The organism is Leptospira ilyithenensis, from assembly GCF_004771005.1.
Classification (GTDB): domain Bacteria; phylum Spirochaetota; class Leptospiria; order Leptospirales; family Leptospiraceae; genus Leptospira_A; species Leptospira_A ilyithenensis.
This window is the reverse complement of the sequence record NZ_RQHV01000066.1, coordinates 1-57,376: the sequence shown is the minus strand read 5'-3', so window position 1 is coordinate 57,376 and position 57,376 is coordinate 1. Positions and strand designations below refer to the sequence as shown.

At 40.8% G+C, this 57,376-nt stretch carries 62 protein-coding genes and 1 tRNA gene (1 of these 63 cut by a window edge); 37 read left to right on the top strand and 26 right to left on the bottom strand.

Going from position 1 to position 57,376, the window contains the following annotated elements; genetic code table 11:
* Positions 1-468 carry the 5' end (the start) of a valine--tRNA ligase gene (locus EHS11_RS19265; protein WP_135766019.1) on the bottom strand. The gene continues 2,223 nt to the left of window position 1, outside the view, so the window shows 468 of its 2,691 coding nt (coding positions 1-468); the start codon lies at positions 466-468; its stop codon lies off the left edge, out of view.
* 64 nt (positions 469-532) lie between these two features.
* Here EHS11_RS19265 and EHS11_RS19260 point away from each other — a divergent pair, with 64 nt between their 5' ends.
* From EHS11_RS19260 to EHS11_RS19230, 7 genes are all read left to right on the top strand, one after another.
* A complete protein-coding gene (locus tag EHS11_RS19260) occupies positions 533-724 on the top strand; it encodes a hypothetical protein (protein WP_109021879.1) in 192 nt (63 codons plus the stop codon).
* A 7-nt stretch (positions 725-731) separates the two neighbouring features.
* Positions 732-1,166, top strand: coding sequence for a hypothetical protein (locus EHS11_RS19255; RefSeq protein ID WP_135766018.1), 435 nt, complete (start codon positions 732-734; stop codon positions 1,164-1,166).
* Positions 1,163-2,449, top strand: a complete 1,287-nt coding sequence (locus EHS11_RS19250; RefSeq protein WP_135766017.1) for a hypothetical protein — start codon at positions 1,163-1,165, stop codon at positions 2,447-2,449. The genes EHS11_RS19255 and EHS11_RS19250 overlap by 4 nt, the downstream gene beginning before the upstream one ends.
* 59 nt (positions 2,450-2,508) lie before the next feature.
* Complete coding sequence (locus EHS11_RS19245) at positions 2,509-2,907, top strand: thioredoxin family protein (protein WP_246048084.1); 399 nt, start codon at positions 2,509-2,511, stop codon at positions 2,905-2,907.
* Between the two features lie 26 nt (positions 2,908-2,933).
* Entirely contained in the window at positions 2,934-3,515 is a 582-nt protein-coding gene (locus EHS11_RS19240; protein ID WP_135766015.1) for a DUF1564 family protein, read from the top strand.
* 123 nt (positions 3,516-3,638) lie between these two features.
* Complete coding sequence (locus EHS11_RS19235; protein WP_135766014.1) at positions 3,639-5,069, top strand: NAD(P)-binding domain-containing protein; 1,431 nt, start codon at positions 3,639-3,641, stop codon at positions 5,067-5,069.
* Positions 4,999-5,829, top strand: coding sequence for a M23 family metallopeptidase (locus EHS11_RS19230; RefSeq protein ID WP_246048083.1), 831 nt, complete (start codon positions 4,999-5,001; stop codon positions 5,827-5,829). Before EHS11_RS19235 ends, EHS11_RS19230 begins: the two co-directional genes overlap by 71 nt.
* Here EHS11_RS19230 and EHS11_RS19225 read toward each other — a convergent pair.
* Positions 5,826-6,137: a PilZ domain-containing protein gene (locus EHS11_RS19225; RefSeq protein ID WP_135766095.1), complete on the bottom strand. Its 312-nt coding sequence runs from the start codon at positions 6,135-6,137 to the stop codon at positions 5,826-5,828. The two genes, EHS11_RS19230 and EHS11_RS19225, sit on opposite strands and share 4 nt — an antisense overlap.
* A 550-nt stretch (positions 6,138-6,687) precedes the next feature.
* Here EHS11_RS19225 and EHS11_RS19220 point away from each other — a divergent pair.
* The 12 genes from EHS11_RS19220 (at position 6,688) to EHS11_RS19165 (ending at position 17,064) form a co-directional block, all read left to right on the top strand.
* Complete coding sequence (locus EHS11_RS19220; RefSeq protein WP_167884506.1) at positions 6,688-7,131, top strand: hypothetical protein; 444 nt, start codon at positions 6,688-6,690, stop codon at positions 7,129-7,131.
* Positions 7,034-8,434, top strand: a complete 1,401-nt coding sequence (locus EHS11_RS19215) for a S8 family serine peptidase (protein WP_135766011.1) — start codon at positions 7,034-7,036, stop codon at positions 8,432-8,434. Before EHS11_RS19220 ends, EHS11_RS19215 begins: the two co-directional genes overlap by 98 nt.
* 84 nt (positions 8,435-8,518) lie before the next feature.
* On the top strand, positions 8,519-9,691 hold the full coding sequence (locus EHS11_RS19210; RefSeq protein WP_135766010.1) for an ACP S-malonyltransferase: 1,173 nt from the start codon (positions 8,519-8,521) through the stop codon (positions 9,689-9,691).
* Position 9,692: 1 nt separating this feature from the next.
* Entirely contained in the window at positions 9,693-10,655 is a 963-nt protein-coding gene (locus EHS11_RS19205) for a WYL domain-containing protein (protein ID WP_135766009.1), read from the top strand.
* 15 nt (positions 10,656-10,670) lie between these two features.
* Positions 10,671-11,579 (top strand): 4-(cytidine 5'-diphospho)-2-C-methyl-D-erythritol kinase, encoded by a 909-nt coding sequence (locus tag EHS11_RS19200; protein ID WP_210413725.1) that lies wholly within the window; start codon positions 10,671-10,673, stop codon positions 11,577-11,579.
* Positions 11,580-11,583: 4 nt separating this feature from the next.
* Positions 11,584-11,659, top strand: a tRNA-Gln gene (locus EHS11_RS19195).
* 26 nt (positions 11,660-11,685) lie between these two features.
* Positions 11,686-12,447, top strand: a complete 762-nt coding sequence (locus EHS11_RS19190; RefSeq protein WP_135766007.1) for a sugar phosphate nucleotidyltransferase — start codon at positions 11,686-11,688, stop codon at positions 12,445-12,447.
* Positions 12,444-13,385: a ribose-phosphate diphosphokinase gene (locus EHS11_RS19185; RefSeq protein WP_135766006.1), complete on the top strand. Its 942-nt coding sequence runs from the start codon at positions 12,444-12,446 to the stop codon at positions 13,383-13,385. Before EHS11_RS19190 ends, EHS11_RS19185 begins: the two co-directional genes overlap by 4 nt.
* 17 nt (positions 13,386-13,402) lie before the next feature.
* Entirely contained in the window at positions 13,403-14,038 is a 636-nt protein-coding gene (locus tag EHS11_RS19180; RefSeq protein ID WP_135766005.1) for a 50S ribosomal protein L25/general stress protein Ctc, read from the top strand.
* Between the two features lie 15 nt (positions 14,039-14,053).
* Positions 14,054-14,617 (top strand): aminoacyl-tRNA hydrolase, encoded by a 564-nt coding sequence (gene pth, locus EHS11_RS19175; protein ID WP_109021864.1) that lies wholly within the window; start codon positions 14,054-14,056, stop codon positions 14,615-14,617.
* 29 nt (positions 14,618-14,646) lie between these two features.
* The gene (ftsH, locus tag EHS11_RS19170) at positions 14,647-16,605 is read left to right on the top strand and encodes an ATP-dependent zinc metalloprotease FtsH (protein ID WP_135766004.1); all 1,959 of its coding nucleotides are present in this window, start codon (positions 14,647-14,649) and stop codon (positions 16,603-16,605) included.
* A gap of 3 nt (positions 16,606-16,608) precedes the next feature.
* A complete protein-coding gene (locus EHS11_RS19165) occupies positions 16,609-17,064 on the top strand; it encodes an EVE domain-containing protein (protein WP_135766003.1) in 456 nt (151 codons plus the stop codon).
* Positions 17,065-17,124: 60 nt separating this feature from the next.
* Here the strand turns inward: EHS11_RS19165 and EHS11_RS19160 are convergent, their stop codons facing one another.
* The 4 genes from EHS11_RS19160 to EHS11_RS19145 all read right to left on the bottom strand — a co-directional run bounded on the left by EHS11_RS19160 (position 17,125) and on the right by EHS11_RS19145 (position 21,614).
* A complete protein-coding gene (locus EHS11_RS19160; protein WP_135766002.1) occupies positions 17,125-17,931 on the bottom strand; it encodes a CAP domain-containing protein in 807 nt (268 codons plus the stop codon).
* Positions 17,932-17,944: 13 nt separating this feature from the next.
* On the bottom strand, positions 17,945-18,511 hold the full coding sequence (locus tag EHS11_RS19155; protein WP_135766001.1) for a hypothetical protein: 567 nt from the start codon (positions 18,509-18,511) through the stop codon (positions 17,945-17,947).
* Positions 18,512-18,566: 55 nt separating this feature from the next.
* Positions 18,567-19,946, bottom strand: a complete 1,380-nt coding sequence (locus EHS11_RS19150) for an SLC13 family permease (protein ID WP_135766000.1) — start codon at positions 19,944-19,946, stop codon at positions 18,567-18,569.
* A gap of 288 nt (positions 19,947-20,234) precedes the next feature.
* Positions 20,235-21,614 (bottom strand): SLC13 family permease, encoded by a 1,380-nt coding sequence (locus EHS11_RS19145; RefSeq protein ID WP_135765999.1) that lies wholly within the window; start codon positions 21,612-21,614, stop codon positions 20,235-20,237.
* Between the two features lie 91 nt (positions 21,615-21,705).
* Between EHS11_RS19145 and EHS11_RS19140 the strand changes: the two genes are divergently transcribed.
* Complete coding sequence (locus tag EHS11_RS19140) at positions 21,706-21,912, top strand: hypothetical protein (protein WP_135765998.1); 207 nt, start codon at positions 21,706-21,708, stop codon at positions 21,910-21,912.
* A 17-nt stretch (positions 21,913-21,929) separates the two neighbouring features.
* On the top strand, positions 21,930-24,350 hold the full coding sequence (locus tag EHS11_RS19135; protein ID WP_135765997.1) for a 1-acyl-sn-glycerol-3-phosphate acyltransferase: 2,421 nt from the start codon (positions 21,930-21,932) through the stop codon (positions 24,348-24,350).
* Positions 24,351-24,364: 14 nt separating this feature from the next.
* On the opposite strand, the gene EHS11_RS19130 is transcribed toward EHS11_RS19135, so the two are convergent.
* From EHS11_RS19130 to EHS11_RS19115, 4 genes are read right to left on the bottom strand one after another with little or no spacing between them, the layout of a single operon-like run.
* On the bottom strand, positions 24,365-24,838 hold the full coding sequence (locus EHS11_RS19130; RefSeq protein ID WP_246048082.1) for a DUF4442 domain-containing protein: 474 nt from the start codon (positions 24,836-24,838) through the stop codon (positions 24,365-24,367).
* The gene (locus EHS11_RS19125) at positions 24,816-25,721 is read right to left on the bottom strand and encodes a DMT family transporter (protein WP_135765995.1); all 906 of its coding nucleotides are present in this window, start codon (positions 25,719-25,721) and stop codon (positions 24,816-24,818) included. Before EHS11_RS19125 ends, EHS11_RS19130 begins: the two co-directional genes overlap by 23 nt.
* Positions 25,721-26,626, bottom strand: coding sequence for an AEC family transporter (locus EHS11_RS19120; RefSeq protein ID WP_135765994.1), 906 nt, complete (start codon positions 26,624-26,626; stop codon positions 25,721-25,723). Before EHS11_RS19120 ends, EHS11_RS19125 begins: the two co-directional genes overlap by 1 nt.
* Positions 26,626-28,341 carry an acyl-CoA dehydrogenase family protein gene (locus tag EHS11_RS19115; RefSeq protein WP_135765993.1) on the bottom strand — a complete coding sequence of 572 codons (1,716 nt, stop codon included), beginning with the start codon at positions 28,339-28,341 and terminating at the stop codon, positions 26,626-26,628. The genes EHS11_RS19120 and EHS11_RS19115 overlap by 1 nt, the downstream gene beginning before the upstream one ends.
* Before the next feature lie 83 nt (positions 28,342-28,424).
* On the opposite strand from EHS11_RS19115, the gene EHS11_RS19110 reads away from it, so the two are divergent.
* On the top strand, positions 28,425-29,303 hold the full coding sequence (locus EHS11_RS19110; RefSeq protein WP_135765992.1) for a molecular chaperone DnaJ: 879 nt from the start codon (positions 28,425-28,427) through the stop codon (positions 29,301-29,303).
* Between the two features lie 68 nt (positions 29,304-29,371).
* Here EHS11_RS19110 and ygiD read toward each other — a convergent pair whose 3' ends face one another.
* From ygiD to EHS11_RS19090, 4 genes are all read right to left on the bottom strand, one after another.
* On the bottom strand, positions 29,372-30,148 hold the full coding sequence (gene ygiD, locus EHS11_RS19105; RefSeq protein ID WP_135765991.1) for a 4,5-DOPA-extradiol-dioxygenase: 777 nt from the start codon (positions 30,146-30,148) through the stop codon (positions 29,372-29,374).
* Positions 30,149-30,243: 95 nt separating this feature from the next.
* On the bottom strand, positions 30,244-30,720 hold the full coding sequence (locus EHS11_RS19100; RefSeq protein ID WP_135765990.1) for a nuclear transport factor 2 family protein: 477 nt from the start codon (positions 30,718-30,720) through the stop codon (positions 30,244-30,246).
* Between the two features lie 18 nt (positions 30,721-30,738).
* On the bottom strand, positions 30,739-31,386 hold the full coding sequence (locus EHS11_RS19095) for an NAD(P)-dependent oxidoreductase (RefSeq protein ID WP_135765989.1): 648 nt from the start codon (positions 31,384-31,386) through the stop codon (positions 30,739-30,741).
* A 58-nt stretch (positions 31,387-31,444) separates the two neighbouring features.
* Positions 31,445-31,894, bottom strand: coding sequence for an Rrf2 family transcriptional regulator (locus EHS11_RS19090; RefSeq protein ID WP_135765988.1), 450 nt, complete (start codon positions 31,892-31,894; stop codon positions 31,445-31,447).
* 198 nt (positions 31,895-32,092) lie between these two features.
* On the opposite strand from EHS11_RS19090, the gene EHS11_RS19085 reads away from it, so the two are divergent.
* From EHS11_RS19085 to EHS11_RS19075, 3 genes are read left to right on the top strand one after another with little or no spacing between them, the layout of a single operon-like run.
* Entirely contained in the window at positions 32,093-32,374 is a 282-nt protein-coding gene (locus EHS11_RS19085; protein ID WP_135765987.1) for an NAD(P) transhydrogenase subunit alpha part 2, read from the top strand.
* Positions 32,375-32,388: 14 nt separating this feature from the next.
* Positions 32,389-33,786 (top strand): NAD(P)(+) transhydrogenase (Re/Si-specific) subunit beta, encoded by a 1,398-nt coding sequence (locus tag EHS11_RS19080; protein ID WP_135765986.1) that lies wholly within the window; start codon positions 32,389-32,391, stop codon positions 33,784-33,786.
* Positions 33,787-33,798: 12 nt separating this feature from the next.
* Positions 33,799-34,470 (top strand): response regulator transcription factor, encoded by a 672-nt coding sequence (locus tag EHS11_RS19075; RefSeq protein ID WP_135765985.1) that lies wholly within the window; start codon positions 33,799-33,801, stop codon positions 34,468-34,470.
* Here EHS11_RS19075 and EHS11_RS19070 read toward each other — a convergent pair.
* From EHS11_RS19070 to EHS11_RS19050, 5 genes are read right to left on the bottom strand one after another with little or no spacing between them, the layout of a single operon-like run.
* Positions 34,467-35,501 carry a tetratricopeptide repeat protein gene (locus EHS11_RS19070; protein WP_246048081.1) on the bottom strand — a complete coding sequence of 345 codons (1,035 nt, stop codon included), beginning with the start codon at positions 35,499-35,501 and terminating at the stop codon, positions 34,467-34,469. The two genes, EHS11_RS19075 and EHS11_RS19070, sit on opposite strands and share 4 nt — an antisense overlap.
* Entirely contained in the window at positions 35,498-37,126 is a 1,629-nt protein-coding gene (locus EHS11_RS19065; protein ID WP_135765984.1) for a cytidylyltransferase domain-containing protein, read from the bottom strand. Before EHS11_RS19065 ends, EHS11_RS19070 begins: the two co-directional genes overlap by 4 nt.
* Positions 37,044-38,594, bottom strand: a complete 1,551-nt coding sequence (locus EHS11_RS19060; RefSeq protein WP_135765983.1) for a spiro-SPASM protein — start codon at positions 38,592-38,594, stop codon at positions 37,044-37,046. The genes EHS11_RS19065 and EHS11_RS19060 overlap by 83 nt, the downstream gene beginning before the upstream one ends.
* 2 nt (positions 38,595-38,596) lie before the next feature.
* Positions 38,597-39,622, bottom strand: a complete 1,026-nt coding sequence (locus EHS11_RS19055) for a putative peptidyl-prolyl cis-trans isomerase (protein WP_135765982.1) — start codon at positions 39,620-39,622, stop codon at positions 38,597-38,599.
* 42 nt (positions 39,623-39,664) lie between these two features.
* Positions 39,665-40,882, bottom strand: a complete 1,218-nt coding sequence (locus EHS11_RS19050; protein WP_135765981.1) for an aspartate kinase — start codon at positions 40,880-40,882, stop codon at positions 39,665-39,667.
* A gap of 109 nt (positions 40,883-40,991) precedes the next feature.
* On the opposite strand from EHS11_RS19050, the gene EHS11_RS19045 reads away from it, so the two are divergent.
* Positions 40,992-41,936, top strand: coding sequence for an acyl-CoA desaturase (locus EHS11_RS19045; RefSeq protein WP_135765980.1), 945 nt, complete (start codon positions 40,992-40,994; stop codon positions 41,934-41,936).
* A 15-nt stretch (positions 41,937-41,951) separates the two neighbouring features.
* Here EHS11_RS19045 and EHS11_RS19040 read toward each other — a convergent pair whose 3' ends face one another.
* The 4 genes from EHS11_RS19040 to EHS11_RS19025 are packed head-to-tail and all read right to left on the bottom strand — an operon-like array spanning position 41,952 to position 44,270.
* Positions 41,952-42,434: a hypothetical protein gene (locus EHS11_RS19040; protein ID WP_135765979.1), complete on the bottom strand. Its 483-nt coding sequence runs from the start codon at positions 42,432-42,434 to the stop codon at positions 41,952-41,954.
* Positions 42,435-42,436: 2 nt separating this feature from the next.
* A complete protein-coding gene (locus EHS11_RS19035; protein ID WP_135765978.1) occupies positions 42,437-42,733 on the bottom strand; it encodes an LIC13255 family lipoprotein in 297 nt (98 codons plus the stop codon).
* Between the two features lie 2 nt (positions 42,734-42,735).
* Positions 42,736-43,293, bottom strand: coding sequence for a hypothetical protein (locus EHS11_RS19030; protein WP_135765977.1), 558 nt, complete (start codon positions 43,291-43,293; stop codon positions 42,736-42,738).
* The gene (locus EHS11_RS19025) at positions 43,290-44,270 is read right to left on the bottom strand and encodes a zinc-binding dehydrogenase (protein WP_246048080.1); all 981 of its coding nucleotides are present in this window, start codon (positions 44,268-44,270) and stop codon (positions 43,290-43,292) included. The genes EHS11_RS19030 and EHS11_RS19025 overlap by 4 nt, the downstream gene beginning before the upstream one ends.
* 63 nt (positions 44,271-44,333) lie before the next feature.
* On the opposite strand from EHS11_RS19025, the gene EHS11_RS19020 reads away from it, so the two are divergent.
* The 7 genes from EHS11_RS19020 to kdsB are packed head-to-tail and all read left to right on the top strand — an operon-like array spanning position 44,334 to position 49,360.
* Entirely contained in the window at positions 44,334-45,137 is an 804-nt protein-coding gene (locus tag EHS11_RS19020; protein WP_246048079.1) for an MlaD family protein, read from the top strand.
* Positions 45,137-46,216, top strand: coding sequence for a glycosyltransferase (locus EHS11_RS19015; protein ID WP_135765975.1), 1,080 nt, complete (start codon positions 45,137-45,139; stop codon positions 46,214-46,216). Before EHS11_RS19020 ends, EHS11_RS19015 begins: the two co-directional genes overlap by 1 nt.
* Before the next feature lie 20 nt (positions 46,217-46,236).
* Positions 46,237-46,452, top strand: coding sequence for a flagellar FlbD family protein (locus EHS11_RS19010; RefSeq protein ID WP_135765974.1), 216 nt, complete (start codon positions 46,237-46,239; stop codon positions 46,450-46,452).
* Between the two features lie 9 nt (positions 46,453-46,461).
* On the top strand, positions 46,462-47,244 hold the full coding sequence (locus EHS11_RS19005; RefSeq protein ID WP_135765973.1) for a motility protein A: 783 nt from the start codon (positions 46,462-46,464) through the stop codon (positions 47,242-47,244).
* 9 nt (positions 47,245-47,253) lie between these two features.
* The gene (gene motB, locus EHS11_RS19000; RefSeq protein ID WP_135765972.1) at positions 47,254-48,084 is read left to right on the top strand and encodes a flagellar motor protein MotB; all 831 of its coding nucleotides are present in this window, start codon (positions 47,254-47,256) and stop codon (positions 48,082-48,084) included.
* The gene (locus EHS11_RS18995; RefSeq protein WP_109021844.1) at positions 48,084-48,611 is read left to right on the top strand and encodes a flagellar basal body-associated FliL family protein; all 528 of its coding nucleotides are present in this window, start codon (positions 48,084-48,086) and stop codon (positions 48,609-48,611) included. The genes motB and EHS11_RS18995 overlap by 1 nt, the downstream gene beginning before the upstream one ends.
* A gap of 8 nt (positions 48,612-48,619) precedes the next feature.
* Complete coding sequence (gene kdsB, locus EHS11_RS18990) at positions 48,620-49,360, top strand: 3-deoxy-manno-octulosonate cytidylyltransferase (protein ID WP_135765971.1); 741 nt, start codon at positions 48,620-48,622, stop codon at positions 49,358-49,360.
* Positions 49,361-49,365: 5 nt separating this feature from the next.
* Here kdsB and EHS11_RS18985 read toward each other — a convergent pair whose 3' ends face one another.
* Positions 49,366-51,048: a cation:proton antiporter gene (locus EHS11_RS18985; protein WP_135765970.1), complete on the bottom strand. Its 1,683-nt coding sequence runs from the start codon at positions 51,046-51,048 to the stop codon at positions 49,366-49,368.
* Positions 51,049-51,269: 221 nt separating this feature from the next.
* On the opposite strand from EHS11_RS18985, the gene EHS11_RS18980 reads away from it, so the two are divergent.
* On the top strand, positions 51,270-51,875 hold the full coding sequence (locus EHS11_RS18980; RefSeq protein ID WP_135765969.1) for a YceI family protein: 606 nt from the start codon (positions 51,270-51,272) through the stop codon (positions 51,873-51,875).
* A gap of 30 nt (positions 51,876-51,905) precedes the next feature.
* Here EHS11_RS18980 and ligA read toward each other — a convergent pair whose 3' ends face one another.
* Together ligA and EHS11_RS18970 are read right to left on the bottom strand one after the other, a co-directional pair.
* Positions 51,906-53,915: an NAD-dependent DNA ligase LigA gene (gene ligA, locus EHS11_RS18975; protein ID WP_135765968.1), complete on the bottom strand. Its 2,010-nt coding sequence runs from the start codon at positions 53,913-53,915 to the stop codon at positions 51,906-51,908.
* Positions 53,916-54,929 (bottom strand): M23 family metallopeptidase, encoded by a 1,014-nt coding sequence (locus EHS11_RS18970; protein ID WP_135765967.1) that lies wholly within the window; start codon positions 54,927-54,929, stop codon positions 53,916-53,918.
* Here EHS11_RS18970 and EHS11_RS18965 point away from each other — a divergent pair.
* The 3 genes from EHS11_RS18965 (at position 54,928) to EHS11_RS18955 (ending at position 57,176) form a co-directional block, all read left to right on the top strand.
* Positions 54,928-55,656, top strand: a complete 729-nt coding sequence (locus EHS11_RS18965; protein ID WP_135765966.1) for a SanA/YdcF family protein — start codon at positions 54,928-54,930, stop codon at positions 55,654-55,656. The genes EHS11_RS18970 and EHS11_RS18965 overlap by 2 nt on opposite strands.
* Before the next feature lie 77 nt (positions 55,657-55,733).
* Complete coding sequence (locus EHS11_RS18960; RefSeq protein WP_135765965.1) at positions 55,734-56,507, top strand: TIGR01458 family HAD-type hydrolase; 774 nt, start codon at positions 55,734-55,736, stop codon at positions 56,505-56,507.
* Between the two features lie 111 nt (positions 56,508-56,618).
* Entirely contained in the window at positions 56,619-57,176 is a 558-nt protein-coding gene (locus EHS11_RS18955) for a YceI family protein (RefSeq protein WP_135765964.1), read from the top strand.
* Positions 57,177-57,376 lie beyond the last annotated feature (200 nt).

The window sequence follows — 57,376 nt, the reverse complement described above, 5'->3', positions numbered from 1 at the left end:
CGTTACCGCTTTTGAAAGTCCTTCATCAAAAGTAAAACGCTCCCGACTCCAATCAACTGACTCACCGAGCAGTCTTTGTTGTTTGGCTATGATTCCCCCGGAATGGGCTTTCCATTCCCAGACTTTTGCATTGAACTCTTCTCTGGTAAAATCGGTCCGCTTTTTTCCCTCTTTGGCTAACTCTCGTTCAACGACAACCTGAGTGGCGATTCCGGCATGGTCCATGCCGGGGACCCAGACAACATTTTTCCCTTTTTTCCGTTCAATTCGAATGATTATGTCTTGAATCGTATGATTGAGAGCATGGCCGATATGCAAATTTCCCGTGACATTGGGAGGAGGGATGACAATGGAAAAACTTTCTTTCGCATTTTCATCGGGCAAGAAAGCATTGGTTTCCTGCCATTTCAGAATCCATTTCGATTCTACGGATTCTGGCTCATAACGATCGGAGAGTTGTTTATTCATAAGGATAAAAATTTCTTGGACTTACTATGTTTCTTCCGTCCGTTACTGGTCAAGGAATCTGTGGATGTACGTTGACAGAAAATATCTTAAAAACAGGATGACAGGCATGAACGCAAAAACAGCAAAAATTTTGGGAAAATTCGCTACTTTCAAAGGTGTTTCCGAAAAACAACTTAAGAGAGAATGGCAAGGTCTTTCTCAATTCGATAAAGATAAAAAAAGACAAGAAATCCTCAAAGAGTTAGTTAAAAAATAAGGGAGCCTTGGCTTCTCGCATTTTAACTTTACTTATACTCACCTACTCCCTTTTTCTCTTAAGGGAGTCTTACCTTTCTTATATCAAATTTCAGAAGTTTTATAGAAAACATTTCGAAAATGTCGCGGCGGAGCTCCCTCCGAATCGATCGGCAAACTCCATTCTTCGTGAATTTGCCGAATTCCCATTGGACCCATCAAAATGTCCCGAACTGTTTATTTTGGTTCCGGAAACCACAAGCCCGAATCAAGTGCTGATCCGCCAAGTCATTGAATATAGTTTCACTCCTTGTGAGATAAATGTAAAAGAAAACGATTGGTCGCCTAACATGAGTTCATCAACATTAATCCTGACCTCCAAGGATAAGATTCAAAATCGGAATTCGGCAGATACTATTGTGCAGACTTCCAAAAATTACAATCTGTTTCAGATAAAACCATGAACGTCTTTATTTTTGGCTTTTATATACTTTCGATTTTATCCTATTTTTTGATTTTGATTTTGCCGGCCCAAAATCGATTTTTATTCAGCCCGGTGATTTTTTGTGCAATTTTCTTTTTGATCTATCATCTGGTTTATAAAAAATTCCGCTTTATTCTTACAACTGTTCGAAGCATCCCTTTTTCCTATTATCTGATATTGATCGTATATGTGATCATCGGAGTTTACGGAATGTATCTGCGTTTGATTGCGGAACCATACGGGATGTGGGATGCCTGGGCAATTTGGAACCTAAAAGCAAAATCGATAACTAATGAATTTTTGTTCGGTAACCAAGTAAACTTTTCTAATGATTATTGGCCGCATAAGGATTATCCGTTAGGTCTTCCTTTGGTTCATTCTTCGATTGCCATTCTGCTCGGAGGATGGAGTGAATGGATTTCCTATGGAATTCAGGTTTTATTTTTTATTGTCATCGGGTTCGTGTTTTTACTCTATTCTCAATCGAAAAAACTACATTATGTTTACCTAATGTTCCCTTTATTGATTTTGGCAATGAATTCGCAAGTGTTGGCAATTGTTTCCGATCTTTGTGCGGAAATGGCGTTGAGTTGTTTTTTGACCGTGATTTATTATTCTCTAATTCATGGGCCAGAAACCGATTTGGAAAATGGTTCTTATGTCGGAACCTTAAATTATGGACTGGTTTTTGCAGCTCCGTTAATAGTAAAAAACGAAGGAATCATTTATGTAGGCGCGATTTTATTTTTATATTCGATTGTTTGTGTTTTGAGCAATAGGTTTGTCGGCAAAAACGAACCCGCGCGAATCAAAAATCTTTTCTACCTACTATTACCGTCCATACTTATCATATTATTATTAATCTACTGGAAATACAAAGGGAATCAATTGATTCCTGAGGATTTTAACCGAGGCGATGTTAGAGGAAAGCTAACTTGGGAGTTGATTCTTGGAAAGTTATCTTTTATTAATATTTATTTTTTTACTTTTCAATTCTCAATGATGAGTGGTATATTTTTTATAGCGATCACGTTAGGTCTCTTTGTAAAGAGGATGGGTTTTATAATTGTTGCTCTTCACATGTTCATTATTTTGGTTATTTATAATTTCCTCTTTATCATTTCAAATAAAGACATTTCTTGGCATCTGCATACCGCTTACGTTCGAATTCATTCCTCGCTAATCGCTCCGGCGATTTTTTTTGGTTGGAGTTCGATTATAGTTTTATTAACCAGCAAAAGGAAATCAGGCTTAGAAGTATGAAGACTGCGCTCAACATTCTTAACATAATAAATATTACACTATTTTGTATTTTGATTTTTGTGAATTCTTGTGCACAAAAACCCACGTCGATTATTTCTTTATACGAGGATTCTCTTCGTTATGCGGAAAAGGAAAATAAAAATTTGATTGTACTGTTTGGTGCGGATTGGTGCCCAGATTGCAAGGCCCTGGATCGAATGTTAGTTTCCCCGGAAATTAAAAGTCTAATTCAGAAAAATTATATTATCTTGAAAGTGGATGTGGGGCGATTTGATAAGAATCTTGATTTAGATGAAAAGTTAGGTCATCCTATTGGAAAAGGGATCCCTGCTCTTGTGATTCTGGCACCGAATCCGCTGAAAATTGTAGCGTCTACGGAAGGCGGGGAATTTTCGAACGCAAGCAGAATGTCCCAAGATCAAGTTTTTGCTTATTTAAAAAAATTTGGAACCAACTAACCCGAAAATAAACCTTCTCTTCCTAGATGGAAGAACTTACTGTTGATTTTAGCGATTTTAAAAATTGGGAATTTGTTCATAAACGTTTGGCGGTCGAAAAATCTCCGGAAATTCATTACCGCCTCAACCCTGAAGCAACTTCAAGCACATCCTTTTTGATTCCAAATGACCTCATTGATAAATTGATAATTTCTAAAAATCGGTATTTTACTCTTTCAGGGCACATACGTAACCTACTGGAGGAATCTGCATACTTGATTTACCAAGCCTTAATTGTGAAAAAGCGAGAGAAACTCACTCGAACTTACCAAAAAGAAGGGTTGGATTTAAAAAAAGTCAGCTGCAGGATTGCGGATAAAGAGCTCATCGAAATGGATATAATGTCTCACGGTTTGGGGATCTCAAGATCAAGATTGCTGGCGATAATGTTGGAATTGGCCGAGCTGGGTTGGTTGAAGGCTGTGCGTGAGTTGGGGTTGGTAAGAGGTACTACATTCCTTCGCTCAATCCAATCCCACCAATACCTCGATGCCCTCTCCCAAACCTATAAAATCGAAATTTTCCATTTAGCAGATTCCCATTCCAATGTTCCGGAGCGATGGAGGTGACCTTCCATCAGCCAATTATTGGCAAATTCACGGTCTTTCTGAGTCTTTTTTGGCAAATATTGCAAATAATTCTTGAAACGCCGTTCCTTTTTAGGTAAGATTCTCATCTTAGAGAATCAATATATGACTTTACCACGAGTTTGCGTAATCGGTGCGGGTTCCTCCGGCATAACAGTAATTAAATCCTTAAAGGAAAATGGAATTCCATTTGATTGTTACGAAAAAGGCAGTGATGTCGGAGGAAATTGGCGTTATAAGAACGATAACGGACTAAGCAATATTTATAAATCCCTGCATATCAATACCCATAGAGATCGGATGGAATACCGAGACTATCCAATGCCAAAGGATTATGCTGATTATCCGAACCATGAACCGATTCAAAAATACTTTGGTAATTTTGTTGATCACTTTGGACTGAGAAAGCACATCCAGTTCAAGAACGGAATTAAAAAAGCGGAACGAACTCCTGAAGGAATCTGGAAAATCACTCCGGGAAAAGGTCCTGCAAAATACTACGACGCGTTAGTTGTTGCAAACGGACACCATTGGAGTGAAAAATGGCCTGATCCCGCTTTTCCGGGAAAATTTTCAGGCGAGACAATCCATTCTCATTCTTATGTTGACCCAAAAACACCTGTTAATTGCGAAGGAAAGAATGTTGTCATCCTGGGGATGGGAAATAGTGCAATGGATATATCAGTTGAGCTTTCCAGACCCGGTATTTCTAAAAAAGTATTTCTTTCTTCCCGGCGAGGAGCTTATGTAATTCCGAATTACCTATTTGGAAAACCACTCGACAAACTAACGACAAATATTCCTCCATGGGTTCCCTTTTGGATTCAGCAAACTCTTGGCCATCTTCTAATTCGATATGGTGTTGGAAAAATGGAAGATTTCGGCCTTCCCAAACCTGATCACAAGTTTGCTTCGGCGCATCCGACTGTTTCCCAAGACCTTCTAGTAAGATTAGGGAGAGGGGACATCAAATACAAAGCAGCGATCAAAGAATTAAAAGGAAAAAAAATCCAATTTGCGGACGGTTCCGAAGAAAATGCAGATGTCATTATCTATTGCACGGGTTATGCCATAAAATTCCCGTTCTTCGATGAAAATTTTCTTTCTGCGCCAAATAACTACATCCCGCTTTTTTTCAAAATGATGAAGCCGGAAATCAATAATCTTATCTTTGTCGGTCTGATGCAACCGCTCGGTGCAATTATGCCCCTCGCGGAAATGCAAGGAAAATGGATTGCTCAGTATCTATCAGGCAATTACAAACTACCTTCGGAAAAAGAAATGCATAAGTGGATTAAAAATGATCAAACCGCAATGCGAAAAAGATATGTGTCCAGCGCAAGACATACAATTCAAGTAGACTTTGATAGTTTTCTATACCAAATGAAAAAGGAAATGAAAACTGGCAAAAAACGGGCAGACGCAGAAAACCATGTTTATCCAATTTCAGCTAAAGCGGAAGATTTTGAAAAATCCATTTCCAAAACAAACACTAAGGAAATTTCTAAGTCCAAAAAATCTTTGGCAAGGGCCTAAATACAACCCGCGCGGATTCAAAAAATCCGCGCAAAAATTAGCATTAGCAATTTTACTTTTAAACCTTTGTCTCCTTACCCAATGCCAATCTCCGAAAGGACTTGGTTACCAAGGAAACCCCCTCTTCGCTTGGCTAGGCGGCGGTACGGCAGAAAAAAAAGTAGACCCTGTTTCCATCTACCAGCGTTACCCGCAATTTTATGTGGACTCATATGAATTTCCCGTAGGAGGAAAATTTGGCGAAGGCTTTTACATTGCCCAAAAGTTTGGAACTGAAAATCCTAAGTTCGGTTATCGATTTCACCTTGGAGAAGATTGGAATTATATAGGAGGAGGAGACTCCGATTTCGGTTCACCCATTTACTCCATTGCTAACGGAATTGTCAGCCTAACAGCTGATTACGGAGGAGGATGGGGGAAAATAGTAAGAATTGTTCATAAACATCCAAGCCCCGAAAAAGGTAGGTTCTTCTTTATCGAGTCTCTCTATGCTCATCTTTACACAATAGAAGTAGAACCGGGTCAGATGGTCAAAAAAGGAGAATGGATAGGAACGATCGGAGATGCAGGAGGGAGTTATCCGTCTCACCTGCACTTTGAAATCAGAGCAGGTTTCGGATCAGCATTAGGCGGTGGCTATTCCTTTGGAACGGATGGTTTCTTTTCACCTACGAAGTTTTTAATAGCACAAGTTTCAAAAGAAAAACTAATGAACGAAGATCAGTTTGCTCCGGCTCTTGAGAAATCTTTGGCACCTTAAAAACTTTTTATAAAACCCAAGACCTCATCTTCTTTCTCCGCATTCGTATCGTAAAAATTGCAATGCAATTCATACAACTTTTCACCTTCCGACCTGGTACATTTAAGTACCTTTACTAAAAAATCAACCGATCCGGTCAAAGAAATCATCTTTAAAGATACTTTAATAATCGCAGAAACATCAAAAGGGTTCGGGTGAATAAAGGTAATACCTCTTGCACTGATGTGTTTGTGGATATCATAATCTGCCAAAACCTCTAGGTTCAAAGTGAAATTGGCGGGAATTTCTGTGTAATGATTTGGTTTCATAGGCTTTAAGTACTTTGTAGCTAACATAGATTCAGTAGAACATCTCTCAATTACTATTTTATGACAGGAGAGTAAAACTTTTTCATTTAGGGCCCTACTTCATTAAACCTTCGTTTGCTGGTTTTGGCGGATGGACAACTCCTGATTCCGGGAAAGATTACACTGAAAACAAATTTTTCACGATTTAGACCCAAATAGAGGCTATACAATCCCAAGAGTAAAAAAATTTCTCCCCTGATTTTCGCTTCCTTCCGATAGAAAAATGGAACGAACTGTTTTGCAGTTTTGGAAAAAGACTTTCCGAATTATGTCACATTGCTAATTTCGTTCCGAACTGGAGGCACCATGTTTTATCTCCTTTTAGCACTACTCCATGAGGATTTCTCCTCAGGCAGGATTGATTTTAAATCCTATTTTGATAATATCGTCCTTTTGGCAGATGATCACGAAAGAATTAAGGACACTCTTAAAGTTTCTAAAGCAGCTTAAGGGTTATTCGCCATAAATTTAATATTTTTGTAGCAATTTAGCAGTTGCGATTATTATGGAAATGCGTTCAAAGGCGGCATTTCCTATGTTTCAGTTGCTAGTAACAATCTGTTTGGTTGCCTTCTGCCTTTTCCAGTGCCAAAACAAAAAATCCGATAAGAATTCAACTCTTTGGCTCAATCAACTCACCCTCTCTAATCGAACCACAGCTCCCTACTCCCCTGAGTCTTGCAACCCTGTCTCCACACCAAATGACAGTTTGTTTTCCTACCAATGGCATCTGAAGAACACCGGGCAAGCCATGTACTCCTCTCTGCACCCTGCTGGAGTCTCCGGCAATGATATAAATGTGGTACCTACCTGGTCCATGGGTCTCAGCGGCAAAGGAACCCTTGTTTCCATAGTAGATGACGGTGCCGTTCTGGGAGCACGAAGACCTGCAGCCGAATGCGACCAGCTCCAGCGTCAATTTTTTGCACGGGACAAACGGGCTCGCATCCAATGACCCGGGAGGAAATCTCGCCAATCATGGAACCTCCGTTGCGGGGATCATTTCCGCTCGGGGAGGAAATAGTATGGGAATCACGGGAGTTGCACCTTGTTCCGAGTTCTTGGTTTATAATTACCTCTCCAAAAGTACGGATTCCCATATGACCCGATCCCTTACGGAAAATAAATCCGTGTTTGTTTCCAACAACAGTTGGGGAAGCGAAGACGGATCAGGCAATTACCAAAGAGCACCTAATTCTTTTTATACGGCAATCGAATCCGGAATTGCAAATAATCGGGACGGAAAAGGCACGATCTATGTTTGGGCCGCAGGAAACGGAGCAGGCACTTTGGGAGAACCGGTAGGAACGGAAGTGGATAATTCCAATTACGACGGTTATACGAACCATTATGGAGTCATTTCGGTAGCAGGCGCATTAAATACGGGAGTACGTGCAGCCTTTTCCGAAAAAGGCGCCAACTTATGGCTAACTGCCTATACCGGAAAAGACGGAAGCAACGACACAGGAATCACCACCACAGACAATCTGGGTGCCAATTCGGAATGGGGTTACAATCCGGGAGGAGGAAACAGTTCTTATCCGGATACTTCAAGTTTTAATTACACGAATCACAAATATACATCCACATTCAACGGAACATCCGCAGCAGCTCCTATGGTGACCGGAGTAGTATCCCTTCTTTTGGAAAAATACCCGAACTTCACCTGGAGAGATGTAAAAAAAATCTTAGCCTTATCCGCAAAAAAAACAGATCCATCTGATACAAGTTGGGTAACAACCAGCCCCGGAGTTGATTTCAGCACCGTGTACGGATTCGGCACGGTAGATGCGGAAAAAACCCTCCAAACTGCTGCTAGTTGGACAACCGTAGGCGGCTCTGCAAGTCTTAAGACCTGGTCCGCAGAAGGAACAATCAGTCTTGCCATTGACCAGTCGGGAAGTTTCAGTACTCAATCTATCCCAGTTTCCAGCTCAGGAATCACAAAAATCGAATCCATCAAGCTCGTTCTGACTTCCGATCACCTCAATCCGGGAGAGATTCGCATTCAAATTCAATCTCCTACAAGTCCTGTCGTTCGCACATTGGAGATTCATGAACCTCACCTTTGTTATTCGGGAGAAAAAAAGACATTGCCGACAAAAGACTGTTTGGCGATGACCGATCAGATTTTCGGAATTTCAGGTTATCTGGATTTTCCGGCGGACGGAACTTGGAAAATTCTTATTAAAGACGAAAACAACGGAACCCCAACGGGCAATCTGATCTATTATAAAATCATATTTTACGGTTCCTGATCTCGAATCTTAGGAAGAATTTTCTCCTTGTTCCGGGAAGGCTTTTTTCTAGGGTAACAGAAAACTACATCTCAGGAAAATATAATGACTACTCCGAAACTTCTCTCTAGTTTTTCCTCTCAATCTCAGAAATTTTTTTTGCAGTTTGGAGGACAAGGCTCACCTTATTTAAAGGAGCTTGCCAAACTATACCAAGAACCTGAACTAAAAGAATTTTTTGACATATCTTTCCAAACAACCGACCAAATCGCAGCACGCGACGGAAAAAACCCTTTCCTCAATGAAGGTTTCAATTTCAAAGCCTGGTTAGAAAATCCCGATTCAGCTCCTTCGGAAGATTATCTGGCACGCGCGCCTATCTCCGTTCCTGGAATCTTTATGACCCAAATTGCAAACTATGTTTTAGTTACAAAAAAAGGTTATCCGACACCGGATCTTATCAAAACAACAGGCGGTATCAGCGGACACAGCCAAGGCGTCATCGCAGGTGCGTTAGTTGGTCTTGGGAAAGAAGGAACCGATTTCCTAAAAGCATACAGTGATTTTTTAAAATTTGTATTTTATCTTGGGTTTAACGGCCAAAAAGTTTATCCTGATTTCACAATTTCCACAGAAATTGCGCAAGGCAACGAAGCAAACGGAGACAAAAACCCGGCTCCAATGGCCGCAGTCATCGGTTATTCCAAAGACGAATTGGAAGACAGAGTGAAACAAACCAACGAATCACTCGGACTCACAGGACAAAATACAATCTATATCTCTTTGTACAATACTCCCGATTCGATGATCCTTTCCGCGCTTCCTTCTTCCTTGCTTGCCTTCCGTTCCAAATGGAAAGCGGAAATGGATGAGAAAAAATTCAAATTCGTTTATCTGAAAACAACCGCACCTTTCCACTGCCCGTTTATGAATTCTTCCCTTCCCGGTTTCGTAAAAGAAGACGCAGAAGTAGTCCCTTTCCCTTACAACGGAAGCGATCTGAAAGTTCCGGTTTATAGCATCTTCGACGGCCACAACTTGCAAAAAGACGGAAACCTTCGCGATATCCTTTTCAAAATGGTTTTGATTGAGCCGCTTTACTGGGATTTGGCGATCGCACCTATCTGGAACGATGCAAGTATCCAAGCGATCATCGACTTCGGTCCAAGCGTTGTTTCCCAAAGGTTGACCGGTGGTCACTTGAAAGCAAAAAACATCGAAAAACAATCGCTATGTGCATCCAATGCAAAGGAACTAAAAGCGATTTTAGAAGTTTAATTTGAACCCTGCAACGCTTCGTGCCGCATCCAAACTCAATTTAATCAGGATTCTTTCCGTACATCCCGACGGATTGAGTTTGGAAGACTTGCAAAAGATCACCGGTCATAAATCAATCGGTGATCTCAAACGGGAATTAGGTGAACTCTTTATGATAGAGATGTATCCCTATTCTCCGCAAGATTGTGTAGAAGTGGATTACGACGGTGAAAAAGTAAAAATCAAACTACCCATCGCATTGGACAAGGCACTTCCTCTTTCTCCCGATGAATGGATTCTGCTCAGGGACATTCTATCGGAAAAAGACGATTCCGTCCCCATAACGGATCCCGATCAAAAACAAATTTCAGAAAGGATTTTAAACAAAATCAATTCCGTAATTCCTTCCGGAACCTGGGAACCTCACTCAGTCATTCGCAAAAAAATTTCAGACAACATTCAAAACGCAAAAATCATTCAATTGGAATATTGGAAAAGAAATACCAAAGATAAAGAAACAAGAACCGTACATCCTTGGATTCTTTGGGAAGAAAACGATTCTTATCTTTTAGGATTCGATTTGGAAAAACAGGATTTCAGAGCATTCCGATTGGATTGTATTTTGGAAGTGACGGAAACAAACCGGGAAACAAAATCATTGCCCGACGGCGCCAAAGATTGGTTAAATGGATTTGTTCAATTGCTCACTCCGAAAGAATCTTTAAACGAAGCAACCGCAGTCATTTACTGCACGGGTTCCTCAGCATTTCATTTGGGACAAAAATTACCTTTAAAACCGATTTCGGAATCCAAACCATTCTTTGATCAAAATTATGATGCTTATGAAGTTCCCATCCGGGAAGAAAACTGGTTTGTGAATACGATCTTAGGTTATGGAAATAGTATTATCCTGAAATCACCTGCAAATCTCCAAAAACGAATCCTTCAGAGCCTGGAAAAAGCAAATTCCATCTTCGTATCATAAATTAGAATTTCCATAATGACGATCTCTCCCGCAAAAATCAATTTAGGCTTAGAGATTCCTTTCAAAAGAGAAGATGGATACCATGAGATCAGAAGTATTTTTCTTCGAACTGACTTCGGAGACGACTTCCAAGTAGAAACCTTTCCCCTTTCCAACCATCAAATACCGGAATTTCAGCTTGTTTCCGAAAACCAACTTCCGCAAGCCAAACAAGCGCTATTTGATGCAGTTTCCGAACGGGGAAACCTAACAAAAAATATATTATACAAATCTTACCTTGCCGTTTTTCCCCACCTCAAAGTACCCGAAGGCGTCAGAGTCCATTTAACAAAACGAATCCCGCCCGAAGGTGGAGTGGGAGGAGGGAGTTCCAACGCTGGTAGTTTACTCAAGTTCTTATTTTCCAAAATCTCCCTGAATCAGGACAAACAGATCACACTCGCCAAATCAATCGGTGCCGATGTTCCCTTTTTTCTTCAGGAAAACCATTGTATTGTCACAGGAATTGGCGAAAATTTAGAGCCCATTCAGGTCGCAAAGGGGCATGGAATCCTTGCCATTCCCTCCTATTCTTTATCTACCAAATCAATGTACGACGGACTTCAAAGAAGTTTACAAAAAACCCACGACTCAAAAGTATGGAAAACTCTGACAGAGGATGTGGTTAGAAGTCTTCGAGTCGGGGATTGGACAAGCCTGAACGGCAAACTAGAGAATGATTTTGAAAAAATCGCTTTCCAGGTTCATCCCGATTTAAAGGAATTGAAATCAGGAATTTTACAAGAGGGAGCAGTTTACTCTTCTCTTTCCGGTTCTGGTTCTTGCTTTTTCGGCTTAGTTGCGAAAGAACAAGATCAGTTGCCATTGTTAAACTCACTGAAATCCCGATTTCCAGAAATGGATTTCCGATCCTTCTCTTTTTAGAAACTGGCCTGTAGCCAAGCGGTAAGGCAGCGGTTTTTGGTATCGCCATTCCCTAGGTTCGAATCCTAGCAGGCCAGCCAGTTTTTATTTTCCGAATTTCGCATGTATGAACAATGAAACGACTGTAACTGCTGTTATATTGGCGGCGGGGAAAGGCACTCGAATGAAGAGTGAGCTCCCCAAGGTTGCGGTTGTACTGAACGAATCTCCACTTTTAATCCACGTTCTACAAAATATAGAAAATGCCAACATCCGACGCAAAATCGTAGTAGTAGGCTATCGCAAAGACATAGTTACTTCCATCGCCGAAAAATTTTCCGGTGTCGAATTTGCGGAACAAACAGAGCAATTGGGAACAGGTCACGCTGTCATTTCCGCAGAAAAAAATCTGCAACCTTACGTAGGTTATATCCTTGTCGCTTGTGGGGACGCACCTTTGATTTCCGCATCTTCCTTCAAAGAACTCATCCAACTTCATAAAGACAATCATTACTCAGCGACTGTCCTCTCTGCAAAAATGGAAGACCCGAACGGATACGGAAGAATCATTCGTTCTTCCGATGACGGTTCCCTACTTCGGATTGTGGAACAAAAAGACGCCACTCCGGAAGAAAAAGCGGTGAATGAAGTCAACACAGGAACCTACTGTTTCACAGCAGAACATTTGTTTGATGCCCTAAAAAACATAGGCAATGACAATGCTCAAAAAGAATACTATCTCACCGACGTGATTAAGATTTTCCGTTCTCAAGGCAAAAAAGTGGGTGCACTCACTCTAAAGAATGCCCTGGAAAGCCATGGAATCAATTCCCCGGAAGATTTAGAGAAAGCAAAACAATATATAGATAAAGGTTTAGTTGGTGTATGAATCCAAGTGAAGTTGCAGTATTTTCCGGAAATGCGAACCGCCCCTTAGCGGAAGAGATCTGTCAAAATTTAGGAATCCCTAACGGGCAGATCACCGTAAAACGATTCTCTGACGGAGAAAGCACCGTTAAGATCGAAGAAAACGTTCGAGGTAGAGACGTATTTGTCGTTCAGTCCATCAGTTATCCGGCAAACGACAGTTTAATGGAACTTTTGCTGATCATTGACGCTCTTCGTCGCGCTTCCGCACGTCGAATTACAGCTGTTTTACCTTATTACGGATACGGACGCCAAGATAGAAAAGTGGAACCGAGAGTTCCTATCTCCGCACGTGTTGTTGCGGATCTGATCGAAACAGTCGGTCCAAATCGTATTCTTACTATGGATTTGCATGCAGATCAAATCCAAGGATTCTTTCATATTCCTGTAGATCATCTTTACTTTTCTCCCGTACTTGCGGAATACATCAATTCCTTGAAACTGGACGATCTGGTGATTGTATCCCCCGATTCCGGCGGTGCGGAACGTGCTCGTAACTTTGGAAAAAAAGTCAACGGATCTCTAGCGATCATAGACAAACGACGCCCCAAAGCAAATGAGTCCGTCGTAATGAACGTGATAGGCGATATAAAGGACAAACATTGCCTGATCTTGGATGATATGATTGATACTGGCGGAACCATTGCAAAAGCGGCAAACGCACTTTATGATAATGGCGCAAAATCCGTGATGTGTTGTGCTACCCATGCGGTTCTTTCCGGAGAAGCTCCGGAAAAGCTAAACGGAGCGAAATTCGAACAGATTGTTTTATCAAATTCCATTGCGGTACCCGAGACAAAGAAAATAAATCACTTGAAAACGCTCTCTATCGCCCCACTCTTTGCTAAAGCAATCGAAAGGATTCACAATGAGGAATCCATCTCTAGTCTGTTTTCATAATAATAAGGAACATAATCATGGAAAAATATAGCATTAAAGTACAACCAAGAACTCTTACTGGCAAAGGTCCTGCAAGACGCCTTCGCACAGCAGGTTTAGTACCTGCAAATATCATCGGAAGTGGAAAAGCAACTTCAGGCACTGTAGTTGAAAAAGAAATCCAAAAATTGATCGATTCTGGGATTAGAAAAGCAACCCTCATCGAACTTGACTTAGATGGTAAAACCGAAAAAGTATTTGTTAAAGAAGTACAAAGATTTCCTCACACGGGAAAAATCCGTCACATCGATTTTTTCAAAGTAACTCCGGGTAAAAAAATCATTACCACAGTTGCGATTCAAACAACAGGAGTTGCAAAAGGTTCAAAGTCGGGCGGTCAATTCGAACACCTGGTTCATGAAATCAAAGTTAAATCAACTCCGGAAGATTTAACAGATGTTCTTACAATCGATGTAACTGATTTGGATGTTGGAATGATCATTAAGGTTTCCGACCTTCCTTGCCCGAAATCTTGGGAAATTTTGACCAACGGCGATCCGATTGTAACTTCCTGCAATAAGACGAAAGCGATTCTTGCTGCAGAAAGAGCGGAAAAAGCGGAAGCTGATGCCGGTGGTAAAAAACCTGCAGCAAAAAAAGCCGCTAAGAAGTAGTTTTTTCTAAAACCAATGAAACTGATAGTAGGCCTGGGCAATCCAGGAGATAAATACAATAACAATCGTTCTAACATTGGTTTTAAGATTCTCGATGTCATAGCCAACAACATTGGCCTCGAAATCAAAACAAAGAAGAAAAAATCTCTGATCGGAAGGGGTGATTTTGAGGGGGACGAAGTAGTTCTTCTCAAACCTCAAACTTTCAGTGACCTTTCCGGCGAGTCCGTACTTTACATTGCCTCTTTCCTCAAAATCCAGGTAAAAGACATAGTTCTGATCCATGAAGATCTGGACCTGGAATTGGGTCAAATTGTGGTCACAAAAGGCGGAGAAAGCGTCGGACATCCCGGTGTGGATTCTGTTTCCGTTTCCCTCCGGTCCCCCAATTTCATTCGAATTCGTATTGGAGTCCGCAATTCCAAATACAATCCGAAAAAAAGAGAAGAATTTTTACGTGATGATTTTGAGCCTCTTGAGAACTTAAGTCTGATTCAAATCATCAATGACGCGGAGGCCGCGATTCGATCGATTTCCATGGGGGATATCGACGAAGTGATTCAAAAATATCACCTCTGATTTTAGTCTAATAAGGGAGACAATCTTCCATGAATAAAAACATCAAAAATGTATTTCTGTTCTTACTTGTAATACTATTAGTATTAGCTGTCTGGTATAGACCGGACTCTCTTGGATCTCGTCCTGATGAGATCAGTTACTCCGAATTCCTCAATATGGTAGAGCCGGTTGAGGGCAAAAAACAAATCGGAAAAATAACTTCGAAAGACGGGAAAGATATTACCAACAAATCTCAGATCACGATTGATCGTGAATTGATAGAAGGCTGGTATATTCCTTCCGATTCCAAAGACAACAAACCGAAAGCTTTCAAAACAAACATCGCACCGGTGAACGAGGATTTGATTACGAAACTTCGTAAACAAAGATTATCTTTCACTGCGAAATCCACGGAAGAAAACAAATTCTGGAGTGTTGTTTCCAGTATCGTTCCTTGGATTTTTGCACTCGGTATCATCTGGTTCATCATGATGAGACAACTACAGGCTACGGGAAATAAAGCATTCACATTCGGTAAGTCCAAAGCCAAAATGAATGTGGACTCTAAAGTCAAAATCACATTCAACGATGTGGCTGGTTGCGATGAAGCAAAAGTAGAGTTGCAAGAGATCATTGAATTCTTAAAAGATCCTAAAAAATTCCATGCCATTGGTGCAAGAATTCCAAAAGGAGTGTTGCTTGTAGGTCCTCCGGGAACAGGTAAAACCTTACTTGCAAAAGCAGTTTCCGGAGAAGCCGGTGTTCCTTTTTTCTCGATTTCCGGTTCTGATTTCGTAGAAATGTTTGTAGGTGTAGGTGCTTCCCGAGTGCGCGATTTATTCGACCAAGGGAAAAAGAACGCACCTTGTATCATCTTCATTGATGAGATCGACGCGGTAGGAAGGCTTCGCGGAGCCGGACTCGGTGGCGGTCATGACGAAAGAGAGCAAACACTCAATCAAATGCTGGTTGAGATGGACGGATTCGAAATGAACGAAGGCGTTATAGTAATGGCGGCAACTAACCGTGCTGATGTGCTTGACCCTGCTCTGCTTCGCCCAGGCCGATTTGACAGACAAGTCATCGTGGATTTACCCGATCTGAGAGGACGGGAAGAAATTCTTCAAGTTCATTCTAAAAAAGTTCCGATGGTATCCGATATTTCCATCAACTCAATTGCACGTGGAACTCCCGGATTTACGGGAGCAGACCTTGCAAACCTGATCAACGAAGCCGCATTACTTGCCGCTCGTAGAAACAAAAAACGGGTCACTCAGGAAGAATTGGAAGAAGCTCGTGATAAAGTGATGATGGGACCGGAACGCAAGTCTATGCTTATTTCCGACAAAGAAAAGGAAATGACCGCCTATCATGAAGCTGGTCACGCACTTTTGGGAACACTCCTTCCTTATACGGAACCTGTGCATAAAGTAACGATCATTCCCCGAGGCAGATCATTGGGTCTAACCCAATCCCTGCCAATTGAAGATCGTCATTCCTATAAAAAACAATATTGTCTGGATCGAATTGTAATGTCTATGGGCGGATATATTGCCGAAGAACTTATGTTTGGTGATCCTTCCAATGGTTCCAGCAACGACATCCAACAAGCAACCAATATCGCCCGCAGAATGGTATGTGAATGGGGAATGTCTGAAAAATTAGGGACAATCAATTACGGCGGACCTGAAAACTCTCCTTTTATAGGAAGAGACTACGGTCATACTAGTAAACCTTACTCGGAAGAATTTGCAGCGATGATTGACCAGGAAGTTCGTAGAATTGTGCAAACTTCTTTGGACAAGGGAAGAGATTTGGTTCGCAAAAACGTAAAAAAACTGGATGCAATCGCCAAAGCTCTGCTTGCGAAAGAAACAATTGATAGCCAGGAATTGATGGCAATCGTTCACCCTTCCGGTGAAAAAATAGAAGAAGATAAAAAGAAATCGTTATCCTCTTCTAAAAAAATAAAAGGCGCAACTTCTACAAAACCAGCTTACTCAGCTTAGAAGATGAAGTATTGGCTTTTTAAAACAGAACCCGATGTCTTTTCCATAGACGACCTGGAAAGAGAGAAGATCTCTTTCTGGGAAGGGGTTCGTAATTACCAAGCACGCAATTACCTAAGAGACGAAGTAAAAAAGGGAGACCTGGTTCTGTTCTATCACAGCAGCACTGACCCGACAGGAATTGTGGGAGTTGCAGAGATAGTCGAGTCCAGGATCCCCGATCCTTTTCAATTTGACCCGAACAGCAAATACTTCGATCCTAAAAGTAAAAAAGAAGATCCTCGTTGGTTTGGTGTTAAGTTAAAGCTATCCAAACGATTTACAAATTTTTTGTCTTTAGCCGAACTGAAAACGGTGAAGGGCTTGAGTAAAATGGTTTTGGTTCAAAAAGGTTCGCGACTTTCCATTCAGCCGGTTCAAAAATCCGAATTTGATACGATCACCAAACTCGGAAATTAATTTTCCTTAAGCGACTGCTTATACTTCTCAGACCGAGAAGAAAACAACTGAAATCGTAATTTAAGGCTTTGAAGAGAAAACTTGTACAGCTTTTACTTTATCCATGTTCTGAAATTTTACGTCCTGGTAATAATAAACTCCGCCACCCATATAACTAAAGTCAGGGTTTAGAATATTTCTTCTATGAGGAGGAGAATTCATCCAAGATTCCACAAGGGACTCTGCAAGACTCAAATAAGTATGATTGGGAATCGGAGGGCCTTTTTTCTGGTAACTGAAAAATTTTCCTTCGTTTTGTTCCGGATTATAAACAGGAGTCCCCGGCTTATAGTCAATAGCGAAAGAATTGATTATATTTTCACCAGATGTAGGATTAATGATTCCCACAAGCTCCAATCGATCCTTTAAGGTTTCTTTTCCTGAAACCTTGCTTGTATGGGAATAAAAACTAAGATTTACCATATCTTGGGCGTGACCGAAAGCCGCTTGTTCGCATAACGCCGAATAACGAAATGGTTTTAAACCCAATTTTCTTCGTTCTTTGCTGGTCTCGAAAAACAAAGCCGCGTTTAAAAGCGGATAGTCTATACTTGTAAAATCAATTCTTTCTTTTGCGGGCACGTAAGAGTTGAAAGATTGATCGTTCAACTCTTCGTATTGTTCCGGTTTCCATTTGCTGGAAGAAGGAAGTTTTCTTCCGTCTTCAATCGCTTCCAGAAATGCCAGTTGCCCTTTGTCAGCTACCGAATTGCCCACTGTGGTGGTTTCTTTTTTTTCTTCTTTGGTAACTGTTTGTTTTTTGGTCGGGGTGGTGCAGGAAATTACAAATGCAACCGACGAAATAAAAATTATGCTGAACTTTTTCATCCTATTTTTCTCCTCAAAGATAACGATTATAGTCCTGGATCATGTTGTTGATCATATTGCGTTCTTTATTGTATTGAATGATCTTCGCTTCTTCGATTCCGGATTCCCAAATAAAAAAGAAAGGAACACCGAAAAGTGTGGAGTGTTTTTGTCTGTATTTTTCTCTACCAACTAACTTTTCTTCAACGTAGAAATCGGCATGTAAAACTCTTTCTTGCGAATAAATGGACGGTAAAATACCTGCGGTTAAAATCATAAACAAACTGGAAATGGAAGACACCCAGAAATGTTCGTATTCATTCACTTCCGAGGTATAAATATCTATATGGTGCGAACTGCGAATGCCTTCGTTGATCACTCTTCCAAAATAACCGGTATCATTTATGTATGTGGTATAAAGAGCGGTGATATGTTTTTTGGAACGTTCCGACTCGGGGCTTGTGACCTTTATAGTAAGAAGAGAAATCCTCTGTTTCAATTCTGGGCGAACAATGATAGGTACATCTTCACTAAGATAATTATAGCAATTGGTAAATAATAAAATATTCACCAGAAATAATGAAAAGCGGATAAATAACATCTTCCGCTTGTATGCTACCGATAAACTTATCTAAGAAAAGCATTTTTTGTAGTAATTAATGCGAAAAATCCACCCATCCTGCGAAATGTAAAATCCCTCCGCCTACAACCAAAAAGACAATCAAAGCAAGTATGGAGATGATTCCTCCTATCTTTGCCATTTCTATGCTTTTGATGCCGCCATAACTGAAAGCCAAAGCATTGGGAGGAGTGGAGACAGGAAAAGACATTGCAAGAGAAGCTCCAATCGTTGCCCCTAATGCTGCGGGAAAGATAACTTCCGCAGGCAAACCCATTGTAATAGGAAGTATCAGATTTGCTACGGAATTATTAGATAAAAAGCAGGAGAAACCAAGGGATATAACGGAAAATGCCACAAATAGGGACAAAGAAGATTTACCACCTAATGACAATACGCTGACAAACTGGCTTGCCAATCCGGTTTCTTCCATAGCCTTTACCAAAGCAATCCCTCCTCCCACCAAAATCAAAACATCCCAAGGGAGAGATCGAAAATGTTTTAGCTCTAAAAGTTTCAACCCGAAGAACGCAATGATGGGAATAAGCGCGATAATTCCATTGGAAACTTTGTGAAGATCAGACGTCATCCAGCCTATAATCGTAATTCCAATAATCAGATAACAAATATTATACTGCATTTTTGAGTTGGAAACCTCGCTCATATGAGGTACAAAGAGTTTTCCACTTTCTTCTTCTTTATTTCTCAAAAAGACCCAATACAAAAGTCCACATAGGAGCAAAACTGATATCAAAAATACGGGTATTGCGAAAGCCATCCAAGGTAAAAAACCGATATCTATTCCCTTCTCCTTCATGTATCCGATTCCGATTACATTAGGGAGAGTTCCCACAGGGGTCCCTATTCCACCCAAATTTGCGGAAAAAGGAATCACAAAAAGGACCGATTTCCTAAGATGAGAATTCAAATCTAAGTTTTTCATTATAGGGAAAACGAGTCCTAGCATCATAGCCGTCGTGGCAGTATTGTTCATCCAACAGGACAAAAAGCTCGTAGAAAACCCAAGCCCCAAAAGCAAATACAATGAGGAACCTATCGCGTTTTTGATTACAAATCGGGCCAATGTTTCATTCAGCTTGTAATGAGAAATCGCTTCAGAAATGACAAAACCACCTAATGCCAGCAATATGGCTTCTGAAAAGTAACAAGAAAGAAATACAATCGGTTTTGGAGTAGATGCTCCCCAGTTGGGTAATAACCAAATCAACTCTAAAAATAGGATTAAAAAACCCGTCACATAAAGAGGCACCGCTTCCGATAGCAAAAGATATACTGCAAGCAGTGCAATTGCCAAATTGATTTCCTGGACTGGTGTCAAACCAAACCAAGATTGATAAAAACTAAAACCTGCGGGAAGAACTAGAATTAAACTGATTAAGAATGAAATGATAGGCATTGTTGCTTGATGATTTCCTTCGGTATTAATAATTTTATATTAAATAGAGGACTTTCAAGAAAAAAAGCCCCAGGAGAGTTTCTAAGATGTTAAGAAAACTGCCTTATCATACGATTGGGTTCGGATTGATTATGGGTGGATGGTTTGTTTGCGTTATCAACGAAGGTTTTGGACAGAGGAGCAACTCCGTTTAAGTTTTACTGCTCCCAATATCAAATGAAAAACGAATAAAATACATCTCTCTTCTATGCTACTGATACTTATCTAAGAAAAGCATTTTTGTAGTAATTAATGCGAAAAATCCACCCATCCTGCGAAATGTAAAATCCCTCCGCCTACAACCAAAAAGACAATCAAAGCAAGTATGGAGATGATTCCTCCTATCTTTGCCATTTCTATGCTTTTGATGCCGCCGTAACTAAATGCCAAAGCGTTGGGAGGAGTGGAGACAGGAAAAGGCATAGCGAGGGAAGCACCGATAGTTGCTCCTAATGCCGCCGGCAAGATGACTTCCGCAGGCAAACCCATTGTAATCGGAAGCATTAGATTGGCAACGGAGGTGTTTGACAAAAAGCAAGACAATCCAAGAGACATAATGGAAAATATACAGAATAATGAAAAGGAAGATTGACCACCTAATGAAAGTAAATTGATAAACTGTTTTGCAAGTCCTGTTTCTTCCATTGCCTTTCCAAGAGCAATTCCTCCTCCCATCAAGATCAAAACATCCCAAGATAGAGAGCGAAAATGATTTAAATCCAAAAGTTTCAAGCCGAAAAAAGCAATGATCGGAACTAACGCAACTGTTCCGTTGGAAATCTTATGAAGATCCGATGTCATCCAACCGAGAATAGTGATACCTATTATCAAATAACTTAAGTTATACTTTAAACTTGTTTTTGAAATCTCATCTTTCAAAGGAGTAAAGAGTTTGGTACTTTCTTCTTCCTTGTTTTTCAAAAAGCTCCAATACAAAAGTCCGCATAAGAGCATAACTGAAATTAAAAATACAGGCATTCCGAAAGCCATCCAGGGCAAAAAACCGATATCTATTCCCTTCTCCTTCATGTATCCGATGCCGATGACATTCGGCAAAGTTCCCACAGGAGTCCCGATTCCGCCCAAATTTGCCGAAAAAGGGATCACAAGCAAAACCGACTTTCTCAAATGGGACTCCAAACTCAAATTCTTCATCATGGGAGCGACTAGACCTAGCATCATAGCCGCCGTTGCAGTATTGTTCATCCAACAGGATAAAAAACCTGTCGAAAGACCAAGACCGATCAGTAAATATAAAGAAGAGCCTTTTGTATTTTTGATCACAAATCGGGCGAGAGTTTCATCTAACCTGTAGTGCGCAATCGCCTCCGAGATGACAAACCCGCCTAAGAACAGTAATATGGTCTCTGAAAAATAACATGATAAAAATACGATTGGTTTGGGAGCGGATCCTCCCCAATTGGGCAATAACCAAATCAGCTCCAAAAACAGGATTAAAAAGCCCGTCACATAAAGAGGTATCGCTTCGGAGACCCAAAGATATGCCGCAAGCAGTGCAATGGCCAGATTGATTTCCTGCGCGGGAGTCAATCCGAACCAAGATTGGTAAAAACCGAAACCGGCAGGAAGAAGTAGAATTAAACTGATTAGAAATGAAATGATTGGCATTGTCGCTTGACGATTTCCTTCGGTATTGGCAGTTTTATATAAAATAGAGAGGGCTTTCAAGAAAAAGAAAGTTCCCAGGAGAGTTTCTAAGATGTTGAGAAAAATACTTTTTCATACGATCGGGCTTGGTTTGATTCTAGGCGGATGGTTTATTTGCGTTATCAACGTGGGATTGGACAGAGGGGCTACACCTTTTAAGTTTTTTTCCATCCCGAATATGATCGGTCTCGTCCTTATTTTAATCGGCGCCTATTTCCCGGAGATAGCGATCCGACTTTTTGTTAAAAAAGAAAACTAGTTTTAAAAGTACAACATATGTCTATCGCCTATCACGACTTAAAACAAGCCGTATTAGGAAGCGGACCAATGGGATTGATAGTTTCCACATTGGTAGCGCAAAAATACGATGAAGTTATCCTATGGATCCCCGATAAAGAATTAGCCGAGTCTTTAAGAAAACGGCGCCAAACAGAAATTATGGGAATGACTTTGGAAATTCCACAACATATCGAAATTGTTTCCGGCCTGGATCAATTCGGAAGAGATGATTGGGCGTTTCATGTAGCGGTCCCTTCCCGCTCCTTTCTGGACAATTTACATTCTCTTATTGATACGCTTGACCCGAAAAACGATTATGTATTTTCTTTTTTCACCAAAGGAATCTTAGAGAGCAAATACAGAAAACGGCACGGGTTTGTCACTTATAGCCAATACTTGGATCATATTCTGAAAGAAAAAAATTTCACTTCTTCCTCGATCGCAGTAGTGAACGGACCGTCAATGGTGGCAGAACTGATGGAAGAAAAATATACATTTTTCAATATAGGTTCGGAAATAAAAAAGACTGCCGACTATTTGGCTGACTTATTCTTATCCCATTACGTTCATACATCCACGACTGATGACATTCACGGAATGGAAATCATCGGAGTGGCAAAAAATCCAATGGCAATCGCCTCAGGAATCATTTCCCTAATGCCGAACTACGGAACAAATTTACTGGGCGAAATCATGTCCGTCGGTTTCCAAGAAGTAAGAGATCTTGCAATGAAATACGGCGCAAGGCCGGACACGGTTATGGGAAGATCGGGACTTGCCGACTTCATTGCAACTGCAACAAGCAATCGGAGTAGAAATAAAAAATTCGGACAAAAGCTCGCAGGAGAACTATTAAGCGGTCAGGAAAAATTAAGCATACTCGATAAAGTAGAGATCTTTTTTTCACCGAAACAATTTATTGAAAGAGAATCCAATAAATGGCATGATAACGTGGAAGGTACTTATGCTCTGAGTATTCTAATCGAACTTGCCAACGATATTCGTTTGCCTTTCAGTTTTCATCGCACTCTGTTTGACGTGCTGACAAGAAAACAGCCTCCTGATTCGCTAATCCATTTAATCCGTGGAACAAAAACTTCTTCGGCACCAAGTCAACTAATTGTTCCCAAAAAACAAGGGTTAAATCTTACATCCGGAATTGATTTTCAAAGTCTTTTGGTGGATCGCATTATAAAACACATTAACAACTCCTCAGGCACAACATCGCGGATTAAGAAACAATCTGCGGCAATCGTTGAAAGCACTCAAAAAAGATTAAGTAAAGCCGAACGAAAAAAACAAAACCTTGATATCGAAAAATTCTCACAGGAGTTGGAAGTTTGGCAAAGGTTTCATGTTTCCAATAAAGATGAGGAATCAACTCTTATCAAAGAATTGATTCGTTTTTATGTAATGGAAATCGCGGATAATTACAGCCCGACCGTTCGGGAATCGTTATTGCGCTTTATAGCTCCCATTCGTTTGTTTTCCGGGGGGTTTATGCGCGGGTCAATGATTCCGCATATCGGCGGTAAAACGGAAGTTGTAAAGGCTCTTTCCAGTAAATACAATATACTTTATGCGCCCACACATAGATCCCACTTGGATTCGGTGGAAGTTGCTTATTCCTTGTTTCACCTGGGATTGCCTGTTCCTCGTTATGCGGCAGGTATCAACTTGATGTCCAATCCTTTCTGGGAATGGATGCTCAAATCACTTGGCGCCTACGCAGTCGATCGGGAAAGAACCAGAAATAGTTTGTATTTGGAATGTCTGACTCTTTATTCACAGGTAATGTTGGAACAAGGAATCCCTTCCTTGGTGTATCCCGAAGGAACTCGTTCCAGAACGGGAGGTGTGGTTCCTGTCAAAACCGGACTACTCACTACTGCTGTGAATGCATTCCGAAGTTCAGGAACGGAAATTGTTATCGTTCCGATGGCACTTTCTTACGAAACAGTTCCGGAAGACAATCAATTCTGCGATATTCCAGAAGACCTTGGCATGGCAGGATTTTTGGCAAAAAGATCCAATGTATATGTGGAATTTTGCGATCCCATCCCCATATCAGAATATGCTCATACGGATGATCCGACTTTGGAATTGTCTTATCGGATTTCCAAAGGCTGGAAACAGTATCATAAACTTTTACCAAATCAGATAGTCGCAAAGATTCTATCGGAGAACGAGCATAATGTGGAAATCAATCGGTCGACATCTCTTGTAGAAGACTTTATCACCAGGCATAACGGAAATTATCTGACTCGCGACCCGGAAGAAATTTGGGAAAAAGGAAAAAAGGTTTTGGAAAAAAGAAAACTAGTCGAAGAATCCAATCAGGTTTTGCGCTCTAGAGTGGAATCTCTTGTCAATTATTATGGCAATATGATTCCTGAAGACGCGGATCAGAAATACTAGATACTGGTTAAAGATCAATTTTGGAGAGGCAATTTGCCTCTCCTTCGCACATAAACGACTTTTTCCACACGAGCAATTACTTCACCTTCGGTATCTTTAACGTCCGCATAAAAGACAAAATCTGCTTTTTTCTTTTTTGCCACTTCCTCTTTGATACGTGCAATTTCTTCATCAGAGATATAAAACTCCGCAAATACTTTGCCCGTTCCGGGCTTTAGAAATTGCATATTGCCGGCTTTGTCCCAAACGATGTAATCCGTTCCCAATCTTTCCAGAAGGATCAACATATAAAACGGATCGCACATAGCATACAAAGACCCACCGAAATGAACTCCCACATAATTTTTGTTATAGAAAGTGAGTTTCATCTCCGTTCTAAATTTGGAAAAATCAGGCGCAATATGAGTGATCCTGATTCCCGCTCCCAAATAAGGAGGGTAAAAGTTAAACAACCAAACTCTTAATTTAGTTCTCCACGAGACTTTCAATCGTGACATCTTTCCTCTTTGAATTAATAAGATATACTGCAAGAATTGCCAACCCACCACCTATTAACACCGGTAATTGGATCGGTTCGTTTACGATAAAAACACTGCTTAAAAAAGCGGATAAGGGCACGATAAAAATAAAGGAGCTCGCGATTTGAGAGCCTAGTTTTGCTGCTGCATAAAAATAAACAGTAGTTCCAAATGTTGTAGAGACAATGGAAAGATAAGCGATGGATAACCAAAAATTCCAACCGAATTCGAATACTTGCAAAATCGCCGGATCGCGGAAGGCAAAGAAAAATTCTATTACGGATCCCACGAAATACACATAAAGACTGTAAACAATGGGAGACATCGACTCACCGGTTTTCTGGCTATTTAAAGATAAGGTCGCCCAAGTGAATGCGCATAATAGGAAAAATAAATTTCCGGACTGAATGAGAGACCCTATACTAAATTGCCAGATTTTTAAAATCACAAGTCCTCCGATCAATCCGAAAAATAGACCAAGTGACTGACGTTTGTTGATTTTTTTTTTCTGGATCAGGGCTACAATTAAAAAAGTAATGATAGGATTTAGAGTTGTGACCAAAACTCCTCCTGCGCCGGGCAATCCATTCACCAACCCTAAAAAGAAAAATTGGCCGTACAATGTGTAAATAACTCCACCGATTAGTACATTCAGATAATCGCGTCCCGACTTAAGCAAAAACGGAATCTTCAAAAAATAAAGCAGCGGAATGACAGAAAGAAACGTTACTAAAAACCGCCAAAACACCAATACATGGATAGGCAATAAAGTAGCGACCAGCTTTGCAATCGGCCAGGAAATGCCCCAGGATACCATGGCAAGTATCAAAAGTAATAAGAACTTTATATTCATCAATTGATTCCTCGGATTATGTTCAACACAATCCATGTAGTTCCGAACGAAAGAGGGATTCCAACACCTAACATAAGACCTGCGAGATGGGGATTCAAATGTTTTTCCATTGCAATGATGGTGGAAGTTACCATAGGAGCCATCGAGGCTTCCAAGACGATCGTTTCAAACATCATCCGATCCGGTGTGATTTTGGCATAAATAAAATAGACTAGTAACGGAACAAAGGCGAGTTTGAATCCCAAACCCAATAGGAGAGTTTTTTTATGACCTCCCAAAGTCCTTAGGTTCAAAAGATAACCGACTGATACCAAGGCCAAAGGAGTCAATGTATCACCTAATCTAAGTAAAATGATCTTTGCCCATTCAGGATAAGGAAAAGGACGAAGCAGAAAAGCAAGAATCAAAGCCTGCACGGGAGCGAAACCGATCACCTTGACAAACAAAGGTTTGAATTCCCAGGAGTCGTGTTCCGCCAATGAGGCAAGTATGATACCTGGAAAACTCAAAGCCAAAAAAGTCCCCAATTGGTCGGCAACAATCCCGTAACCCAAAGACTCTTTGCCCAAGTAAGCTTCCAGCAAGGGAAATCCGACGAAGGAAGTATTTCCAAACCCGGCAGTCAGAATCAGACAAACCGCAGTTTTAAATTCGATCTTTTTAAATTTGTAAAGAGTTAAAAAGAACCCTGCCGCAAGCAGAAAAACAATCCATGGCATGAGCGCCGGCAAAAGAATAGCCGTTGTTATTCGAAGTTCATGGATGTGATATAATACAAGTGCAGGCAAGGATACGTGCAAAATGAATCCGTTCAGCACTTGGGTTGTACTTTCCGGAAAACGTCCCGACCTGCGAAAGAGAAGTCCTAATCCAAAACAAATTCCAAGTAAAAGGAGATTGGACATTAATATTGAACAATCGCCTCCAAAGATTCGGGATTCAAAAACACTCCGTCTCTCTTTCTCGGGGAGTCAACACCATTCAAGAATAGTTCTGCGTAACCGTTGGCAAAATCCGTATAGATAGACTTAGAACCTTTTTTAAGATCAAATGCAGCCTGTTCCAAAAATTCAGCCAAAGCAATCACACCGTAAGTAAGATCGGCGATATAGACCCGATTGATTTCCCTCCAGTCCTTCGTTTCTTTTTCCAAGATTTCCTTTATCTCTTGGAATTTTCCTTCGAGGATATCGTTAGCATATTTCAATTCTGATTTTCCTTTTGCATCTTTTCGCAAAACTTCGATTAGATTGGAAAAAGCAGTGAAAACTTTCGATTTTTGTAACGCATGCAAACAATGGTCTGTGACGATAAGGTGGGTTCCTTCCCAAGTTTCATTGATGATGGAATCGTTATGGAGGCGGGGAAGAGGAGAAAAATCCCCTACAATTCCATTTCCTCCCAAACATAAAATCGCTTTCTGAGTCACCCAGCTTGCTTGGGAAGAAGATTTGTATTTCAAAAGTGGAATGAGTACTTCGGAAGCTGTATCTTCTTTTTCCACCAGGTCTACGGAACGAAAATTTACAAATGTCATGGCTGTTTGTAAAATCTGCATTTCCGCTAGTGTTCGAGCGTACGAACTGAACTGATTTACCTTTTTACCGTAAGCAGTTCTCCATTTTGCATATTCGATGGCTTCCATCACACCGCGACGTGCATTTCCGCAAGCACCGAATCCCACATGAATGCGGGAGATTTTGATGATGTATTTGATTAAGTTTACAATTCCGTGTCCGGGTCTTCCGAATTCTTCCGCTTCCACATCTTCATAGATGATTTCTACTGTGAGTTTTCCCCGAGAACCTATGATGTCTTTTTTGCGAAGAATATGATGACCGTTTAGCTCTCCGTTTTCTTTGATTCTGGGAACAAGAAACATTCCGATCGTATTTGTTCCTTCTATCTTTGCAGTTGTTACCCAAAGATCACCGGGATTGGAACAAAACCATTTTTCTCCATTTAACAACCATTTACCGTTGTCCAATTTTTTAGCAATGGTGCGGTTTGCCAATACATTGCTTCCGCCTACTCTCTCCGTAACATACTGACCTGCCATAAAATGAGAGTCACTTTGTTCGCCTGCAGTAAGAGCCAGGTATTTTTCTTTTTGTTTATCAGTACCGATTTGTTTCAGAGCATTGATCATCCCGTCAGTCATAGCCAAAGGACAAGCAACACCACCTTCACCATTAAGATTCATCAGATAAGTAAGCGCATAACGATGAATATACGGAAATCCGAATTTCCAATTCGTGTGAAAATCCAAATTCACTACACCGTAATCATAAGATATTTTGCGGGAAAGAGTCTGTTCGGGAGAATAAATGATTTGATCGATTCTTTTTCCTGTGCGATCGTATTTGACAAGCTCGCCGTATTTTCCTTCTTTGTGGGACTTTTCGGTAAGCTCATCCAAAATTCCGCCGACTAGTTCCCCATATCCTTTGATATGATCGATCATTGCTTTTTTATGATCGGGAGCGAACTTTTCGCTATAGCGTTCCACAACTCTTTGCAGAGCCTTGTCTTTCTCGTAAAAATTCTGTCCCCGAAGTCCTTTATAATCGGAAATATCATAGGGATCAAGAGAGGGATGTTTCAAAGTCGGATAAGTCATAATTCCAGTAAACAAAATGGAATAGGTTTCACTAGCAAAAAAGAAACTCCTTGCTAATTTGGTAATAAGGCAGACTACGGAATATGGTAGCGAAAGCAGAAACCACCAAATCCAAACAAGTCCTTGGGGATGTAATCTTCGAGTTGCAAAACCATAGCGATTCTCTGCGTTGGTTTCTTTCCTATGAACGCTTAGCCGAACTTTTGGAAATCCGAAAGGAAGAATGCCTCCGCAAAATCTACAATTTTCGCGCCTCTCAACCACATATGTCACTTTCCGGGGGATTCCATGAAGTGGATGGAGATTGCCTGATTGATTTTTTATCCAAAGAATTGGATGCTGATTATGTTCCGGCGGAATTTCTACGATCAGGAATTTTTTTCAGCGAACGTCCATTATACGAACTTAGGGAATCCTATAAAGCGCTAATTCAAACTACGGTCGAAAATCATAAACTGGACAAAGAACTTTTACTTTTACTCGCTGCAGCAACGGTTGATTTTGATGACGCAGTCGATTCTTATCTGATGGATAAATTTGAAATCGAATTCTTCGTAGGAAGAACGATCAATATATTTATCGAACTCAGAAAAATCAAAACCGAATACGGTGCCGAAGGTTTCCTAAAAGATTATCTCATGGCACTCGTTCCTACTAAAATTTTAAACTTCCGGGATATCACAAAAGAATTTCGGGACAGGACTTATTACGAAATTTTCGGAAGAATCAGAGAAGCCAAAAAGAAGAAAAAGAAGCCGAAACAAAAATTAAACTTGGAACTGGAACAATTACTCACATTTTTTCAGTTAGGTGAAGATGCAAAAATTGCGGACGTTAAGAAAAAGTTCAAAGAACTTATGAAAAAGTATCACCCCGATATTAATAAAAAAGGAGAAGAGATGACGAAAAAAATCATTATAAAATACAATCGCCTGATTGTACTAATGGCAGAAGCGGATTAACCCGAACAAATCCCTGAAAATACACGAACTTATTTATAAAAAAATTTCAAATAATAAAAACCATCTCGTCACCCAAATCTGAATCCTGTCATCGAAATCGAGCTGTTCAATACATCATTGAAAAATTCCAATTTATCGTCGGGTTCCCTCAAACCCAAGGCATAAATTGCGGGAATATAATGTTCGGCCGTCGGGATTGCAGTAAACATAGCACGCGTAAAACGGTCTGAATCTACAAATGCTTTTGTGTTATTCTCTGAAATCCATGTTTTAAAGGTATCATTTGCTTCCTTCGCCCAAGGCAAAATTTCATCCGGGTTTTTCCAATTATAGAGACCTAGATTATGAACTAGATTTCCGCTTCCAATGATCAATACTTCTTCCCGCCTAAGATATGATAGTTTTTTTGTGAATTCCAAATGCCACGCAAGATCCTTGGTCGCGTCAATACTGATTTGCAGAACTGGAATATTTCTCTCCGGATAAATATGGCAAAGAACGCTCCAGGTACCATGATCAAGTCCCCAATTTTGATCCAATGATAATTTCGGATCAGGAATATCTTTCGTAATCTTGTCCGCAAGAATCGGATCACCGGGAACCTCATATAGATATTCCATCAATTGTTTGGGAAAACCGTAAAAATCATGAATCGTTTTCGGTTTGCCCATTGCAGTCACATAAGTTCCTTCCGTAAGCCAATGCGCGGAAACACATACAATTGCTTTCGGTTTAGGAATTGATTTTCCCAGTTCGTTCCAAACTTTTGTAAATGAATTGGATTCGACTGCATTCATCGGGCTTCCATGACCAACGAATAGAACTGGCATTTTATTTGTATTCATCTCTACCTCTTTCAAATCGGATTTTTGCTTTGGGCGGCAGACTGCTGCTAACAACAATCCTGCCGCCGATAGTAAAAATTTCCTTCTATCCATAACTAAAACATTGTATTTGTGTTTGCGGATTTTTCAGGAATTGCCTGGATCACATCCCAATGTTCTACAATTTTACCGTTTTCAACTCTAAAAATATCTACGATCGCTTGTCCAGGATCTTGTTTGTTTTGTTTAAAATGAACATGTAGAAATACCAAATCTCCCTCGGCGACGGCTCTTTTGATTTCGGCAATCGAGTCAGGATTGTTTTGAAAGTAAGGTACAAAATATCCGAGGAAAGCTTCCGTGCCGTCGGGAACATACGGATTATGTTGAATGTATTTATCGCCAACATACTGTTCAACGGCTTCCTTCGGTTTATGATCTTTGAAAATCTTGTTATAAAAGTTTACTACAATCTCTTTGTTTTTTTCGGACTTATCTTCTTTTTGATTACAGGTGATCAAACAAGATAAAATTAGAGTCGCAGTTCCTAAGATGGTTAGATAATTTGTGATTTTTTTTAAATTCGGTTTCATTTGTTTTTTGCTCCTTACTTAATATCCGACTGTAAACCTTTCTCTGATATGTTTTCTTTCCTCCACTTCGTCTACAAAGGCTTTCGCAAGATCACCGAGAGAAATTTGACTTTTTCCTTCACTGTCAACCAATAAGGAATTGGTTTCTGTTCTGTAATTTCCCGTTTTTGCCATTGTAGGATCAATGACTGCGGAAGGAGAAAGAAAACTCCATTCCAGTTCCTTTTCCGTTTTTAAAAATTTCAGAACTTCTCTCACAGCGTCTGCGGCGTGAAAATATTCTTTTGGAAATTCAGGAGTATCTAACAGTTGTAAATCGGGAGCGACTTCCAGGGAACCAGCGCCTCCCATAATCAGAAATCGTTTCACTCCTGATTTTTTCGTAGCTTCTATAATGGACAAAGATCCTTTGATCACATTTTCTCTTATATTCGGATCAGTCCACCCCGGGTTGTAGGAATTGAGAACTCCGTCTGTTTCGGAAATGATTTTTGTCAATATTTCCTTATCGAAAATATCCGCTTTGACTTTTTTCAAATTCTTATGCTCCACGGTAAGCTTGGAAGGATCTCTTAGAACAGCAGTTATTTGATACCCTCTGTCCAGCGCTTCTTCCAATACCTTTGATCCGATGAAGCCGGTCGCTCCTATCAGTGTTAATTTCATTTTTACTCCTTTATTGTTTTGTTGTAAGTTACATTATTACATCAGATTTGATAAAAAATCACGCACCTTTTTTCAAGGCCTTACCTTTCTGAGAATTGATTTTACGGCGAATATCACCCGTTACATTGGCTAAAGTATATTCGCCAAGTTTCAACTCCATTGCCGTTTGAGCTTCGTCCAGAATTCCCTCCAGAGCCTCCTGGATATTTTTTCCAATAGGACATTCCGGGTTTGGATGTTCATGTAGCAAAAATAGAGATTCATCCTTTTCCGAAGCTCGGTACACATCCAAAAGAGTGATCTCTTTCGGAGACCTTGCCAGACTGGACCCTTTGACCCCTCGTCTTACTTGGATTAAACCTGCTTTTTTTAATTTTCCCATAAGTAATCGTATGATCGCCGGATTTGTTCCTACGGAACCTGCGATTTCCTCTGAAGACGGTTCGCCACCCATATCCAAAATGGTCAAAATATGAATTGCGACTGAATACCTACTCGGGATGGACATAAGCTAGTTGTAACTACAAGTATTACATCTGCTTTTTGTGTCAATCCCGATTCATTCACGATCATTTGGCTTCCTTTTTCCTTTGACAGGATTCGAACTGTCCCCGGAGAAACATACTCGAAACAAATTTCCAGTCATCTTTGATATAAAATTTAGTTTTCCAAAAACCAGGACTTCCCCAAATACTATTTCTTACCTATGGAAATATTTGTAACCGCAGTGACGATCTTCGTTTTGGCGATTTTCGTCGGATTTGAAATCATCACAAAAATCCCTCCCATTCTTCATACCCCACTTATGTCGGGTTCCAATGCCATTTCAGGGATCACCTTGATCGGTGCTCTTTACTCCTCCGGCCTTCCTGATAATAATATCACTAAGATCTTGGGATTTCTTTCCGTGATCTTTGCAACGATCAACGTTGTGGGTGGATTTTTGGTAACCCACAGAATGCTTTCGATGTTTAAGAAAAAGGACTGAGCGGAAACTTCAAAATGAATTTAGTAAATGCACTCAATTTATCTTATCTGCTTGCTTCCATACTTTTTATTGTAGGTCTCAAACAACTCGGTCATCCGAAAACAGCCACTAAGGGAAACATCCTGGGCGCTGTGGGAATGTTTATCGCCGTAGTGGCGACTTTATTCGACCAACAAATCATCAGTTACGAATGGATCGCCATCGGAATTGCGATTGGATCCGTTATCGGAATCATTCTTGCAATCAAGATCCAAATGACTGCAATGCCTCAGTTGGTTGCAGTTTTAAACGGGTTTGGTGGTATTGCTTCGGTACTTGTCGCAGGCTCCGCTTTGCAAATTTCCATCCCCAAATACGAATACATTGTCAATTACCAGGAGATTATCTCCATCGTATTCTCCGCAATCGTCGGCGGGATTACTTTCAGTGGAAGTTTTATCGCTTTCGGAAAACTACAAGGTTTTGTTACAGAAAAAGCTGTTCGTTACCCAGGCGACCAAGCAGTAAAAATCGTCATTGGTCTTGCTTGTATCGGTCTCGGGGTTTACAGCACTCTCTCTCCGACCAATGAGCCTATCTATTGGATTCTAAGTGCGGCCAGTTTGGTTTTAGGAATCTTACTTGTAGTTCCGATCGGAGGAGCGGATATGCCGGTTGTGATTTCTCTTTTGAACTCTTATTCCGGAATTGCGGCTTCCGCGACAGGCTTTGTGCTGAATAATAATGTTTTGATTATCGCCGGTTCTCTTGTAGGTGCATCCGGTATCATTCTAACGCAAATTATGTGTAAAGCGATGAACAGAAGTCTTACGAACGTATTATTCGGCGGATTCGGTGCTGTTGCTTCCGAGATGAAGGACGACGGTGATTTCTATCAAGGTAAGATCAAATCTACAAGTGCAGAAGAAGTCGCCATGTTGCTTGATATTGCCCGTACTGTGGTGATTGTTCCGGGATACGGAATGGCGGTCGCACAAGCACAACACTCGGTCCGTGATTTGTACCAACTGCTTACTGCTAAAGGAATCGACGTAACTTTCGCAATCCACCCGGTCGCGGGAAGGATGCCAGGCCATATGAACGTCTTATTGGCGGAAGCGGATATTCCGTACGACCGTCTGAAAGAGATGGACGAAATTAATAGTACATTCGAAAATGTCGATCTTGTAATTGTCAACGGTGCCAATGACGTTACAAACCCTCTTGCAAAAACGGATCCGAAATCTCCGATTGCGGGGATGCCTATTTTAGATGTTGATAAAGCGAAAACTGTAGTCGTAATCAAACGGTCACTTTCTCCCGGATTTGCCGGAGTTCCTAACCCGCTATTCATTGCAGACAATTGTCTCATGTTATTCGGGGATGGAAAAAAAGCAACCCAAGAGATGATAAACGCGTTAAAAGAATCTTAATTGGGATTACACATGAAAAAGCAAGTATACATTGTCGATGACCATCCACTCGTTGTAGATGCCTTGAACAACCTTATCTCCAAATCAGATGATTTGGAGTGTATTGGGAGCTCTGACACTATTGAAAAGGCGTTTGCCGATATAGAAAACTTGCAGCCTACTCTTGTCCTTGTGGACATTCAGTTGAAGCAAAATCAAAACGGTTTGCAGCTTTTGAAAAAATTGCGAACTGCATTTCCCAATATCGCAGTGATCATTATTAGTATGTTAACTGATGATACGTTTGTCGATAGGGCTTTCAAATTAGGTGCTATGGGTTACGTATTTAAAGAAGATACAACCACTCAGATTGTAGAAGCGATCCATACAGTACTTAGAGGGGACTACTTTGTAAGTTCATCTCAAGCTACCAGACTTTTAGGGCATCTTTACAGAACTTCTCAAAAAGAAGAAAAAGATCCTATCGACAGGCTTTCCAATCGCGAATTGGAAGTCTTTCTTATGATTGGAGAAGGTATGCCCGTCAAGGAAATTGCGGCTAATATGGGTTTGGCGGCTTCCACGATAGAAACTTTGCGTTCCCGTATCAAAACAAAGCTCAGTATCTCTGAAAATGAAAAGTTAATCCGCGTTGCAGTAGAATGGAAATACACCCAATCCAAACCGGAAGCGGCGGTCCCCTAATATCTTACTTTGAAATAATGGTAAAGCAGGGTTTTTCCTTCCCTGCTTGCCAATAACATCCGATAGGCTTCCGCAATTGTAGAATCATTTTTATTTTTCTTTTGAATGAAATGAAAAAACTCATTCGCCTTTTCTTCCAATCCCAAATTCAAAAGTAGATTCAAATAAAAACTTTGATCGTAATCATCCGCAAACGGAGAAAATGCGATTGATCGGAATAAAGATTCGGCATTTCGCCATTTTCTAACTTCAAAATAACAACGGGCGTACGTCTTCTTTTCACGCCAACCTAAGACCCGTTCGTCTTTCAAAAGAGCCAATGCCTTCTTCGGATCTTTTTCAGTCAGATATACTACCCGTCCGAGTAAATTGGACGCCATCGGATTTTTGGGATCGGTTTCTAAAATGGATTCGATTTCTTTTTTTGCCTCGGTATAATTTCCTAGTTCCAGGTAGGTTTTGACGAGAATTGTTTTTGCTTCCGAATAATTCGGTTTGTATTCCAAGGATTTCGATAAAGAAGTGATCGCTTGCCCATATTCACCTAATATATAGTAGGCGACTCCGAGATTATAATGATAAAAAGGATTATAAGGTGAAATCTGATTTGTTTCAAGCCAAGTATCTTTTGCTTCTTTCCAATTGTCTTCCTGAGCATAGATCATTCCCAATAGGAAACTTGCCGCTTCCTGGTTCGGTTCTTTTGCCAAAGCTTTGGCAAGTGCCTCTTTGGCTTCAGGCCACTCCAGGCGGGAATAGTGAATGGCTCCCGCCAGATAAGAATATTCTGCTTCTTCTTTATAAATATCGGCTTGGATTTTCTTCCATTCGAAATCGGCGACCCCGAACTTTCCGTAACGAAGTGCGTTGATGATGTTTCTTCCCGTTTTTTCCAAGTCAATCTTCGATTGAAAAGTTTCCGATTCTGTAGGCGGAGGGTTCTCTTGTGCGTAAACTGAAACTGAAAGAATTAACCAGGCAAAGGTGATTTTTGAGAATAGGGATATTGTTTTCAATAAAGAATCTTTCAAAGTGTTTTCAACCAATTCAAAATTACATTTTGTGCGTTTCTATCCAATCCAAGTCGTGGAGATAGACATATATCCGGAGGATGAATCCAATTTTTCGGTTCTCCGAGATAAGGAATTTCAATTTTTTTAGATAAAAACATTCCCAGTTCTTTATGAATTTCAGTCATTCCAAAAATGGCAACTTTCTTTTTCATGTAGATCGCTTCCAACGTGCTCTGGCCGAAATAGGAAATAAAACCTTCTGATTTTGAAATACGTTTCATATAATCCGCCTTTGCCAAACGTGAGTAATATCTGATATTCGAAAGCTTCGGCTTTGTCCCACCAACTCTTGTTATGTTACCAATCCCCCATTTGGGTGACAGCACTTCCGTCAGATACCGATCCAAAGAATCGGAATAAACTTCATTCAGTGCTCCCGCATAAATAAACCAATCTCCTGTGACTTTTTCTTCATTTCGATATGAATCTATTAAAGGGGAAGTGTAAAAAGAAAAATGATTTTTATCTTCCCATTCCACGGAAGGATGAGGCAATAAAAACAAATAAGGGTTTTTTCTGTTTTTGTATTCCAAATTATCTATTAGAAAGACCGTTTCGTCTTCCGGTACGGTCTCTCTTGCATCTAAAAGAAAAGCATCGGCACCCGGTTGATACTTCGTATCCATACTTACCGAATACCCGTTCATTTGCAATTCTATGGAAAGGGACTGACAGCGATCAAAATGACCGGAACCGAATTGTTTCGGATCTCCGTATTGAATGTGAATTTTCTTTTTTCCAAACTCGCTTTTAGGTAGAGAAAAGCGGACTTGTTTCACGGACTCGTTTTCCAAAAACAAATTCGGTTTTTTCCGATACAGTTCGATTACTTCTTTCGAACCGAAAAATGGAAACTTGTCACCTAACTCTTTCCAGACTAAATTTGCCAATTTCAAATCCGAAGGTTCATCGATTGTCATTCGGATTTGGTCGGATTCTTCCATATCTTTGGAATTGAGATATGGAGGAACCAATCGGTATACCGAATACTTTTCCAAATCTTCTTTGATATGTAGACTTACATGTTCTCTATGTCGTGGCTCCGTCTTCGTGTCTTTTTCATTTACCAGTGCCTCATAAGAAAAACATTCCGCTCCCATGCCCAGAGGTAAATTCAGAAAGGAAAGACAATACTTTTCGGTTTGCAAATGACAGATGGATTCCATAAGTAACTCTACGGAATGAATATCTATAAATGGGTTATCGCCCGTTAGACGAATGATATCTTTTGCCCCGAATGTTTCTGCGGCCAGAATATAACGTTCCCGGACATCCGTCTCGGAACCTGCAAACCACAGATAACCTCTTCGGTTTAGAAAATCTTTTAACCCCAAGTCTATTTCGGGGATTAAAAATACGATTCTTTCCTTGGGTAGAATTTGAATGAGCCGGTTGAAAATATGATCGAGGATGGTTACACCCGACCCTTCCGGCAATTCGAGTAAAACTTTTCCGGGCAAGCGGGTAGATCCCAGCCTAGCCTGGATGAAAGCGAAAGGTTTAGGCGTTAAATGTGTACCATTCATCGCAGGAAAGGCAAGGTGCGGGGATTTCTGGATGATTTCCCAGGAAAGAAGAAGCAAAATAAGAATTTCCTTTTTGCCAAATGTCTTTTAAATTTTCTGTAGTCAGGTTTCCTATTTCGCGGGTAATATCTTGTTTGCAAATGGCAACGGAACCGTTTGCATTGATGTATAAATCGCGTGTTAGGTGCCAACAGAATTCACGATGAATCGGAGTAAGATCACTTACTCTTCTCTCCGTAAGTTTTCCCGCATAACTGTTGTATTTTTGGAGAATCACGTTGATGTTTTTCTTTTCAAAATAAGTAAAGTAGGCGTCAATCTCGTCTTCAACTTCCTTCATTTTAATCATTTCCACATTCAAAGAACCTTGCGGCAAAACGGATTTCAATAAATCAATCGATTCCAAAACTTTAGACAAATCATTTGTCCCGTACAAAGTTTTGTATCTATCTTCCTTCAAAGTAGATAAATCTACAATCAAACAGATCTTCTTTCTTTCCGCTTCGGATAAGTTCCGTAAAAAAGAAACGAGCTCACCTGCATTAGATGTGAGTGATGTTTCGATCATTAGCTCGGTTAAGTAAGGAAGCTTTAGAATCCGGGTAATGATTTCTTTCCAATCAGGGTGGAGGAGCGGCTCTCCGTTTCCGCCCAAACAAATTGTCATCGGCGAGGGAAATGTAGATTCCAATTTGGACAAAATGAGTTTTGCATTCTCCAAAGTAACGGAAGTCTTGTCGTTTTTATCGATCAGATAGGTCCTACCGCGAAAGATACAATCCTGTTCCGAGCCTCTTTGAATCTCCCATTCCACATAGGAAGGCGCAAAACGAAAGATAGCCGGTTCTTTTTTTAAGATAGGTAGAATTTCAGAATAAGCAGGCCCTGGAATTTTTTTGAATAGGCTTTCGATCAGATTTACATTGCGAGGGTGATTGACTCTGAGATCAAACCGATACTGTCTTAGATCCGGCGGGACAAAGAATATATCCACATCGTAATGATTTATATTTTTTAAAAAGAAAGAATGAACATCCGAAGGTAATTTGTCAGGTAGAGTGCTTAAAAATTCTCTGGAGAGAATCGTAGGAATAATTCCTTCGGGAAGGTTTTCGCTATAGGAATATTGACTGAAAAAATCTTGATGTCTCTTCCAGGATCTTTTGGATAACTCCACGTCCAAGAGAGGACTGATACCTTTCAGATAAAGAAAACAAACCTCGTCCCAATCGGGATCTTGGAATTTGGAAGCGGGAAGAAACGGAATCATCTCTTTCAGGAAATCGGATTCATCGTTTGGATCGGTATGGGTTTTCAATCTATCCGATATTTCTTTTTCGGTTTTTAATTTTCCTAAAAGATTGTCGTCGACCCGTATATGAACTGTTATGTTGGGAAAAAGGGAATCTACTCTTTGGAGAAATTTTTTCCAAAGATCCCAGTATGGTTTGTCATTCAAAAACGCCAGAGTTTCATTATCCAAATAAACCGCAACGAGCGTGGGTAAATAATCTTTCCTAGACATACTTATTCTGCGTTATACTTTTCTTCAGGGTTGGAAATGTTATGCTCTTTCATATAGATAGGATCGAATATCACAACGGAGGTATTTTTCCGAGTGTTCGAAACCCAATCTTCAAAAGAGGATTGTTCTTTGTCTCGAAATAACAATCCTTGAATCCCTTTTCTCACTGCGTCCAAAGGAGTCGGACGAATTCCTTCGACGAAAACAAGACAGTATCTCTTCCGGTCGTCTCTGAATACTTCCGAAACTTTGCCCTGTTGTACTTGGCTGAGGACGGACGCTGTTGTAGGTTGAGATTTATAAAGTTCGAAAGTAGGCACCCAGTTCACCAAACCACCGTTTGCTTTGTATCTGGATTCGTTTCGCGGACCGGAAGCTACCAATCTGAAAAAAGAAGGATCTTTGATCGATTTTCCACGAATTTCATTCAACTCCTGAAAAATCCGTGTTTCTTCGTCTATGGAAGAATTGGCAGGTGAAAAAATCAATTCTCTGAATTTAAATTCGAATCCGACTTTCGATTTGTTTTTACTGTACCAACTGAGAATCTCTTGTTCGGAAGGAAGTGGAGGAGAAACTTTAATTTGTAAAAGTTGTCCCTTTTTTATTTGGTAAGGAAGATCTTCAAGCCAAATATCGTAAGGCAAACCAAACTGCTGTTGTACGCTCTTTTTGAACGCTTCGATATCAGTCATACCCTGCGCTTCCATCCGTTTCTGGATTTCAGCTTCGATTCTTTTTTCGTTTACCTGGATGGATTCTTCTTCGGCGGTGATATCTACGACGGTCCTATCGATCAGAAAGTCTAATACTTGTGAGTGGAGGGAGCCTTTTTTGCGGAGAGCGGGAACGAAACGGGAGAGTGATTTGTATTTTTCAACTCCCTTTTCATACTCGGACTGCGTGACTGCCCTATTACCTACGATGGCGATGACTTGGTTTAAGGATTCGTAAGAATGAGCAGTTTGTGTCAACAAACAAGTCGTTGTTACACAAAGCACAAGCCATTGCTTCTTAAAAAGAACCATTTGGTCAAAAAAGTAATAGCCCTAGTTCCACTGGGAAGACTTTTATTTTTCAATAAAAGTCGCGTGTAGGGCCCTTACTGCTTCCTCTGATTGGTTTTGTTTGATGACGCAGGAAATTTTGATCTCCGATGTGGAAATCATTTCAATGTTGATGCTTTTATCCGCTAGCGCCTGGAACATTTTTGCAGCAACACCTACATGAGATTTCATTCCTACACCTACTGCAGAAACAATGGAAATATTTTCATCAATCTCGGCCTTTCCGCTTCCATGATCTTTTGCATAAGCTTCAATGATAGGTTTTGTGGCAGCGATGTCTTTTTTTGCAATAGTGAAAGAGATCGTATTGATTCCGTCTCTCGGAGAGGACTGGACAATCACATCTACGATCACATCTTTTTCGGATAGTTGAGTGAATAATTCCGCAGCGATCCCAGGTTTGTCTTTTACGTCTGCAATTGTTATGCGTGCTTGGTCGCCTTTTGCGGTAACCCCGCTGACTTTCATTTTTTCCATAATTTTTTCCTCACTCATAACAAGAGTTCCCGGTTTGTCGTGAAAACTGGATCGAACGTGAATTACCACATTATAATTCATTCCTAGTTCCACGCTTCTGGAGTGCAAAACGCCCGCGCCAAGACTTGCCAGTTCCAACATTTCTTCGTATGTGATTTGTTTGTGCATCTTTGCTTGCGGAATCTTACGGGGATCGGCAGTATAAACTCCGTCTACATCCGTATAAATTTCACATTCATCCGCACCGAGTGCGGCAGCCAATGCAACTGCGGAAGTATCACTTCCTCCGCGACCTAAGGTTACTATATTTTCGTCTTTATCAATTCCCTGAAAGCCCGCAACGATGACAACCTTGCCACTATTAAATGCATTGTCGATGCGGGTCCGATCGATCATTTCGATCTTCGCATTGGAAAAATTTCCATCGGTAAGAATCTTCACCTGTGATCCTGTGAAAGATTGGGCGGGAACTCCTATCTCATTCAAAGCAATTGCGAGTAGCGCAATGGAAACTTGCTCTCCCGTGGAAAGAAGCATGTCCATTTCCCGTTTGGTCGGGTTCTTTGAAATTTGGTCCGCGAGCGCAACGAGTTCGTCCGTTGTATGGCCCATCGCCGAAACAACAACTGCGACTTTATGACCTTGGTCATGGTACTTTTTGATTCTTTTGGCTACGTTTTGGATCTTTGTTGTGTCACCGACAGAGGTACCACCGTATTTTTGGACAACAATTCTAGATGACATGGTTTCTAGGGACAGGGTTGTTCGAGGGGTCGCAGAATCAAGTAGAATGAATTTTTTTGCAACCGATCCTGAGGGTCTGTCTCTAACTTTAATGTAGGAATTAAGGATAATGGACAATTCAGATTCATCAGTAGAAACAGTGGTCAAACACCAAGCTCCCGTTTTATTTTTTGTGCTTTTTTTTATGATTCAGGCTACTATTTTCACGGTATTCACCGTTCCGTTCCGTTGGGAATTGGTACTTGTAGCTGTTGTTTCTTATTTTGTTCGGATGTTCGGAATCACAGCCGCCTACCATCGTTATTTTTCTCATTCTTCCTTCAAAACCTCTCGGGTCTTTCAATTCGTTCTCGCTTGGATCGGTTCCATGTCGATGCAAAAGGGAGTTTTGTGGTGGGCTGCCCACCATAGGAACCACCACAAAAATTCCGATACGGAAAAAGACATTCATTCTCCTTCCCGCAAAGGATTTTGGTATTCGCATATGTTCTGGTTTTTACGGGATGAATACAATGATTATGAAGCAAAACTAATTCCCGATTTTTACAAATACCCTGAGCTGCGTTGGATCGACCGTAACCACTGGATTCCCCCTTTAACGTTTGCTATTGGGTTGTATCTTGCGGGCGGATGGGGATGGTTGGTCTACGGATATGCGGTCGCAACTTTTTTCTTAGGTCATGCTACTTGGACGATCAATTCTCTTTCCCATGTTTACGGGTCCACACGTTTTGAATCCAGAGATACAAGCAAAAACAATCTTTTCCTCGCTTTACTCACTATGGGGGAAGGATGGCATAATAATCACCACTACTACTGCTCTTCTGCAAACCAAGGATTTTATTGGTATGAAGTGGATTTGTCCTATTATATCCTAAAAGTTTTCAGTTGGATGGGAATTGTTTGGGATTTGAAAAAACCGCCGGTAAAAGTTCTGAACGAGGGGCTTCGAAGAGATGCCGAGAAAAAAGCAGCACTGCTTGCGGCAAAAAACCTATCCAAATCTACAAAATTAACAACCTCTCCCAACAGAACAGTTGTTACTTCTTCTTAGATATTAAAGAACCTATCAAACTCCGAGCCTCTTACGAATGTTCGGAGGAATGTCTGCAATCGTATCGTATCTTTTCTTTTTTCCTCCGGGAAGAGATACATAATAAAATCCGTTCAATATTTCCAAAAAATAATCTTCTCCCTTTTCTCCGAGAGAACGATTGTCCAATTCTTTTACCATAGATTGGTATTTTTTAGGAAGTAAGTTCCAATTGGAATAATTCGTTACTACACCTTTGTCATTCACAGTATAATTCCCGTCTTGGTGTAAGATTTTGGTTCCGTTGTAGTCAAAGACTTCCATCGCTTTCAATGAAGGATCTTGTTTTGATTTGTCTTTTTTGAAAGGATCGCCTTTTTCCTTTGCATCTACCTTTTCTTTTTCCGGACTACCCTTGCTTTTTAAAAGTCCAAACGTTAATAGACAAATTCCCGCAAGACCCAATAAAACAAAAAGGATCAGTTCCGTCTGCGAAAATGTAAAAAGGTAACGAAGCATGATTAAAGTTTGTAATTGATCGACTTACACCTATAAGGTGCTGGATCACTTGCCGCCCACAATCCGCAATCCATAAGATTGATTGCTTTGGTACAAGCATCCACATCAGTTTGTTTTACTTTTCCGAAAACAACGGATGTGATTCTGTGATTGTATCCGCAAGCAGAGTCTTTTGCGGCAAAGGCTTCAAAAATTTTATAATTCGCTTCTGCTCCGGAATAAAAAATATCATCTTGATTGCTGATGCAATGGAGAAAGGCAAAAGGTAAAATTAAAAAGAGGGTCTTTGAAAAGGGCATCTTTACTTCTTAAGTTTAATATTTTGTCTTTCGGAAACCGGTAAAGGGATTTTCCCGAGGCCGGTATCGAAAATCACATTCCCTTCGATCAAAAATTCGGCGTCTTTCCCCGCCCCCGCTTCATTTAGCAAGCGCATGGCGACACTTAAAATCTTGTTTTCGAATCCGTCTTTTTGTTCTAGCTCCAAGGTTAAGGGAAGTGTGATCGAAGAATGTTTTGCAATGGTTTTTGGTTCCAGGTTTTTTACCCGACCCAGTTTTTCTTCCCCACCTTCTCCCAATAGCGACAAATTCAAATCAAATTGATAAATAGTTACATCTTCTTCGTTCGGATTGCCTATTTCTATGATAGGTGTGATTGTGAATTTAGGTATAAGAGAAAATCGTTGGCCCGGTGTTAGGGAAACAAGTACATTTACCAATTGAAACTCGCATTTTTTTAGCCTATCCAGGTTTTGTTTTGCTTGCGAAATGCAAGAATAAAAAAACAAAGATAGGCAGAATGCTGATAAAATCAATAAACGATTTGCATGCTTTTTCTTGTTAGGTGAAAAAGTCATGGTGCGAAAACTACTTTCCCTTCCGTCATATGGTTTTTATAAAATTCCAAACCTTCCTGGAATTCTTCCAGCGGATATTTTTTATTGATTTTGGTTTGGAAAATGGTCTTCAAATATTTTTGAGCTTCATTTGCCTGTTTTTGGAATTCTTCCACACCTATGGAATAAATCCAGGATGAGAGCCAATATCCTTCCACTTTTTTGTTTTGAAACAGTATGATCCCTGCATTGACGGAAAAAGGTTTTTCTGACAAGGCCCCGTAACAGACTAATTTTCCGCCATAAGGCATACATTCCAATACTTTCTCTGCGGTATCTCCCGCAACCGCATCAATTGCGTAAGTTGCATTCAGTTTTTTCGAAAGTTTATAAAGTTCTTTTTCAAAATTGGGAAGTTCCGAATTGAGAATGTATTCCGCACCGATTTCTTTTAAGGCATCTTCCTGTTCTTTTTTTCGCACAACATTGATTAGTGGGATTTTCCATTCGGCACAAAGGCGGACTACCATTTTTCCCAATGCGCTTGCGGATGCGGTTTGGATCATTGCAGGATGGTTTTCCGCCTTGCACTTGGAAACCATTGCCCAAGCAGTCATCGGGTTTACAAAGAAGGAACTGGCTTCATCCAAGCTGATCCCGTCTATAACAGGAATACAATTCTCTTCCGTAGTTACCATATATTCCGCCCAAGACCCGTCATTCTGTCCTGAAACACAAGAGACCCTCATTCCTTTTTTCAAAGTTTTAATTTCGGAACCTACGGAAATAATGGTTCCACTTGCTTCAAATCCGGCGGAAACCGGTGCTTTCTTTTTGATTCCGTAAAGTCCCCTAATGAACATTAGGTCGGAGGGATTGATGACAGAAACATGGATTTTGATGAGTACTTCGTTGTCTTTAGGGACAGGGATTTCTTTTTCTCTTAGTTCTAAGGCCGGTTCCGTAGGATCGTATTTGAGGATAGTAACTGCTTTCATAGCTTCCATTAAGTTCATTTAAAAACTGCTTGCCAAGCCTTTCTTTTCTTTCAAGGATTAGGAGTGCTCTGGAAACGGCTAAGGAATCTGATTTCACTTGAGATTTTGGCGGGAGTTTTCTTTGTATTTCTGATTTGTTTCGCTTTTTTTACCACTGTGATTCTACCTGATCGCCCCGATAAAAAATATCCTTACCGGCTTTCTTTATTTTATTCCAGGATTGACGGAATCAAAGAAGGTACGGAGGTTCGGATTCTGGGAATTCCCAAAGGTTATGTTGCACATATCAATTCAAGACCGGTCATTGATGTTCCTGATCGTCATTTTTTAGACAATAACAGAGATCATGCGATCGAGCTTCATATTGCTTTGGAAGAACCTTTGACCCTTTGGGACAATTACCAAGTGGATTTTCAGACGATTACCGTCTTTTCGAATCGGGTGATCAATATCAATCCCGGAAGTTCCGACGGAAAAACCCCTTATTTCCGACCTACATTCCAAGAAGGTCAAAAGACTCCCGATTATTTACCATCTGCACGTTATTTCGATGACTTTTTCAAAGCGGCTTCGCAAACCATCGAAGAAAATAGAGAAGATGTTCGTTCCATTGCACTGGATTTTCGTTCGATTACGGACAAATTGAACGCTCCGCAAGGGACGATTCCTAAATTGATCAATTCCACAGAGATGTATGACGAACTTTATAGTACTATTGCTGATGCGGAAGCGATCGGTAAAGAAGGACGCCGCTATATGGAATCATCCCGAAACCTGGAAAACACTATGCCGATTCCATTTGTGATCACTGCTTCTTTTTACGGGCGGACTACCTTAACGGGCAGAAGGATTGGACCTCAAAATTAATGAAAATTGCAATCATACACGATTGGTTGACGGGAATGCGGGGAGGCGAGGTGGTTTTGGATTCTCTTCTCAAAGCCTATCCTACCGCGGATCTTTTTACTTTATTTTACAGCAAAGGCAAGTTAAACGGTCGAATTGAAAACCGCAGAGTCACTACCGCATTTACCGACCGACTTCCTTTCAAAGAAAAATATTATCGTTATTACCTTCCTCTTTTTCCGACTGCGATCGAGTCATTGGATTTGAAAGGTTATGATATTGTGCTCAGTTCTTCTCATTGCGTGGCAAAGGGAGTTATTCCCCATCCGAATACTTTTCATATGAGTTATATCCATTCTCCTATGAGATATGTCTGGGATATGTATTACGATTATTTTCCCAATCGGTCGGGTTTAAAATTTTTTCTATTTCAAACAATTGCCAATTACCTTCGCACATGGGATGTTGCGTCCTCCCAAAGAGTGGATTATTTTACGTGTAACTCTCATTTTGTGGGAAAAAGGATTCAGAAATACTACCGAAGGGATTACCAAGTCATTCCTCCACCTTGTTTGTCGGAAGAATTCAGAGTACAGGATTATTCCAAAGAAGACTACTATCTGATGGTTTCCGCATTCGCACCTTATAAAAAAATTGATCTGGCAATCGAAGCATTTACCAAAAACAAAAAAAAACTTGTACTCATCGGCGGAGGCCAGGAAGAAACCAAACTCACCAAAAACCTTCCTTCCAATATCATTTGGAAAAAGGGAATCCCCCGTCAGGAAGTTCTGGATTATTACAAAAAAGCCCGCGGTTTTATCTTTCCGGGTGTAGAAGACTTTGGAATTACCCCTGTTGAGTCTCAAGCATACGCGACACCGGTGATTGCATTCGGCCAGGGAGGGGCTTTGGAAACGGTAATTCCCGGAAAAACAGGTGTATTTTTCAAAGAACAGACGGTCGAATCGCTGAACTTAGCCATCCAAGAATCGGAATCCATCACCTACAAACGCACGGAATTCCAAAAATCCATCAATCGGTTTACCGAAGAAAAATTCGTAAGCGAAATTCGTAAAGCAGTCGATAGACATAAGTAGTAATCTTATAGGGGGATCCATTGGTCATCCTACATCGACTGAAAGGGGCAGAATTTGTACTCAATGCGGACTTGATTGAGTCTATCGAGGCAAATCCGGACACTGTCATCACTCTCTTAAATGAGAAGAAGTACATCGTTTCAGAACCTGTAGAAACTGTTGTGGAAAAAGTCTTTCAGTACAAGGCTCGCATCCATTCGCTTCCAGTGGCCAATCGTCCAACTAAAGAAGGGTAACGCGTAATTATGGATATAGCAACAGTAATTGGGCTTGGTTTAGGAAGTGCCTTAATGGTTCTCGGAACCATCTCCGGTGGTTTGAGTATCATGGACTTGATCGATATTCCTTCCGTTATGATCACGTTCGGTGGTGCGGCTGCGGCCACGATCATCTCCTTTCCATGGACCTCCACTATGGCAGTGGGAACTGTAACTAAAAAGGCATTTCAGAACCCTACTTTTGACCTTCCCAATCTGATCACAACACTTGTGAGTTTCTCGGAAAAAGCAAGAAGGGAAGGACTGCTTGCATTGGAAGATGATATCAACGAATTGCCTGAAGAATTTTTAAAGAAAGGCATTCAACTTGTAGTGGACGGAACGGATCCGGAACTAGTTCGAAATATTATGGAAACGGAAATCAGCAACACCGCCCAAAGACATGCTTACGGAAGGAGCTGGTGGGATGCTTACGCAGGTTTTGCGCCAGGCTTCGGGATGTTGGGAACTCTGGTTGGTCTCGTGGGGATGTTAAAAAACCTAGGTGGTGGAGATGCAAGTGCAATCGGTCAGGGTATGGCGACTGCCTTGATTACCACTCTTTATGGATCACTTGCGCAGAACCTTTTTGCATCGCCTATAGTTCGTAAGTTGACCCGTAGATCGGAAGATGAACTTGTGATCAAACAAGTTATGGTGGAAGGAACTCTTTCCATCCAATCGGGAGATAACCCCCGTATTGTGAAGGAAAAACTTGCGAGCTTCCTCACTCCGGTCGAGAGAGCGGCTATGAAGGATGACGGAGAATAATCTTTAGCCATGGCGAAAGAACAAAAATGTCCGGAGTGTATCCAGAAAGTCCCCGAGTTCATGGCAACTTACGGAGACATGGTGACACTGTTATTATGTTTCTTTATCCTCCTCTATACCACTGGTAAGACGGATGCGAGAGAGATGCAGATCATTTTGTCCGCATTCAAATCCACAACGGGATTTTTTACAGGCGGCCAAACCTTATCCAAAGGTTCTTTGGAAGAGATGGGGATGAATATCGAAGCGCTTCCTTCCCAAGTGGTAGGTAGAAATTTATCCAAATCAAAAAAGGATGCTCAGGAAGTTTTCAAACCGGAAGTGGAAGCCGGTAAAGTTCGCATTTCCGAAAATGAAAGAGGACTTGTGATTTCACTTGTAGGAGCGGATTATTTTTATCCGGGTTCTGCGATTCTCACTCCTTCCATCAGAGAGACTTTGCGTAAGGCGGCAGCTCTGATTGAGGGACTGGAACGATTTGTCCGGGTGGAAGGTCATAGCGATGATGATGCCGTGAATCCTGTCAACCGTCCCGGCAGAGAAGAAAGAGAATATATTAATAATTGGGATCTTGCCGCGGCGCGTGCGGTGAATACCACGGTATTTATGATCAATTCGGAAGAGATTGATCCGAGCTGGTTCCAAGCAGTCAGTTTCGGTTCTTATCGTCCTATGATAATGGAGAACGAAGGTACCCCCGAAGCGAAAGCCTTCAATCGAAGAATAGACATAATTATTTTAACGGAAAAATCGACAAAACGAGCTCCTGGCGAAAGTAAGTACGGATTGCCTGAGTCTCGGTTACCAAATACAGAAACAAATGTAGAAGGAGATCAGTAATGGGTGATCGTGAAGTAGACGAAGAAGAAGGCGGGCTGGCCGAAGGTTCCCCTAGTGGGGCGGGAATGTCTCCCATTGTTAAATGGTTACTTTACATTGCCGCTGCTATTTTTGGAATCATCATTGTTACCGTAATATCCATGTTTGTTGCTCAAAAGACTGCGACCAGTGTCTTTAAACAACAAAAGAACATATCATTGGTAAAAGCGCCTCCTCCTCTTGAGATATATAGTTTCCAGGAAGAATTTCGAATCAATACCTCGGACGTTGGGGAATCGCATTTCGTTAAGTTAAAGATGTCTTTGGGATTTGAATCGGGGCAACCGGCTCTTTCTCAGGAGTTGGCAATGCGTGTGGCGCAAATGCAAAACATCATCAACTTGATCATTGCTCGCAAAACGAAAGATGATTTGAAATCGATTACAAACCAGTTGGATTTAAGAGAAGAAATCAAAGCACATTTGAATCATATTTTGACAAATGGAAAAATCAAAGAGATTTATTTTACCGAATTTTTAGTAAACTAATACTCGTTATGTCAAAGAAAGTTTTGGGTGTGATCCCTGCGCGTTTTGCAAGCACACGTTTTCCGGGAAAACCACTCGCACTCATCGGTTCCAAGCCGATGATCGAGTGGACTTATCTGCATTCTAAAAAAGCAAAATCCTTAAACGAATTGGTTGTCGCAACGGATAATGAAAAGATCCGCGATGTCGTTTTGACTTTCGGCGGTAAAGTTGCCATGACGAGGGAAGATCACGAAACCGGAACGGATAGAATCATTGAAGTCGCAACCCAATTTCCCGAATACGATGTCATTGTCAATATCCAAGGTGATGAGCCGGGAATAGAACCCGAACTGATTGACGGCGTAGTCGATCTAAAATTGAAGCACAGTGATTGGGAAATGACTACTGCTGCGGTTCGTTTCGGTGAAGCGGAAGATCCTACCGATCCCAATCGAGTGAAGGTTGTATTTGACCAACTATCACGTGCTAACTATTTTTCCCGTAGCCCCATCCCAGCTTCTTTCAAAAAAAAAGCGGATTGTTTTCGTCACCTCGGAATCTACGGTTATGAAAGAAATTTTTTACTGAATTATAATACTCTTCCCGCTTCCGACTGGGAGGCAGTCGAATCTTTGGAACAATTGAGAGCTCTGCAAAATGGAAACACAATCGGGATTTTTTTGGCAAACAAAGCAAATCTGGGAGTGGATTCTCCCAGAGACTTGGAACTTGTAATAGAAGAGTTTAGAAAGAAAGGTTGGATTTGATTTTATTAAGCACCCTTTCTCATCCCGCCTGCGATATAATCGTATAAAAATTCTCCGGTGATAATACCCGGAACGATTACTTTTTGAGCCCCGTCAACAACCAGCTTTTTAGCATCGTCCGGTTCATCGGAAGTCAAGATGATCTTTGCATTCGGCGCAAGTTTTGTCAATGTAGACAATAAACGGGTGTTATTTGTTCCTTTTAGAAAAGAATCCGAAATCGTACATACTACCATCGAAGCATCATGAAGTCCTATATGGGAAAGTGATTCCGGATGAGCCAAATCCGCATAAGCCCATTGAAATCCTTTGCCGGTAAGTTCGTCTTTGAATGCAGGGTTGTAGTCGGCAATGATGATCCTTTTGATGAGTGATGGAGAAAGATCTTCCAGATAACTGATGAAGGCACGGGCAATTCTAAAATAACCGAGTACAATGATGTCCCGCACTTGGCCATCATCATGACCTCCCTCGCCGGTTGTTTTGACTTCGACAACTTCGTCATGAATTCCGAACCTAGCTACAAATCGGGCCAATGCCGCCGCGATCTGATGATTGAACAGGATGATATAAGTGGAAAGAATGGAAGCGATGATGGTAGATGTGAGGATGACTGCCTGCAATTTGCCAGTGACATGACCGAATCCGGCACCTAATGCAAGTATGACTAGTGAGAACTCCGAGATCTGTGCCAAGTTGAGACCGGTCAAAAACCCGGTTCGAACTCCTTTTTTCAAAGCAATGATAATCGGTGCTACGGTTAAGATACGAACAACCAACATTAATGTTATGATTGCAAATGAAATAGCGACTACTTCCACACTCGGCATGGGGACTTTCAAACCCAAGGCAACGAAGAAGAGAGTCACAAAAAAGTCGCGAATCCCGATAAGCTTGGAAATGACATCCGCGCCGTAAGGAAATGCGGCAATACTCATACCGGCAACAAGTGCTCCCATCTCTTTGGAAAGTCCCGCTTCACCTGCGATACCGCAAATGGCGAAACACCACATAATTGATGTTAAAAGAACCAACTCTGAACTGGCTGCGCACGCCTTATAAAGCGGTGCCAATATGTATCTGCTGACTGTGAAACTGAAAATAATCAGCAAAACGATAATACCTATTGATGCGAGAATTTTTAAAACTTCGGGGCTATTGAGGTTTGGCTGCACCCCCATAAACAGAATCGCCCAGATATCCTGGAAAACCAAAACTCCGACAGTGAGCTTTCCTGATAAAGTATTGATTTCTACCTTGTCCTGTAATAGTTTAACTACGATTAAAGTGGAGCTGAGGGAAAGTGCCACGGCAATGTAGAGCAAGTCGAATTTTTCCCCACCGATCGGCAATCCCAGTAGAGGAAAAAATCCGTAAACAAAAGCTACTGATAATGTAAACTGCAAGGTTCCTAAGAGGAACATCGATTTACCCATTTTCGCAAGCTCTGCAAGATTGATCTCCAGACCGATGATGAATAGAAGTAAAATCAGTCCTATTTCCGAAATCAGCTCAATGGAGGCTTCGTTTGTAACAAGTGAAAAACCCATTTCTTTTCCAAGAAGGGCTCCTCCGATAATATAACCAAGAATAAGTGGTTGTTTTGCAACTCTTGCTATGTGACTGAGTACGGTAGCAAAAATAATGCTCAAACCGATGTCTGTTAATAAGGATTCTTCGCCGTGCATTCTTTCTTCTCTTTTGAGAAGAGTATTTTGAAACGGATCATTCTGTTAAAGTCGTTTTTTAAAACATAATGCGAAAGGAGAGGTTTAATTTTAGGGCTAATCCGAATTTTGCACTGCAGAAAAGGCTTATGCTTAATAAATCCACAATTAGCAAAATTGAATCTCCTAAATCTTGACAAAGAAATGTTTCTGCTGTCTAATTAAACTAGAGAGGAAGACCGATGAAAAACATCTATCTGCTTGCAATTATCTGTTCCGCTGTGGTTACCACTTCGGTATTTGCAGAGGAAAAGTGCACTTATGCGTACAGCCCGAAACAAACTAGCCTGGAATGGACAGCGTTTAAATTTACGGAAAAAACCGGGATAAAGGGAAAATTTGATTCGATCCAGGTAAATAAAACCAAAGCCGGGGCGACCATATTGGATTCAGTGAAAGACTTGTCTTTTAAAATCGCGATTGCTTCCATCAATTCGAATTTACCTTATCGGGATGAAAAGATTAAAAAATTCTTTTTCGGATCGGTAAAAAACGGAAAGGAATTCAAGGGCAGTTTCTCCGAAATTAAAGGAACTAATACCGGTTCTGCGAAATTGGATTTGGAATTCGCCGGCGTAAAAAAATCCATTCCTGTTCAATTCACCATAAAGGAAAACACGGTCGAAGTTGCAGGTTCACTGGATGTATTGGACTTCGGATTGAAATCCGGACTTTCCCGTTTGAATGAAGAGTGCAGAGATCTTCACAAAGGTGCGGATGGAACAAGTAAACTCTGGCCAAATGTGGATTTTAAAATCGTTTCTACTTTAGATAAGGTTTGTAAATAGAAAATCAATTCTAGTCGATAGTTCATCTTTTTAATGAGGGATTCCTTCTTTTTTCAAGAGAGAAAGGAATTCCTCTTCATTGACTAGTGTAATTCCCAGTTCTTCCGCTTTTTCCAGTTTTGATCCGGCTCCGGGTCCGTACAGCAGATGAGTTGTTTTGGAAGAGACGGAAGATACTTTTCTGCCGCCGTGTTTCGTAATGATGTCCAAAGCTTTTTCTCTCGGTTGGAAATTTTCAAAACTTCCGGTAACACACCAGGATTGATCAATAAACGGCTGTAAGTTGCTTTTTTCCGTTTCGTCCGCTTTAAACTTGAGACCCAGCTTGATCAGATTTTTTACGAGAGTTAGGGTTTCTTTGTCTTTTAAATGACCGAGTAATGCCTGTACTGTTCTGGGACCGATTCCGTGCAGATTGGAAAGTTCTTCTTCCGCATTTTTCTTTTTAGCTAACGCAACCAATTTATCCCAGGAGTCCAATCCGTTTTCAATCAATATCTCAGTTACTTTGTGGCCCGCTTCGTTGAGACCGAGAGAAGGGAGCGTTAGGCGAAAATCCTTTTCTTTTGATTTTTCGATAGCCGAAAGTATATTATCTACGGATTTTTCCGCAAACCGGTTCATTGCTAAAAGCTCTTCTCTTTTTTTATGCAATGAATAAAGTTGAACCAGGTTTTTGGCCAGGCCTTGCTCATAAAAGATTTCAATCTGTTTCTCTCCGATATTTTCTATATTCATCTGCTTTTTAGCGCAGAAAAAAATAAGAGAATTTTTTTCCCGTTCGGGACAATGCCTGTTGGTGCAAAAAAAATCTACCGAATCATCTACTTTTTCCAAGTGAGTTTTGCAGGAAGGGCATTCGGTAGGTAATTGAAATACCCCTTGGGTAGGAGGTGAGATTACTTTTTCAACAGCCGGAATGATTTCGCCTCTTTTGGAAATCAGAACCTTGGCGCCGATTCCGGCACCCAATTCATTAATATAGTCTTGGTTATGTAAGGTGGCATAAGTGACAGTGGTCCCTGCAAGAATTGTGGGAGTTACTTTTGCCCTGGGTGTTATTTTTCCCGTACGGCCGATAGCAAAATCAATGTCCTCTATCACCGTATCTTTGAGTAGCGCATCGAATTTAAAAGCACGAGCCCATCTGGGGGATTGGGATGTTTCTCCGAGTGATTCTCTTTTTTCCAAACTGTTGAGTTTGATGACAAGCCCGTCTACGGGGAATCCGGTTTTGTCCTTTTTTTTACGAAAAGCTTCTATATGTTGTAACAACTGTTTGGTGGGAATGATTTCGGTATCCGGAGCCAAAGGAAATTTATCTTCTTTTAAAAGTTTTAGGATTTCCTTATGTTCCGTGATCCCTTTTCTGCCTTTTCCGAAGATAGCATCGTAAACAAAAATGCGAAGAGGTCTTTTTGCCACTTCCGCCGGGTCTTTCTGTTTGATGGAACCTGCGGAAAGATTGCGTGGGTTGGCAAAACGTCCGCCGTACTCTTCGTTGAATTCTTCAAAATCGGAAAAATTCATATAAATTTCCCCTCGAACGGTCACGGTTCTGCCGGATTTCAATTCGTGAGGAAGTCCTTTGATGGTTTTCACATTTTCAGTAACGACATCTCCGATTCCCCCCGTTCCTCTGGTAACGCAATTTTCCAATTTGCCGTCAACATAATATAACAAGATAGAGGCGCCATCGATTTTCCATTCAAGGGAATATAATTCGTCTTCGCCGGTTTTGACAATCCACTCCCAGAGTTCTTCCGTATTGTATGTATTTTCCAGAGAAAGGACGGGAACTTGGTGTTTGAATTTGGAGAACTGGCTGGAAAGATCAGAGCCTACGGTTTTGGTAGGAGAATTCGGAGAAACAAATTCAGGGTAATTCTCTTCCAGTTTTTTCAGCTCACTGAAAAGCAGATCGTATTCTTTGTCCGAGATGGTTGGAGTGTTGTTTTTATAGTAGCGTTCGTTATGTGCTTTGATCTCTTTTGTCAAAGCACGGATGCGTTTTTTCGGATCTTCTTCTTTTGGTGCCAATCAATAGATTCCTGATTGTAGATATTCTTCCGGGTCGGTTTTGCCTTCTTCGGACAAAATAATTTCATAATGCAAATGAGGACCGGTTACGTTTCCTGTCGCTCCTACTTCGGCAATCATATCTCCCGTTTTTATAATTTGTCCCGAGCGGACATAGATGCGGGAACAGTGTCCGTACAATGTATTGAATCCGAATTCATGTTGGATGATGATATGGTGTCCATAACCTACGTTAGAGTAGGCAACTTTTATAACCCGACCCGGAGCAGTAGCGTAAATCGGAGTGCCAGTTGCATTTGCCATATCCAATCCGTCGTGGTATTCCCAAAAACCGGATGTGGGAGATTTGCGCATTCCGAATTGGGAAGTCAGATTATAAGAATACATCGGATTGAAAAGAGGAGTGGAGGACAAAACGGCAGCTCGTGTAAAAAGATATTCAAAGTTCACTTCGACTAACTTTTCATTGCTGGTCATTCTGTGTTTTAAGTATCTCAAATCATAGATTTCGTTCAGGTACCTACGACCTATATCCAGTTGTTTGTCTTCCCTTTCTTCCCTTTGTAAAAGTTCATAGGATGCGGACTTGATCGCATCTTCTGCAGGAATCTTAAGTAGTTCGTCATCCTGCCCGTCAATGAGAGAAAAGATTTCCAACATATTTTCGTTCAGTTTGGAATACTCTTCTTTCATCTCCTCCAATTGGTTGGAGTGAGTCAGGTAGGTATCAAAATAATTTCCGTAGATTTCGGAGAGCTGATTGATTTGGGAACGGGTGTTATTGGAGCGAACAATTCCGAAGATGGCAAGGCTTAATAAGCCGACGGTAAGCCCGGCGAAGAAAAGGATGGTAAAAACCGAGATTTGGAAATGGAAGGAACTATCGTAACCGTGGGGAATGACCAAAATCGTCATTCTTTGGTGTCCTTTTTCTTTGACCCGATCAATCTGTTTCTTGATTTTAGGATTGTCTTGTGAGAAAACAGATTTAATCTCTTTGATTTTCTTTTTCATGAGCGCACAAAGTCCTAACAAACATAGCAGACGACCTTTCCCATTTCGGGTCAAGTGGAAATCCCTAATTCGCGTTATTGCGATATTTCTACTGGCCTTTTTTATATTTATAGGATTTGTAGATTGGGATTTTTATCGCAATTACGACGCAGTTCCTCACATTCAATCTGCAGAAGAGTCGTTTTCCGCTACCGTAGCATTGATTCCGGGTGCTGCAGTGCATGGAAACAAACCGAGTCCTGTTTTGTCCGATCGTTTGAAATGCGGTTTGTCTTTGTACCAATCGGGTAAAGTAAAAAAGATTCTACTCTCGGGGGACAATGGCCAGGCGGATTATAACGAATTACGTCCCATGCTAGAGTTTATGCTGGCAAATCATGTAAAACCGGAAGACGTATTTGTGGATCACGCCGGATTTCGCACTTTAGATACATTGATTCGTGCCAAAGAAGTTTTTTTGGTAAACGACGCTATTTTTGTCAGCCAGTCTTTCTTTCTTCCCCGTGCCATTTACCTGGGCAGGAATCTTGGACTCAACTTACAAGCGTTTGAGTGCAATCTTCGCACTTATAAAAAAGAAGGTTATTATTATTGGCGTGAGTTTTTCGCCCGTCAGCTTGCCTGGTGGGACATTCATATTTGGGATACTCCTCCCAAATATTTGGGAAAACCGTTTCCGATTGATAAATCGGGTGTCCCCACTTGGAAAGGTTCCATCATCAAGTAACAGAATCGTTATCATGAATCTTCTATTTATTTTGAATCCTTATTGACGAAGCAAAAAAATAAAGGAGAATCAAAACTATGTTTATCGGTGGTAAAAAGGGTTACTTGTTCGACTTGGAAGGCGTTTTTCATCAGGGAGAAAGTTTGCTTCCCGGTGCCTTGGAAACATTAACAGCTCTTAGAGAAAAGAAAATTCCCTTTGTTTTTTTGACCAATACCACAACTAAATCCGAAAGAGATATTCGAATAGGTCTGAACAAATTGGGTTTAGGCATTCGGGAAAATGAAATTCTTACCACTCCCAAGATGGCGGCTTCCTATCTTAAAAAAGCCGGAAAGTCCAAAGTTCGGCTTATTCTCGCTGATCAGGTCAAAGATGACATTACCGGTTTGGAAAAAGTAGAAGAGAATCCTGAAGCAGTCATCATCGGAGATATCGGCGATGGGTGGAGTTATGATCTTCTCAATAGTATTTTTCGGAATTTAATCGCAGGTTCCAAGCTCATCGCATTACACAAGGGAAAGTTTTGGCAGACAAAAGAGGGTTTGAGTTTGGATATAGGTGCCTTTATCACCGGGTTGGAATATTCTGCGGGTGTAGATGCAAAAGTCATCGGCAAACCATCTCCTTCCTTTTTTAGAGCGGGTCTCGATCATTTGGGTCTTTCCGCCTCCGACTGTACTATGATAGGTGATGATATTGAATCGGATGTAGGTGGGGCAAAGGAATTAGGCATCCAGGGAATTCTCGTGAAAACAGGAAAGTTTCGGGAAGAACAATTGAAAACTTCCCGCATCAAGCCGGATTTTATCATAGATACGATCGGAAATTTACTCCTCAAAGGAGGCTGATATTTCTCATCTTTGTAAAAATAGGAGAGAATCGGAATCAATTGAAGAATAAAATATTATAAATTCCAAAAAAATGTTAGATTCATAACTCTATTAAAGGTATAAAAAGATATGAAGAAATATTTATTTTTTTTGACGATCGTTTCCTTTTCTTTCCTAACGTTAGCTCCTTCTTTATTTGCCTCTGAAGTTTTAAAAAAGGAAATCGGCTTCTATGTGGATCATGCAACGGCGAATGTGATCGGAGTTTGTAATGAAGTGGAATTGGAACCAATCCGTATCAAAGCAAGCAAAACCGGTTATTCGCTCGGTTCTCCGTTTCAAATCAAAATCCCGATTTCAAAAATTACATCGGGAGACGAAGGAAGGGATGCTCACATCAAGGAAATTTTAGGTTCTCCTGAATACAGCCTGATACAGGTGAAAATCGAATCTGTAACTCAAGAAGGAGAAGTTTATACCGTTTCGGGAAAACTTACCATTCATGGGATCACAAAAGATTTCAAATCCAATCTAACGGTTGATAAAGTAGAGAAAGATCAAATCGAAGTGAAAGGAAAAACAATCGCACGTTTTTCGGAATATCAGTTGGAGAATCCTTCTCTTTTGTTTCTCAAAGCAAAAGATGAAATCGAAATTCGATATTTGTTTTTGATCCGTTCGAAGTAGCTGAAATTCAAGCAAGTGAGATGTTTCACGCTCTTTTTCGCGGAACCTCCTGTTCCGACGAAAAAGCTCCGGCCATCCCTGGCCTCCGCCACCGCGAGAAACATCTCACTCACTTTGAAAATCCCGAATTTTCAAATCCATTCCTCCCCCCCCTCCCACCGAAAAATCCCCAGACCCCAAAAAGGGAAAATTTTTTTATT

Coding starts and splice junctions, on each gene's coding strand:
- EHS11_RS19025 (WP_246048080.1), bottom strand. CDS start 44,270: ATGAAAGCAGTTACTATCCTCAAATACGATCCTACGGAACCGGCCTTA.
- ygiD (WP_135765991.1), bottom strand. CDS start 30,148: ATGAATACAAATAAAATGCCAGTTCTATTCGTTGGTCATGGAAGCCCG.
- EHS11_RS19185 (WP_135766006.1), top strand. CDS start 12,444: ATGAATCCAAGTGAAGTTGCAGTATTTTCCGGAAATGCGAACCGCCCC.
- EHS11_RS19145 (WP_135765999.1), bottom strand. CDS start 21,614: ATGCCAATCATTTCATTTCTAATCAGTTTAATTCTACTTCTTCCTGCC.
- EHS11_RS19180 (WP_135766005.1), top strand. CDS start 13,403: ATGGAAAAATATAGCATTAAAGTACAACCAAGAACTCTTACTGGCAAA.
- EHS11_RS19090 (WP_135765988.1), bottom strand. CDS start 31,894: ATGTCCATCCCGAGTAGGTATTCAGTCGCAATTCATATTTTGACCATT.
- EHS11_RS19225 (WP_135766095.1), bottom strand. CDS start 6,137: ATGAAACCAAATCATTACACAGAAATTCCCGCCAATTTCACTTTGAAC.
- EHS11_RS19190 (WP_135766007.1), top strand. CDS start 11,686: ATGAACAATGAAACGACTGTAACTGCTGTTATATTGGCGGCGGGGAAA.
- EHS11_RS19120 (WP_135765994.1), bottom strand. CDS start 26,626: ATGTCCAATCTCCTTTTACTTGGAATTTGTTTTGGATTAGGACTTCTC.
- EHS11_RS19045 (WP_135765980.1), top strand. CDS start 40,992: ATGGACAATTCAGATTCATCAGTAGAAACAGTGGTCAAACACCAAGCT.
- EHS11_RS18960 (WP_135765965.1), top strand. CDS start 55,734: ATGTTTATCGGTGGTAAAAAGGGTTACTTGTTCGACTTGGAAGGCGTT.
- EHS11_RS19100 (WP_135765990.1), bottom strand. CDS start 30,720: ATGAAACCGAATTTAAAAAAAATCACAAATTATCTAACCATCTTAGGA.
- EHS11_RS19110 (WP_135765992.1), top strand. CDS start 28,425: ATGGTAGCGAAAGCAGAAACCACCAAATCCAAACAAGTCCTTGGGGAT.
- EHS11_RS19210 (WP_135766010.1), top strand. CDS start 8,519: ATGACTACTCCGAAACTTCTCTCTAGTTTTTCCTCTCAATCTCAGAAA.
- EHS11_RS18980 (WP_135765969.1), top strand. CDS start 51,270: ATGAAAAACATCTATCTGCTTGCAATTATCTGTTCCGCTGTGGTTACC.
- EHS11_RS19075 (WP_135765985.1), top strand. CDS start 33,799: ATGAAAAAGCAAGTATACATTGTCGATGACCATCCACTCGTTGTAGAT.
- motB (WP_135765972.1), top strand. CDS start 47,254: ATGGCGAAAGAACAAAAATGTCCGGAGTGTATCCAGAAAGTCCCCGAG.
- EHS11_RS18995 (WP_109021844.1), top strand. CDS start 48,084: ATGGGTGATCGTGAAGTAGACGAAGAAGAAGGCGGGCTGGCCGAAGGT.
- EHS11_RS19030 (WP_135765977.1), bottom strand. CDS start 43,293: ATGACTTTTTCACCTAACAAGAAAAAGCATGCAAATCGTTTATTGATT.
- EHS11_RS18970 (WP_135765967.1), bottom strand. CDS start 54,929: ATGAAAAAGAAAATCAAAGAGATTAAATCTGTTTTCTCACAAGACAAT.
- EHS11_RS19055 (WP_135765982.1), bottom strand. CDS start 39,622: ATGGTTCTTTTTAAGAAGCAATGGCTTGTGCTTTGTGTAACAACGACT.
- EHS11_RS18985 (WP_135765970.1), bottom strand. CDS start 51,048: ATGCACGGCGAAGAATCCTTATTAACAGACATCGGTTTGAGCATTATT.
- EHS11_RS19235 (WP_135766014.1), top strand. CDS start 3,639: ATGACTTTACCACGAGTTTGCGTAATCGGTGCGGGTTCCTCCGGCATA.
- EHS11_RS19250 (WP_135766017.1), top strand. CDS start 1,163: ATGAACGTCTTTATTTTTGGCTTTTATATACTTTCGATTTTATCCTAT.
- EHS11_RS19240 (WP_135766015.1), top strand. CDS start 2,934: ATGGAAGAACTTACTGTTGATTTTAGCGATTTTAAAAATTGGGAATTT.
- EHS11_RS19125 (WP_135765995.1), bottom strand. CDS start 25,721: ATGAATATAAAGTTCTTATTACTTTTGATACTTGCCATGGTATCCTGG.
- EHS11_RS19060 (WP_135765983.1), bottom strand. CDS start 38,594: ATGTCTAGGAAAGATTATTTACCCACGCTCGTTGCGGTTTATTTGGAT.
- EHS11_RS19215 (WP_135766011.1), top strand. CDS start 7,034: ATGACGGTGCCGTTCTGGGAGCACGAAGACCTGCAGCCGAATGCGACC.
- EHS11_RS19005 (WP_135765973.1), top strand. CDS start 46,462: ATGGATATAGCAACAGTAATTGGGCTTGGTTTAGGAAGTGCCTTAATG.
- pth (WP_109021864.1), top strand. CDS start 14,054: ATGAAACTGATAGTAGGCCTGGGCAATCCAGGAGATAAATACAATAAC.
- EHS11_RS19155 (WP_135766001.1), bottom strand. CDS start 18,511: ATGTTATTTATCCGCTTTTCATTATTTCTGGTGAATATTTTATTATTT.
- EHS11_RS19150 (WP_135766000.1), bottom strand. CDS start 19,946: ATGCCTATCATTTCATTCTTAATCAGTTTAATTCTAGTTCTTCCCGCA.
- EHS11_RS19050 (WP_135765981.1), bottom strand. CDS start 40,882: ATGTCATCTAGAATTGTTGTCCAAAAATACGGTGGTACCTCTGTCGGT.
- EHS11_RS19160 (WP_135766002.1), bottom strand. CDS start 17,931: ATGAAAAAGTTCAGCATAATTTTTATTTCGTCGGTTGCATTTGTAATT.
- EHS11_RS19260 (WP_109021879.1), top strand. CDS start 533: ATGTACGTTGACAGAAAATATCTTAAAAACAGGATGACAGGCATGAAC.
- EHS11_RS19040 (WP_135765979.1), bottom strand. CDS start 42,434: ATGCTTCGTTACCTTTTTACATTTTCGCAGACGGAACTGATCCTTTTT.
- kdsB (WP_135765971.1), top strand. CDS start 48,620: ATGTCAAAGAAAGTTTTGGGTGTGATCCCTGCGCGTTTTGCAAGCACA.
- EHS11_RS19135 (WP_135765997.1), top strand. CDS start 21,930: ATGTCTATCGCCTATCACGACTTAAAACAAGCCGTATTAGGAAGCGGA.
- EHS11_RS19140 (WP_135765998.1), top strand. CDS start 21,706: ATGTTGAGAAAAATACTTTTTCATACGATCGGGCTTGGTTTGATTCTA.
- EHS11_RS19015 (WP_135765975.1), top strand. CDS start 45,137: ATGAAAATTGCAATCATACACGATTGGTTGACGGGAATGCGGGGAGGC.
- EHS11_RS19095 (WP_135765989.1), bottom strand. CDS start 31,386: ATGAAATTAACACTGATAGGAGCGACCGGCTTCATCGGATCAAAGGTA.
- EHS11_RS19080 (WP_135765986.1), top strand. CDS start 32,389: ATGAATTTAGTAAATGCACTCAATTTATCTTATCTGCTTGCTTCCATA.
- EHS11_RS19220 (WP_167884506.1), top strand. CDS start 6,688: ATGCGTTCAAAGGCGGCATTTCCTATGTTTCAGTTGCTAGTAACAATC.
- EHS11_RS18965 (WP_135765966.1), top strand. CDS start 54,928: ATGAGCGCACAAAGTCCTAACAAACATAGCAGACGACCTTTCCCATTT.
- EHS11_RS19035 (WP_135765978.1), bottom strand. CDS start 42,733: ATGCCCTTTTCAAAGACCCTCTTTTTAATTTTACCTTTTGCCTTTCTC.
- EHS11_RS19165 (WP_135766003.1), top strand. CDS start 16,609: ATGAAGTATTGGCTTTTTAAAACAGAACCCGATGTCTTTTCCATAGAC.
- EHS11_RS19085 (WP_135765987.1), top strand. CDS start 32,093: ATGGAAATATTTGTAACCGCAGTGACGATCTTCGTTTTGGCGATTTTC.
- EHS11_RS18955 (WP_135765964.1), top strand. CDS start 56,619: ATGAAGAAATATTTATTTTTTTTGACGATCGTTTCCTTTTCTTTCCTA.
- ftsH (WP_135766004.1), top strand. CDS start 14,647: ATGAATAAAAACATCAAAAATGTATTTCTGTTCTTACTTGTAATACTA.
- EHS11_RS19200 (WP_210413725.1), top strand. CDS start 10,671: ATGACGATCTCTCCCGCAAAAATCAATTTAGGCTTAGAGATTCCTTTC.
- EHS11_RS19115 (WP_135765993.1), bottom strand. CDS start 28,341: ATGACTTATCCGACTTTGAAACATCCCTCTCTTGATCCCTATGATATT.